Here is a 57671-nt window from a genome sequence, read left to right on the forward strand (position 1 = left end):
TCACGCACCGCCGCGAAACGCGTCTCGCAGCGCCCCTGAACCTGAAACATGGCTCCTCCGTCATCCGCCGGCAGACCGGGCCCGATGGCACCCCACCTCCCGCAACATACCGACTGGTCGGATCGAACGAAAGCGATCAGACGGGCCGGCGTCCCCTGCGCCCGGCCACGCCGGCCCCGCACTCGCGAGCGAACCCCACCCCCCTACCCAGGGGCGCGGCGAACGGCGCGACAACCCACCACGGACCCGCACTGCCAGGACGACCCGCGGCCGTACCTCCTGAGGGGCGCGGGGAACGGCGCGACAAGCCCCCACCGGCCCGCAGCGACCCGACAACCCCGACGCCCCGCCCGCCACCAATCAAGCCCCGTTCAGAAATACGCCGGCAGCCAAGCCAACTTGACCGCCTCCTGATACGGCCCCCCACCCTCGTGGTCGTTGAAGTCGTACACCTCGATCCCCTTGTCCGCATTCCCCCACGCGTTGAACGCCGCGAACACCGTCGACGGCGGACACGTCTGATCCTCCAGCGCCGCGGAGAACAGCGCAGGCGCCCGCCCCCGCGCGGCGAAGTGCACCCCGTCGAAGTACGACAACGTGCGCAGCACCGGCTCGGTCCGCCCACGATGCGTCTTCAGATAGTTGCCGATCTCCCGATACGGATCCCGATCCGTCAGCCTCGTCGCGCGCGGGTAGTCGCACAGGAACGGCACATCCGGCGCGACCGCCACCAGGTCCGGCACCAGCCCGCCCACCGCGATCGAGATACCGCCACCCTGACTCGTACCGACGACCGCGGTCCGCGAGGCGTCGACCAGCGGATGGGAACGCGCGGCCGCCACGGCCCGCACCCCGTCGGTGAACACCCGCCGGTAGTAGTAGTTCTCGGGGGCGTCGATGCCCCGCGTCATGAACCCGGGATACGCGGGCACGCTGCCCACGGGGTCGGGGGTGTCACCGCCGCCGCCCCACGCACCGCCCTGGCCCCGCGTGTCCATCACGAAGTGCGCGAACCCGGCCGAGGCCCACAGCAGATGCGTGTGCGAGAGACCGCGTCCGCCGCCGTACCCGATGAACTCCACGACCGCGGGCAGCGGCGCGTCCGCCCCGGCCGGCAGGGTCAGCCAGCCCCGCACCGGGTGGCCGCCGAACCCGGCGAACGTGACGTCGTACACCGTGACGTTCCGCAGATGCGTCTCGACCGGCTCGAAGCGGGCGTCCAGGTCGTGTTCGCGCGCCTCCTCCAGCGTCTTTCCCCAGAAGGCGTCGAAGTCCTCGGGCTCCACGGACGCGCTGCGATACTCCCGCAGTTGATCGAGGGGAAGGTCGAACAAGGCCATGGAGGACCGCCTTTGCTACGAATGAGGGTGCGGATGATCCACACCGTACGGGCGGTGTCCGATGGCCGCCAGGCCAATGGCTCCGCCTCGACGGACCACGTCTCCCCGTGGTGAATGCCCGAGGAGCACTCCTCACGATCCCGAAGTGCCAGGCGATGCGTCTGCTCGGCGTACCTCCGGGCCCCGGGCACCGCCTGCCGGCGACAGGGGCCAGCGGGCAACCGGGCTCGTCACAGGGCTGGTTGAGCCCGATCCTCGCGGACGGACAGGCCGCTTTCGTCGCCGCCCGGGCCGTCCCGCCCGTCAGGCCCTGTCCCGCGCCCATTCCGGCCCCGTACGGGCCCACTCCCGTTCCCACTCGGCCAGCCGACGGCGTGCGGCGACCCGGCGTACCAGGGCGTGCAGGGCCAGCACGCCGGCCGCGGCCACCCCCGCGGCACAGGCGCCCACCGCCAGGGTGTGCTGCCAGACCACCGTGCCGCTCGTAGGAGCCGGGACGATCCGGTCCTGGCGGTCCAGCCAGATGTACGTGTGGTCGCCGGCCCCGGCTCCGGCGGGCACCCGCGTCTCACCCGTGCGCGCCCGCTCGCCAGGCTCGGTCCAGCGGACGCTGACCCGCTTGACCGGCCGCCGGTCCCCCTCGCCGCCGGACGCGAAGGCGTGCGACCCCCCGACGATCTCCGCGAGGACCCGGTGACGCTCGGCCCGCTGCTCCGCCGCCGTCGATCGCGCACCGTCGTACGCCCACCAGCCCGCCGCCAGCCCGGCCAGGGGCGCACCGGCCCACAGCGCGAATGAGACGACCAGCGCGGTCCACGCCTCGACCACGTCCGCACGGCGGCACAGCGGATTGTGCCGCCAACGCCGCCCGATCACCCGCGCCCGCTTCTCGCTCGCCCGCTGTTCCCGCGTCCGCATGTCCTGCCTCCTCAGCACCCGCGACCGTGCCGCGCCGCCCGAGCCACCGCCGTACACCGTGCGTGTGCCCCGTGTAGGCCGAACGGACCCTTCCAGAGGCCGGTTTGCCACCGACGGCCCGGTGGGCGGCCGGTGCGAGCGTCAGGAGGGCGCCCGTGGCAGGGCCGCCACCGGGGACGACGGCCACCGCACGGAGCGGGGGCCGCCGAACACGAACGGCCGAACAACCCGTCCTCCCACGACTGATCGGCGCCCCGTGTGGAACCCGCGTACCGCCCCCTCGAAACCATCGCAACCCCCTCACCCCCCCCGGAACCATCGGCACCCTCGGAACAGGAGTCCCTCACCATGGCCAAGGACCGCATGGCGGCGCTCGACGCACACTGGCGTGCCGCGAACTACCTGGCCGTCGGTCAGATCTACCTGCTCGGCAACCCGCTGCTGACCGAGCCGCTGAAACCAGAGCACATCAAGCCGCGGCTGCTCGGACACTGGGGCACCTCGCCCGGCCTCAACCTGGTGCACACCCATCTCAACCGTGTCATCGCCGAGCGCGACCTCGACGCGATCTGCGTGTGGGGACCCGGCCACGGCGGCCCCGCGGTCCTCGCGAACTCCTGGCTGGAGGGCAGCTACACACAGACGTACCCGGACATCACCCGGGACGCCTCCGGCATGGAACGCCTCTTCCGGCAGTTCTCCTTTCCCGGTGGAGTCCCCAGCCATGTCGCCCCCGAGACCCCGGGCTCCCTCCACGAGGGCGGTGAGCTGGGCTACTCGCTCGCCCACGCGTACGGGGCGGCCTTCGACAACCCGGACCTGCTGGTCACGTGTGTGATCGGGGACGGCGAGGCCGAGACGGGACCCCTCGCGGGCTCCTGGCACTCCAACAAGTTCCTCGACCCGGTGCACGACGGCGCCGTCCTGCCCGTCCTGCACCTCAACGGGTACAAGATCGCCAACCCCACCGTGCTCGCCCGGCTGCCGCGCGCCGAACTCGACGAACTCCTGCGGGGATACGGACACGACCCCATCCATGTGTCCGGCGACGACCCCCGCCGCGTACACCGCGAACTCGCGAAGGCGATGGACCAGGCACTGGACCGCATCGCCGAGATCCAGCAGGAGGCCCGCGGCGGGAGGACCGGCCAGGGCGGCAAGGGCCAGAGCGGCAGGGGGCAGAGCGCCAAGGGACAGAGCGGCAAGGGACAGAGCGGCAAGGCCCGCGGTGGCACGAGCGAGGGCGTGGGGAGCGGGCGTCCCCGCTGGCCCGTGATCGTCCTGCGGACCCCGAAGGGCTGGACCGGCCCGGCCGAGGTCGACGGCGAGCCGGTCGAGGGCACCTGGCGTTCCCACCAGGTCCCGCTCTCCGGCGTCCGCGAGAACCCCGAGCACCTGCGGCAGCTGGAGGCCTGGCTGCGCTCGTACCGCCCCGAGGAACTCTTCGACGCCGAGGGACGGCCCACCCGCCTCGTCCTCGACGGTGTGCCCGAGGGCTCCCGCCGCCTCGGCGCGAACCCGCACACGAACGGCGGTCTGCTGCTGACTTCGCTGCCCCTGCCGGACCTGGACGACTTCGCCGTCCCCGTGGACAAGCCCGGCGCGAGCACCCACGAGCCCACCCGGGTCCTGGGCGGCATGCTCGCCCGCATCATGGCCGACACGGCCGAGCGGCGGAACTTCCGTGTGGTGGGCCCCGACGAGACCGAGTCGAACCGCCTGGGCGCGCTGTACGAGGCGACGGGCAAGGCCTGGCAGGCGGAGACCCTCGACACCGACGAACACCTCGCCCGCGACGGCCGCGTGGTGGAGGTGCTGTCCGAACACCTCTGCCAGGGTTGGCTGGAGGGCTATCTCCTGACCGGCCGGCACGGTCTGTTCTCGTCGTACGAGGCGTTCGTGCACATCGTCGACTCCATGGTCAACCAGCACATCAAGTGGCTGAAGACGTCACGGGAGCTGCCGTGGCGGGCGCCGCTCGCCTCCCTCAACTACCTGCTGACCTCGCACGTCTGGCGCCAGGACCACAACGGCTTCTCCCACCAGGACCCGGGCTTCGTCGACCACGTCCTCAACAAGAGCCCGGAGGTGGTCCGGGTCTATCTGCCGCCGGACGCCAACACCCTGCTGTCCGTGGCGGACCACGCCCTGCGCAGCCGCGACCACGTGAACGTGATCGTCGCCGGGAAGCAGCCCTGCTTCGACTGGCTGTCCATGGAGCAGGCCCGCGCCCACTGCGCCCGGGGCGCGGGCATCTGGGAGTGGGCCGGCACGGAGAACGGGAACCGCGAACCGGACGTGGTGCTGGCCTGCGCCGGAGACGTACCCACCCAGGAAGTCCTGGCCGCCGCCGCGCTGTTGCGCACCCACCTGCCCGATCTGGCGGTCCGTGTCGTCAACGTCGTCGACATGGCCCGGCTGATGCCGCGGGGCGAACACCCGCACGGTATGGCCGACTCCGAGTACGACGCCCTCTTCACCGTGGACAAGCCGGTGATCTTCGCCTACCACGGCTATCCCTGGCTGATCCACCGGCTGGCCTACCGGCGCACCGGCCACGCCAACCTCCATGTGCGCGGCTACCGTGAGTCGGGTACCACCACCACCCCCTTCGACATGGTCGTCCGCAACGGCCTGGACCGGTACCGCCTCGTCATGGACGTCATCGACCGCGTCCCGGGCCTCGCCGTGCGCGCCGCCCCCGTACGCCAGCGGATGGCCGACGTGCACACCCGCCACGAGGCCTGGATCCGCGAACACGGCACCGACCTGCCCGAGGTCGCCGAGTGGACCTGGTCCGGCTGACGACGCGAAGACCGGGCCCGAAGGGGCGGTCAGCCGAAGCGTTCGATCCGGATACGGTCCACCGGCTGACCCGCCTCCACCAGCAGCCGCGAGGCGTGCTCGGCGAACCCGTTCGAGCCGCACACATAGGCCTCCCACCCACCATCGGGCCGGTCGGCCAGGAGGCGCGCCACATGTGCGGCCGTCACACGGCCCACGACCACACCTTCAGGGGCGCTGCGCGTGAACACCGTCGTGGTCTCCGCGCCGTACTCCGACGCGTAGATTAGTTCCTCGGGACCGCGGGCCGACACCAGCAGCCGCAGGGGCACCGTCAGGTTCCGCGCCCGGTGGTGGCGGACCATCGACATCAGCGGTACGACGCCGGAGCCCGCCCCGATCAGCAGGGCGGGCCGGTCGCCGGGCCAGGCGAAGAACCCGCTGAGCGGTCCGCGCAGCTCGACCTCGTCGCCGGGTTTGGCGACCGTGTGGAACCAGCCGGACACCTCCCCGCCGTCGACGTGGTCGAGGGTGAGTTCGACGTGTCCGTCGTCGTCGGGGGGCGAGGCGATCGAGTAGTGCCGCTGGGCGACGTAACCGTCCTCCGCCCGCAGCCGGAGCATCAGATGCTGGCCGGGCAGATGCCCCGCCCACGCGGGCACGGCGAACCGGAAGGTCGCCGCGTGCGGTGTCTCCCGGCGGATCTCGGTGAGGGTGGCACGCTGCCAGGTGGCCGCGGCACGGTTGCTCACCGCGATCCGGCCGGGCACGGCGAACCGGGTCGCGGGCGCCCGGCCCGCGGTGGCGGCAGCCGCCGACGGCGAGGGGGGCGCCGACGGCGAGGGGGGTGCCGAGGCGGTGGGAGTCGTCGGGGGCATGGAGGTCTCAGTCACCGGAGTAGCGCTGCTCTTCCCAGGGGTTGCCGCGGTGGTGGTAGCCGTTCTGCTCCCAGAAACCCGGCTCGTCGTGGTCGAGGAGACGGATGCCCGCGATCCACTTGGCGCTCTTCCAGAAGTACAGGTGCGGCACGATCAGCCGCGCCGGCCCACCGTGCTCGGCGGGCAGCGGCTCGTCCCCGTACTCCCAGACTATCCAGGCCCGTCCGCCGGTCAGATCGGCGAGCGGCAGGTTCGTGGTGTAGCCCGTGTGCGAGTAGGCGACCGCGTGGGTGGCCTCGGCGGCCGGGCGGGCGAGATCGAGGAACGCGTCGAGCGACACGCCCGCGAACCGCACCCCGAACTTCGACCAGCTCGTCACGCAGTGGATGTCGCCCTCGTAGGCGGACGGCGGCAGCGCGTGCGCCTCGTCCCAGGACCAGGTGCGCTCCTCGGCGACCAGCCCGTCGACGGTGAACGTCCACTGCGAGGTCGCCAGCTCCGGCGTGACCTCCGCGGACAGGACGGGCCAGTCGTCGCGGGCGTCGTACTGGCCGGGCGGCAGTCCGTCGTTGCGGACGCGCGGACGCCCGGCGAAGCCCCGGGTGACGTTCATCGGGTCTCGTTCATGCGAGTGGTGCCTCCAGGCCGGCCGGACGGCCCTTGATCGTTGCGTACGCCCTCCACGGTACCGGGCCCGCGGGTGGCACCCCACCGGGGATCATTGCCGCCGTATGAACACTCGCCGGGCCCGGAGGTTCCCGGGAATAGCCGTACCCGCGATCTTCCTTGCCGATAGTGCCCAGCCAACAGCCGGCCGGTAACCGGTCAAGAGCCGGCCAGTGCCCTCATCCGCGTGAAGGAGAGTGACGGAGCAGATGCCCAAGGCGTACGTCTTCACCCAGTACGGCGGTCCGGAGACCGAGGCCCTCGTCGAGCAGGACCGGCCGTCCCCCGGGCCCGGCCAGTTGCTGGTCGCCGTCCGGGCGGCGGGCGTCAACCCGGTCGACTGGAAGCAGCGCACCGGCTACCAGCGGCCCGGCCAGCAGCGGCGTGAACTGCCCGCCGTCCTCGGCAACGAGGCCGCCGGTGTCGTCGAGGAGATCGGCGAGGGGGTCACGGGCTTCGAGATCGGCGACGAGGTCTTCGGCAACCCCGTGGCCGGCGGCTATGCCCAGTACGCGCTGTTCCCCGTGGCCGTGACCGCGCACAAGCCCGCCGGGATCTCCTTCACCGACGCGGCCACCCTGCCCGTCGCGGCGGCCACCGCCTACGACGGAGTACGCCAGCTGGCCCTGCCGACGGGCGCGACCCTGCTGGTCACGGGCGCGGGCGGCGGTGTGGGCGTCGCGGCCGTCCAGATCGCCCGCGCCGACGGGCTGAACGTCATCGGCGTGGCGAGCGCGGGCAAGAAGGACCTGGTCGAGTCGCTCGGCGCCGCCCACGTGCCGTCGGGCCCGGACTTCGCCGAAGGCGTCCGGGCGCTGGCGCCCGACGGCGTGGACGCGGTGTACGACCTGGTCGGCGGCGAGGTCCTGGAGGCCGCGGCCGAACTGGTGACGGACCGCGCCAAGCTGATCACCGCGGGCGGCAAGGACATCGTGGAGGGTCTCGGCGGCTCACCCGTCGTACGGGCCCGTGACGCCGCGGTGCTCGACGAGGTGGGCCGGCTCGTCGTCGACGGCAGGCTCGACCCCCTGGTGACGCGGACCTTCCCCCTCGAAGAGGCCGCCGAGGCGCTGCGTACCGTCGAAGAGGGCCACGCCCGCGGCAAGGTCGTGATCGAGGTCGCGGAATGAGCGCCACGCCGCACATCCTGGACAACCCCGCGCGGGCCTCGCTGACCGGTCCGCACGCCCACTTCGCCGAACGCCGCGGCCGTGTGCTGCGCTACCCCGCCGACGTGTCGCCCTGGCTCGCGCTGCCCGACGACCCCGGCGCCGACGACTGGGCCGATGTCGCGGCGCTCGCCGGACCGGGCAACGAGATCGCGCTGCCCGGCTTCCGCGGGGAGATCCCGGAGGGCTGGGAGATCACGTTCCGCGGGGAGGGCGTGCAGTTCGTGGACGACGGCCTGGCCGCCGCGCCGGACCCGGAGGCCGTACGGCTGGGCCCCGCCGACGTACCGGAGATGCTGGCCCTCGTGGAGCGGACCAGACCGGGCCCGTTCCTGCCGCGCACGGTCGAGCTCGGCACCTATCTCGGGATACGCCGGGGCGGGGCCCTGGTCGCCATGGCGGGGGAGCGGTTGCATCCGCCCGGCTGGACGGAGATCAGCGCGGTCTGCACCGATGCCGCCGTCCGCGGCCAGGGCCTGGCGACCCGGCTGACCCTGGCGGTCGCGCACGGCATACGCGCCCGGGGCGAGACCCCGTTCCTGCACACCGGCGCGGACAACGCCACCGCCGTCCGCCTCTACGAGTCGCTGGGCTTCCGGCTGCGGCGCAGGACGAGGTTCCTGGCGGCACGGGTGCCGGAGCGGCCGGGCCGGCGGGAGGACGGACGGGTGGTGGCGGTCGGCTGAAGGGCGGGGAGGCCGGGGGCCGCTCGCTCAGGCGCCGTTCAGCCGCTCGCGGGGGGAGCCGCCCGGGGACGCGGTGGCGCTTGGCCTTGGCCCTGGACCTGGACCTGGGGCCGGGGCTGGGCCTGAGCCTGGGTTGGGGGCTGGACCTGGGACCGGAGCTGTGCCGGGGTCCGCAGCGTTGTACCGCAGCAGATAGCCCGCGAACCGTCGCAGATCCTCCTCGGGCCAGCCCGCCAGCCGCTCGCGGAAGGCCACCCGGCGGCTCGCGGTCACCTGGGCGAGGATCTCGGTCCCGGCCGACGTGAGGTGGAGCGCCTGGACGCGCTGGTCCTGCGGATCGGATCGTCGCTCGATCAGCCCGGCGCCTTCGAGGGCCGATACCTGCCGGCTCACCGTGGACTTGTCGAGGGCGTAGTGCGCGGCGAGATCGGTGGCGCGGCAGCCGCCGCTCTCCTCCAGATGGCCGAGCAGCGTGTACGAGACCAGGGACAGCTCGGGGTGCAGACGGCCGGCGGAGGCCCGGGCGCGGCGGGCGAAGGCCGTCATCTCGTGGTGGATCGTCTCGATGGCCACGTCGGCTGCGGGCACGTCTGTGTTCACGGCTGCGGTCACGGGTCTGCCCCTTCTCGGATGGTTGCATGCTACAACTATTGGTTGTGCAGGGCAATCGGAAGGGCAGTTCGGGGTCCGCGTTCCGGCCGGGGGCCTCGGCGTGTAATGTTGCCGTCCGGCTGAGGACTGCCCCAGCCACGCCGGACCAGTACCGGCCAGGACGGACCAAGGAGGTGAGCCCCATTTACCGCTGTGTCAGCTCGGGTGCTCCCGCCTCGTGGCCTCGTCGGCATCAGGTGACCTAGGCCCTGTCGGCCCGGAGAGCGCCCTTCGGCTTCCCGAAAGGCTCCTCGGCTTCCATGCCACCTTCTTACGTCCATGTCGTCACCGAGCTCCGCTCCGCGGGCTGTGTCTTCGCGGAGGACGAGGCGCGGCTCATCCTCGCCGCCGCCCGTACCCCGATCGAACTCACCGCCATGGTGGACCGTCGAGCCGCGGGCCAGCCGCTCGAACACGTCCTGGGCTGGGCCGAGTTCAGCGGTCTGCGGATCGCGGTGGAACCCGGCGTCTTCGTGCCGCGCCGACGCACCGAGTTCCTGGTTGGGCAAGCCGTCGGTCTCGCGCTCGCCCGCGCCTCCGGGACGCCGGTCGTCGTGGACCTGTGCTGCGGCTCGGGGGCCGTGGGTACCGCGCTCGTGGCGTCGCTTCCCGGCGCCGAACTGCATGCCGCCGACATCGACCCCGTGGCCGTTCGCTGCGCGCGCCGCAACGTCGGCGAACTCGGCCGGGTCTACGAGGGCGACCTCTTCGGGCCGTTGCCGCGCGGTCTGCGCGGGCGGGTCGGGGTCCTGACCGCCAACGTGCCGTACGTGCCCACCGGGGAGGTGGGGCTCCTGCCGCCGGAGGCCCGCGACCACGAACCGCTCGTCGCGCTCGACGGGGGAGGGGACGGGCTCGACGTCCTGCGTCGCGTGCTTGCGGAGGCGCCGGGGTGGCTGGCGCCCGGGGGGAGTCTGCTCGTCGAGACGAGTGAACGACAGGTGGACCTGGCCGTCGGGATCTTCGCCGCCGCGGGGCTGATACCGCGCGTGGAGGTCTCGGAGGAGCTGTACGCGAACGTCGTGATCGGTCGACGTCCGCTCCTCCTTCGCGGCGGCACGGAGAACTGACCGCGGGCCGCCTGCGCCTGAGCCCGCGGCTCCGCAAAGCGCACGACAGGACGCCGCGCGCGGGCCCGCTGCGGCTGGCCGCGCCGTTCCCCGCGCCCCTGAGGGGTGGGGCGTGCCGCGGGTTCGCGCGTGCGGGTGCGTCGTGGCTGGCTGCGCCGTTCCCCGCGCCCCCAAGAATGTAGGGCGTGTGCGGGCTCGTTGCGGCTGGTCGCGCAGTTCCTCGCGCCCCTGAGGGGTGGTGTGTGCCGCGGGTTTGCGCGTGCGGGTGCGTCGTGGCTGGCTGCGCAGTTCCCCGCGCCCCCAGGAAGGTAGGGCGTGTGCGGGTCCGTCTTGGCTGGTCGCGCCGTTTCCCGCGCCCCTTGGTGGTGCGCGCCGTCTTTTAGGGGCGCGGGGAACGGCGCGCTCAGCCACGACGCTCCCGCACGTGAGATCGCCCCCAAGCCCCCACCCCCTCAAGGGGCGCGGGGAACGGCGCGAGCAACCACGATGCACCCGCACCTAGCGATGCTCCCCGCCCTCCCCCCCCCCGGCGGCCCTCCGCCCCCCAACCCCCAAACGAACCCCCGGCAGGGACCCGCGAGGTTCTCGTCACAATGGACCCCCACCCTTTTGCAACTAGTTGCACAAAGCCCCGGACGTCGTCTACAACCATGGGGACGACGCCGCGCACGGAGGGGCCAATGACCCGTTACCCACACCTGCTGAACCCGCTGAACCTGGGCTTCGCCACCCTGCCGAACCGCGTACTCATGGGCTCCATGCACATAGGCCTGGAAGAGGCCGACCACGGCTTCGAACGCATGGCCGAGTTCTACGCGGCCAGGGCCCGCGGCGGCGTCGGCCTCATCGTCACCGGCGGCATCGCCCCCAACGAGGCGGGACGCCCGTACGAAGGCGGCGCCAAACTCACCACCGAGGCAGAAGCGGAACAGCACGCCGAGATCACCGCCGCGGTACACCGCGAGGGCGGGAAGATCGCGATGCAGATCCTCCACTTCGGGCGGTACGCCTACCACCCCGACCTGGTCGCCCCGAGCGCACTCCAGGCCCCCATCAGCCCCCACACCCCCCGCGCCCTGACGGACGACGAGGTCGAGCAGACCATCGACGACTACGCCAGGACCGCCCGCCTCGCCAAGAGCGCCGGCTACGACGGCGTGGAGATCATGGGCTCCGAGGGTTACCTGATCAACGAGTTCATCGCCGGCCGGACCAACAGACGCGACGACCGCTGGGGCGGCTCCTACGAGAACCGCACACGGTTCCCCCTCGAAATCGTCCGCCGGGTGCGCGCAGCCGTCGGCGACGACTTCATCGTCATCTACCGCCTGTCGATGCTGGACCTGGTCCCGGGCGGCTCCTCCCTCGACGAGGTGATCGCCCTCGCCAAGTCTGTCGAGGCCGCCGGGGCGACCATCATCAACACCGGTATCGGCTGGCACGAGGCACGCATCCCCACCATCGCGACCTCGGTGCCGCGAGGCGCGTACGCCTGGGTCACCAAGAAGGTCATGGGCGCCGTGTCGGTTCCGCTCGTGACGACGAACCGCATCAACACCCCCGAACTGGCGGAGCAGTTGCTCGCCGAGGGGCACGCGGACATGGTGTCGATGGCCCGCCCGATGCTCGCCGACCCCGACTTCGTCAGCAAGGCGCAGGCCGGCCGGCCCGAGGCCATCAACACCTGTATCGGCTGCAACCAGGCCTGCCTCGACCACACCTTCAGCGGAAAGATCACCTCCTGCCTGGTGAACCCGAGGGCGTGCCACGAGACGGAACTCGTCCTCGCCCCGACCCGTACCCGTAAGCGAATCGCCGTCGTGGGAGCGGGCCCGGCCGGACTCGCCTGTGCGGCCGGCGCAGCCGAGCGCGGCCACGACGTCACCCTCTACGACGCCGCTGGAGAGATCGGCGGCCAGCTCAACGTGGCCCGCAAGGTCCCCGGCAAGCAGGAGTTCGACGAGACCATCCGCTACTTCCGTACGCAGCTCGAACTGCACGGCGTGGACGTCCGGTTGAACACCCCGGTCGGTGACGGGGACCTCGCCGCGTACGACGAGGTCGTCGTCGCCACGGGCGTCGGCCCGCGTACCCCGGAGATCCCCGGCGTGGACCACCCCAGCGTCGTCGGATACCTCGACGTGCTGCGCGACGACGCCCCCGTCGGCGACCGGGTCGCGATCCTCGGCGCGGGCGGCATCGGCTTCGACGTCGCCGAGTACCTGACCGACAGCGGCGACAAGGCGAGCGAGGACCCGGCGACGTACTTCCGGCACTGGGGCGTCGACATGGACTACCAGGCACCCGGCGGTCTCGGCGCCCCCGAGCGGCCGGCCCCGCCGCGCAGCGTCCACCTCCTGCAGCGCAAGGCGTCCAAGGTCGGCGCGGGGCTCGGCAGGACGACCGGCTGGATCCACCGCGCCGAGCTCAAGCACCGCGGAGTCACCATGGTCCCCGGCGTCCGGTACGACCGCATCGACGACGCCGGACTGCATGTCACCGTCGACGGCGAGAGTTCCGTCCTGGCGGTCGACACCATCGTGCTCTGCACGGGCCAGGAACCGCGCCGCGACCTGTACGAGGCACTGCGCGCCGCCGGTCGCAGCGTGCACCTCATCGGCGGCGCCGACGTGGCGGCCGAACTGGACGCCAAGCGGGCCATCAAGCAGGGCACCGAGCTGGCGGCGGCGCTGTAGGCCCCCGGAGCCGGCCCGGACCCGTCCCTAGGATGACCCCATGTCACTCCCGCACGCGATCCTCACCGCCCTGCTTGAGAAGCCGTCGTCGGGGCTGGAGCTGACCCGCCGCTTCGACAAGTCGATCGGCTACTTCTGGTCGGCGACGCATCAGCAGATCTATCGCGAGCTGGGAAAGCTGGAGGCCGAGGGCTCCATCAGGGCCCTCGCGTCCCAGCAGCCGGCCCGCGGGCAGAAGAAGCGGTACGAGGTCCTGCCGGCGGGCCGCGCCGAACTGGCGCGCTGGACCGCCGCGTCCCAGGACCCCAAGCCCCTGCGCGACACGCTGCTGCTGCGGCTGCGCGCGGCGGCGGTGGTCGGCACCGCGGGCATCGGGGAGGATCTGCGCCGCCATCTCGACCTGCACCGGCGGCAGTTGGCGGAGTACGAGGAGATCCAGCAGCGCGACTTCCCAGCCGGGAAGGATGCTCCCGCGGACCGGCTCCAGCATCTCGTCCTGCGTGCCGGGATCGATCTGGAGACCTTCTGGACGGGCTGGCTCACACACGCGCTGGAGGAGTTCGAACGCATCCCGGCCGAGGGCTCCACACCCCCCTGACCGGCCCGGTCACCGGGGTCGGGTCACAGGCGGTTCGGCTTGGAGCGCCGGCGCAGGACCCAGACGGTGGCTCCGATTCCGGCGGCCACCAGGACCCCGCCCGCCGCGTAGGTGACGGTGCCGTAGTCCTGACTGGTGCTGCCCATACCGCCCATCACCCCGCGCGAAGGTGACGCCGTAGCCGTCGCCGAGATCGTGGGTGTCGAGACCGGCGAGACGGTGACGGACTGCGTGCCCGCCGTCGAGCCGTCGGCACACACCACGATGACGGTGTAGGTGCCGGAGGTGACGCTCGACCAGGCGGCGGACTGACTGCCGCTGGTCCCGGAGAGGGCCACCTGGCGTCCCTGTGCGAAGTTCGCCTGACCGCTGGAGAGCAGCGAGGCGTTCCCCATCGATCCGTTGGACCTGGTGACACACGCGGCGGTGGTCACCTGCACCGTCCCGCCACTGGTGGTCACATTGATCCCCGTGGCGGCCGCGGCGGCCACGCCGGGCATACCCGCGGTGAGGGCCAGTGGCAGCGCGGCGACCGCCATGGCCTGCCCGGAGCGGACGAGTGTCTGAGTGATACGCATAGGACTGCCCTCCAGCGGCACGGTGGCGGTACATCCCATGAGCCGCCGAGGGTCGGGAACGACCGTGCTGCCTTCGGACCGAGCCAATGCGACGGCCGCCGTTTCCGCATGCGGACCAGGACCGTACAGGTGAACAATTGGCCGGATGCCGGGCTCTGCTCAGGGCTGCCCGGTCGTCACCGTCCGCTCCGCCGAGAAGGCGCCCCACGTGCCGTCCGGCAGCTTCGCCCGGAGCCGTACCCGCTGGGTGAGCCCGGCCTCCCGACCCACGTAGAAGCTGTACGTCGCCCTGCCGGGCGGAGGGGTCGCGCCCCAGACGAGCGAGGTGACCGGCTTCCGGCCGAGCTGGATCTGGTACTCAGTGATCACACCGTCCACCTCCGGCTGCGTCCATGACAGATCGAGGTAGTACGCCCCGTCCTTGCGATGTGTCGTGGCGCGGAACGCGGAGGGCGCCATGCCCGCCCCGGTGCCCGCGCCCTGCGCGTCGTCACGGCCCGCCGGGGTGGCGATCCTGACGGCCCCGCTCGCGGGCGAGACGTTGTCCGCCGCATCGCGCGCCCGGACCGTGAAGGAGTAGCGCGTCCCCGGCCGCAGCCCGGTGACCACGGTCGCCGTCTGGGCACCGCCCACACTGTGGATCTTCGCGCCGCCCTGATAGACGTCGTACGAGGCCACGCCCAGGTCGTCCGTGGACCGGGTCCAGGACAGTTGCGCGGCCCGGCTCCCGATCGCCTTCCCGCCGGGGCGCCCCGGGCGGCTCGGGGCCCGCTCGTCGGCTGCGGTCGCGGCGGGCGTGGTGGCCCGGACCCGCTCGCTCGGCGGCCCCAGCCTGCCGTCGGCGTCCCGCGCCCGTACGGAGAAGGCGTACCGGGTCGACGGCTTGAGCCTGGTGATGTCGACCATGTACTCGGAACCTGGCACTTCCTTCACCTTTGTGGTGCCGCGATACACCTCATAGCGGGTCACCGCGGGTTTTCCCGAGGCCCGGTTCCACATGACGTGCACGCTGGTCGCGCTGCCCGCCGCCGCGGTGACACCGGCCGGAGCCCCGGGAGGCCGGCCGTCCTCGCCCGGGCCCTGCCCGGTCTGGCCACAGGAAACCATCGTGAGCAGCGCGCCCCCGACCACGGCGGCTCGCAGGAGTACGCGTCGCACAGCCCTGCCCTCCCTCGACCTTTCCGCAACGAGATTGGTCCGGACCAATATGGCGTCCCGGGTGGGGCCGCAACAAGAGGGCCGCCGTTCGCGATTTCGGCCGTACGTTACGTATGCTCATCCTCTAAGCGGCTGAACTCACCCATGTCGCAGGGAAGTTCATGCCGACGGTGCGGAACGCTGTCGTCGCTGATCCCGCGCCGGCGAGGGCGGCCGGGTGGCCGGAGTCGTCGACGAATCCGCCCACCCGGCCCCCGACGACACGTCCCCCGACACGTCACCCGACATGGCACTGGGCACGTCACCGGGCACATCACTCGACACCTCGCGCGGTACGTCCCGACGCGTCACCGGACGTGCACCGTACGGCCCCCCATCAGTGGCCGCGTCGGCGGACCCCCACCAGATTGGGCCGAGTGTTCGTCAGTGCCCGCTCAGGAGAGGGTCTCTTATCGTGCGTGTCCGGTCACTGATGCTGGCCGCGGCCGGTGTCGCCCTGATCGCCCCCACCGCGCTCCCCGGCGCCGCCCCGCCGCCCGAGGCCGGGCACGAGCGTGCCGGACACGGCGGCCCGAGCGCGGGGAACGTCCCCCGCGCCGGTAGTGCCGCGGAGGCACGGAAGACACCGAGTCCGGGGAACGTCCGGGCCACGGAACTCCTGGCCGCCGTACGCGACTGCGCTCCCGTCTCGGACGACCGCTTCAGCAGCGACGACGGCGAGCCCGCGGACATCGAGGTCTGCGGCAGGCGGGAGGCCGTCTTCTGGAAGGCCGACCTGGACATCGACTGCGACGGCAGGCCGGGCAGGCACTGCAACGAGCGCACCGACCCGCTCTTCTGCGACACCACCGCCTTCCAGCAGTCCGACGGACGCCAGCTGAGCGCCGAGCGGCTGCCGTACGTGGTCGTGCCCGGGCCCAGTCACCGCTGGAACCACCAGGAGCACGACGTCCGGCGCGGGACGGTCGCCGCGGTCATCCACGGCGACCGTGTCCGCTACGCGGTCGTCGGCGACGTCGGCCCCGACGACATCATCGGCGAGGCCTCGTACGCCCTGGCCCGGAATCTCGGGATCCGCCCCGACCCGAAGGGCGGCGGAGCGCCGTCCGGGGTCACCTACATCCTGTTCAAGGGCTCCAGCGCCTCTCCCATCGAGAGCCCCGGGGCGGCCGCGGCCCAGGGGGAGCGGCTCGCCCGCGAACTCGTCGGCCGCAGCTGAGCGGAGAGCGGCCGGCCGCCCCCGCCCCCGACACGTACCGGAGCCACACCGCGACACGTACCGGAGCCGCACCCGCGACCCGTACCGGTGTCACACCTTCCGGTACGTGTACGCCTCGGCTGCCGCGGCCTCCACCGCCGCCAGGTCCGCTCCGGCGGACGCCGTGACGACCGCCGCCACCGCGCCCTCGACGAACGGCGCGTCCACCAGCCGGGTGTCCGGCGGCAGTTCGTCGCCCTCGGCCAGCAGAGCCTTCACGGTGAGGACCGCGCTGCCGAGATCGGTCAGTACGGCGACACCGGCACCGCGGTCCACGGCGGTGGCCGCGGCGGAGATCAGCTCGGAACTGGTGCCCAGGCCACCCTCCCCGTCACCGCCCGCCGCCGCGACCGGAGCGAGCGTGCCACCGCCCGCGAGCCCCGTCGCCAGTTCGACGACCGAGGCCGCCACCGCGGCGCTGTGCGACACGAGCACGACGCCCACGAGCTTCGCGCCGTCATCTTCGGCCGTGCTGCCGTTCACGAGGTCACTCACCGGCCGTCTCCGCGAGCGCCGCGATCAGGATCGCCGAGGAGGTGGCCCCCGGATCCTGGTGCCCGATGCTGCGCTCGCCCAGATAGCTCGCCCTGCCCTTGCGCGCCTGCAGCGGCGCGGTCGCCAGGGCGCCCTCCTCCGCCGCGGACCGTGCCGCGGTGAAGGACTGCCCCAGCGCGTCGACCGCCGGCAGGAGCGCGTCGATCATCGTCTTGTCGCCGGGCGCCGCGCCACCGAGCTGCATCACGGCGTCCACACCGGTGCGCAGCGCCTGCGCGAACTCCCGCTCGTCCACCTCGGCGGCGTCACCGAGTGCCTTCCCGGTGCGCCGGAGCAGAGTCCCGTACAACGGGCCCGAGGCGCCGCCCACCGTCGAGATCAACTGGCGTCCGGCGAGCGTCAGGACGGCACCCGGTGTGCCCGGCTCGTCCTTCTCCAGGACGGCCGCTACGGCCCGGAAGCCGCGCTGCAGATTGCTGCCGTGATCGGCGTCGCCGATCGGCGAGTCGAGGGCGGTGAGCCGTTCCGCCTCGTGTTCCACGGACACGGCGGTCGCCGTCATCCAACGGCGGAAGAAGTCGGCGTCGAGCACTGTATCTCCTTGCGTGGTAAGGGTGTTGCCGGATCGCGCCGGGAGGAACGGAGAGGGGGAGCGGCCCCTCACATGCCCCAGCGCAGCCCCGCGGTACGCACCGGCGCGTCCCACAGCCGCAGCAGGTCCTCGTCGACCTGGCACAGGGTCACCGAGGCGCCGGCCATGTCGAGCGAGGTGACGTAGTTCCCGACGAGGGTGCGGGCCACCGGGACCCCGCGGTCGACCAGGATCCGCTGCACCTCCGCGTTGAAGCCGTACAGCTCCAGCAGAGGGGTGGCGCCCATGCCGTTCACCAGGACCAGGACGGGGTTGCGCGGGTTCATGTCCTCCAGGACGGCGTTCACCGAGAAGTCGGCGATCTCCCGCGAGGTCATCATCGGCCGCCGCTCCCGGCCGGGCTCGCCGTGGATCCCGACGCCCAGTTCCAGTTCCCCGGCGGGCAGATCGAAGGTGGGGCTGCCCTTGGCGGGCGTGGAGCAGGCGCTGAGCGCGACACCGAAACTGCGCGAGTTCTCGTTGACCTGGCGGGCCAGCGCCTCGACCCGCTCCAGGGGCAGGCCCTCCTCGGCGGCGGCGCCCGCGATCTTCTCCACGAACAGGGTCGCGCCGGTGCCTCGGCGGCCGGCCGTGTAGAGACTGTCGGTGACGGCCACGTCGTCATCGACGAGCACCTTGGCGATCTGGATGCCCTCGTCCTCGGCCAGCTCCGCGGCCATGTCGAAGTTGAGGACGTCACCGGTGTAGTTCTTCACGACGAACAGCACCCCGGCGCCGCTGTCCACGGCGGCGGCGGCCCGTACCATCTGGTCCGGTACCGGGCTCGTGAACACCTCGCCGGGACAGGCGGCGGACAGCATCCCGGGGCCCACGAACCCGCCGTGCAGCGGCTCGTGCCCCGACCCGCCGCCCGAGACGAGCCCCACCTTCCCGGCCACCGGGGCGTCCCGCCGCACGATCACCCGGTTCTCGACATCCACGGTCAGCTCGGGATGCGCGGCGGCCATGCCACGCAGCGCGTCCGCCACGACGGTTTCCGCGACGTTGATGAGCATTTTCATCCGTACCTCCTGGGGAGCTGCGCAGGTAGGCGTCCGACCTGCGATGTTGCTGGTCAAAGGGTAGGGCGTGAGTTCTGGATCTTGGCGGTCCGTAGCGGCTGGAAGCGGGTCGTGGCGGTGCTTGTGCTGACCCAATGCTGACTTTTCTGACGGATCGTCAGTCCGTCTATGGGCTGGATGGTGGTCGGTGGTGGTGCTGCCATCGGCAGTATCGACCTTGCGGCAGCGAAGGTCACGTGCGCGGACGTGCGGGGAGGCGCTGCCGTCGTTCGTGGCCGCGCGTACCGAGAGGGTGATCGAGGCGGGCGAGCCGCACGGGCGCGGACCGCCGACACGTGTATCTGGCTGACGTCGGTGCGGCAGATTCCCGGCGTACGGGTGTTTACCTCCGCTTGATTCCGGGGTGTCATGAAGATGGCCGCAGGTGGCATGTCCATACCGGGGGTGGGGTGTTGGATTCGGGATCGATTGACGGAAGTGCGTTCGATTTACGGGATCTGTTCGGTCACGGCTGTTACCGCATCGAGTACTACCAGCGGGAGTACGCGTGGTCCGCGGAAGACGTGCGGACTCTTCTGACGGACCTGTTCGGTACTTTCGACGAGCGGATGCGGGAGGGGCGGATACACCAGCCCGATGCACCCGTGTTCTTCCTCGGACCGTTCGTCTATGTGCAGGAAGAACGACAGATTCGCTTCTTGGTGGACGGGCAGCAGCGTTTCACGACACTGCACCTGCTCTTCCTGCACCTGCACCGGACTGCCGATCGGTTGGGGCAGCGGGACACGCTGCGCAAGCTCGACCGGGTCATTACCGATTTCGGCCGCGGGGGCCGACTGCAGTTCCGTCTCGACATAGATGAGCGGCGGGATGCTCTGGAAGCGCTCTACCGCGACCACCCGTACGAGGTGCCGTTCGACGCTTCCCTTTCCGTGCGCAACCTGTATGAGCGCAGTGGGCAGATAGCGGAACTGCTGGATGGCCGTCTGGAGGCGGAACACTGGCCGGTGTTCGTCGACTGGCTGTTGTCCAAGGTCGTCCTGGTCGGCATTCGCGCTCCCAACCGCAACAGTGGCTTTCGTATTTTCGAGTCGATGAACGACCGCGGAGCCCGGCTGACACCGGTGGACCTCGTCAAGAGCTTCCTTCTCTCCAGTGCCCGCAGGGACGAAGAGAAGCTGAACGAGCAGTGGCGTCGCATGCTGGCCAAACTCACCAGCGTCCGCGGCGACACCGACGCACCTCGCGGATTCCTGAAATCCGCGCTGCTCGCCTGCTACGCGGACCTCTCCCCGGACAGCGGTGACGCGGAAGAGATTGACGCCGCGTTGAATGTCTGGCTTCGTAGGAACGCCGAGCATATCGGCCTTCACCAGCCGGACGACTTCTTCCGCTTCATCGAAGATCTGCTACGCCTGGCCGGCCATCACCGCACCTTCCTCGAAGCCGGTAAACGCCCCTACCCTGAGAACGGCCTCAACGCGGTCTACTACAACGAGGCCAACGGTCTGACGGATCAGATGGCCCTCCTCCTGGCAGCCGTCCATCCCCTGGACACGGGAACATCGGCCAACCAGAAAGCCGCCCTGATCGCCAACTACCTCGACCGCATCTACGTCGAGCGCTTCCTCAACGATGAACCGGCCCAGGCCAAAGACCTTCGGTCAGATATTCACAGCCTCATCCCTGCACTGCGGAACTGCACAACCGTGCAGGACGTAGCCGACCTGCTCTCGGCTGGCCTGCCGACCGGCAGCTTCGAACAGATAGCCCTGTTCGGCATGCGCGGCAACAACAGGGCGCAAGTCCGCTACCTGTTGGCCCGCCTGACCGCATACGTCGAAAGCGGCCTCGGGAACGACGACCCGAGCGGCAAGTACCTCAGCACTCAACGGCAGTGGCAGATCGAGCATCTGTACGCCAACCACCCTGAACGTCACGTGCCCCACGACGCACCCGACGAAGCCACCTTCCGCGCCTGGCGCTCCCGCTTGGGAGTGCTCGTCCTTCTGCGCCAGGACGACAATGCCAGCTACAACGACGCCCCTCTGGATGAGAAGCGCCGCCAGTACGCCCGCCAGAATGCCCTGGCGGCGATCCTGGCGCCTGGCTACCGGCGAAACCACCCAGCCCTGAAGAAGTTCATCGCTGCCAACAGGATCGAAAGCCACTTCCGTGAACTCGGCAACGCCACCATGAAGGAGGCCGTCGAACTACGCGGTGAACTCTACCGACGCTTGTGTGAACGCATATGGGACCCCGTCTCACTCGGCTTCCGCCCGATCATGGCCCAGCCGCCCGCTCCGGCGAACCAGTCGCCATCAGCGCCTCAGCAGCCTCGCCGACGCCCACTGCGCACCTACCTGGCGAGCCTCATGCGCGAGGGCGTCCTGCCGGCCGGGACCACCATCGAGGCGGACCACAAGGGACGGCACTTCACCGCCACGGTGGACTCCGACGGGGTCATCACACTGCCCAGCGGTGACCGCTTCAACACCGCGGATGAGGCCGGCAAGACGGTCTGCGGCACCCGCAGTTGCGTAGGCATGGCCTTCTGGCACGTCACCACGGACGACGGTCGGCGACTCTCCTTGCGCGAGGTACGTGACCAGTACCGACGAACGGAACTCCTCGGCACGAACCCCCGAGGGTGACCTCCGTGGCCGACTGACGGTACGACCACCTCATCCGACGACGCCGAGCTGGATATCCGATCGTCTCGAGCTCAGCCTTCGCCTACTGCTCGGACCGGATTGGGAACGTAAGGGTGTTGTCGATCTCGATCGGTGTCGGAGGGTTAGCTCTCCGTTGTGAATCCACCACGACCGGCGCCCGGAACGTGCGAAAATCCACCGGTCGATCATCACCGTGGAGGGGCGTGCCGCCCGCCGCGCCGGGGGAGGGGAGCCTCACATGGTCCTGCTGTCGTCGAGTCCGAAGCGGCCTACTCTGCCGGATTACTTCCATGACTGGGCGCTGGTTGACGTGGAGACCTCCGGGCTGAGACCTGGCCGGGATCGCGTCCTGTCGCTCGCGATCCTGACGCTGGACGCACACGGCAATCAGACGGGGGAGTTCTCCACTCTCCTCAATCCGGGCTGCGACCCCGGCCCGGTGCACATTCACGGACTCACCCCCGACCGTCTCGCTGGCGCGCCCACGTTCGAGGAAGTTGCGCCGCAGGTGGGAGCGCTGCTCAGCAGCCGTGTCCTGGTTGCCCACAACGCCCAGTTCGACTACGACTTCCTGGCCCACGAGTTCGCCCACGTCCGTTCCTGGGTCCCGGTCAGTAGGCGGCTGTGCACGCTGGCCCTCAACCGCCTGGTCGGCCCCGCGGTCCCCGATCTCAAACTGGGCACCCTCGCCGCCCACTACGGCGTGCGCCAGGAGAAGGCCCACGACGCGCAGGACGACGTACGCGTCCTCTCCGGCATCCTGCGTGGCACGCTGGGCGCAGCCGAGCAGCTCGGTCTGGCCCTTCCGCTCCTGGAGTGCCCGCCCCGCCAGGACTACAAGCCCTACGTTCCCAAGACGCCGTGCGCGTACCGAAATCCGGGCCGACTGACGCCGGACGGGCCCCTCGTGCAGGGCATGAAGGTCGCCATCACCGGGGAAACCAAGGTCTCCCGCGAGGAACTGGTCGCCTGTTCGGTGGCAGCCGGACTGAACATGATGACCTCGGTCAGCGCTCGGACCAGCGTCGTCGTCACGAACGACCCGCGCTCCGCATCCACCAAGCTGCGCCGCGCCGCCGACGCGGGCGTGCCGCTCGTCGACGAGCCGACGTATCTGCGTCTGCTGGAGAGCATGCGACCCGGTCAGGCCAAGGACACCGCCAGGCAGCGTCGCGCGACGCAGACGCCCGCAAACGCGCACACGCACACGGCGAACATCGCTCCCTCTGCGTCGGCGGCGGGCATCCCGCCCCAGCGCCCTGCCACACCGGCCACGTCCACCGTCACGGCGGACCGGTCGCTCGCCGGACGCAGGGTCCTGGTCCTGGGCGGCACCCACGACGAGGCCGCCGAGGCACGCGCGCGTGCTGTCGCCCTCGGCGCCTCCGCGGCGGTCAACCTCTCGGCCCGCGTGTCCGACGTCGTCGTGCTGCCCAGCGGCGAAACGGACCGACGGATGAGCCGAATCACCGCCCTCGGCCTGAACGTGCACCACGCCGACTGGCTCCTCGCCCCCACGCCCGCACCGGCACCCAACGCGGCCGGGAACCAGCCGGACACGGCAGACGTACTGGTCCGAGGTGCCGTCATCGACCTGTCCGACACCGGCATGGCTTGGACCGTGGCGGCCACATGGCGCCAGCAGACTGTCTGCGACGTGGACATCGTCGCCTTCGCCATCGACGAGCGGGAACAGGTCCCAGGAGACGAGGACTTTGTCTTCTACAGCGCCCCCGAGCACCCCGACGGCACCGTACGGCTTGCCATGGACGGCCCGACGGAACAGGCCGTCACCGCCGACCTGGAGCGCTTGCCCCTAGAAATCCACAGAGTCGTCATCGCCGCCGCCATCGACGGAGCCGCGACCTTCTCCGACGTCGGAGCCGTCGAGATCACCGCCACCTGCGGAATCGGCGCGGCCCCGACTGCCCGAGCCACCCTCGACGCCGCCACCACCGAACGCACCATGGTCCTTGCCGAGTTGTACCGCCGGGGAGAGAGCTGGCGGCTGCGCGCCGTCGGCCAAGGCTACGACCATGGCCTGGCCGACCTCGCTCGCAGCTACGGCGTCGACATCGCCGAATGACCGACAAGGTCCCCAACGGCTGCCCCCTGATCTGACGCTCGTTTGACTCTCCAGGCACGCGACGCGCCATTCAAGCAGTACTGCAAATCTCCACGGGTAAGGTGCCTTTCGAGCGGTGGCCGCGATCAAGTAGTGAGGTCATGGTTCTGTCGGCGAGTGACTCGGGCGTCGTGCCGAAAGGTCATGCACTGGCGAACCGAGCAGCGTCGGGATACTGGGCCGGTGAGCAACACGAGGGCAGAATACGAAGCGGACAGTGAACAGTTGCCGCGCAAGGTCTACCTCGGCCTGCGGGAGGGCAACCTCGACCCGCAGGACGTCGTCGCTCTTGCCTGTGAACTGCTCGACTGGTTCCACTGCACCGACGCTGTCCTGGAAGTCGTCGAGCGCAACCCGGGCGAGGTGTCGCAGGCGGAGATGACCGCCCTGGCCCGGCGCATTCTGGACGACGTGGGCTTTGATCCCGGCTTCGACCTTGTTCCCGAGCGTTTGGAGACGTTGCGCGCCGCGCTGCGGGTCGTGGCCCGCGACCTGCCCACACGCGGGATCGAGGGCGAACCGGAGATCGAGATTTTGGAGGACTGGTTCCCGGCGGGAGCCGGCGTCCGCCTTGCCGACGGCGGACGGCTCAACTGGGGCGGCCCCATCCTGCCGGACATGTGCGACGACCCGGTCATGGCACTGACCAGCCTGGCGATCCTGATCCAGGAGAGCCTCCTCGAACGGACCTGGCGGGTCTGGCCGGTGTGTCCCCGGCATGACCTCGGCGCCCACGGCTCGGAGCGGGAACGCGAAGCTGTGTGGTGGTGCGCGGGTGACGGCGGACACACACTGGCGCCGGTCGGCGAACTCGCGCACGCCGGCCGCCGTAGCCCCGAATAGGGCCAGCGGCGGGTGTGGTCCGTCCAGAGGATCCGCTCTCAACTCCACGGAGCTGAGGTGATGTCAGCCTCAACACATACCTCACGCCACCCGAACCTGCAGGTCCAAAGACCCCTCGCTGCGCTGACTCGGCAAGCTGTCGAAAATTTCGTGGTGACAAGTCATGCCGCACACCCACATGCACGCAGTACCAGCAGGTTCTTCGTCTACTGGTGGTACGGGCGGTATAGCCTTCTGACCAGCAAGAATGTCGGTCCGACGGGTTCAATGTGGGGAGTTGGCCCGCGTATGGTCCGGATCTTGGTGGTAGTGGGGCGTGTTGTACCGCGATGGTTTGGTTGGTGGCAGGGGACAGGCGGCGAGCGAGATGACACGTGATACCTCGGCGCGCCTGGCCGTCTTGGACGGGCCGCAGGGGTGTTGGGGGCCGCTGACCCGGCGAATCCTGGGGATGTTTACCGGGCGGGTGGCTGCGATGCGGTGGTCCTGGAAGAAGGCGATCGTCGCGGTGGCCTGCTAAATGCTCTGGCGTCGGTGATTGGTTGTCAGGTGGAGGCGGGTGCCGGGATCTCTGAAGCGCTTTGTGGCCTCCCGCGGTCGGGGCGCGGTCTGGAAGGTCGGCGGCGGTCGCCCCTTGCTGATCGTGGACCGGACACTCTGGGCGACGGCGCGATCCGGCCCCACATGGCACACGTAGGCAAAGCCGTCTCAGGGCCTCCAGCCAGTCCAACCCGAGTATTTATGTCCAGTTCGGGACCGTTGGGCGGGAGGGCATCTATGGGGTTGGTGATTCGCCCGTGACACGATGCTTGGGGGACGTGTGTCCAGCGCCAGACAGGGCGCACGCACGGCCGCCGTGACCGGAGCGCGGCAGCGGTGACGATGGGACAATGGCAGTGATGGACGGTGACAGGCCGCGGCTGAGCGGCGTCGCGCAAGCCGAGGTCCGGGTGAAAAGCGCCGACGGCTTTCTGGAGATGCTTGAGGGCAGCGGCCTGCCGCCGCTGCGCGGCGACCGGCACACGGGTGAGGACTTCCGCGCCGACGTGGTGAGCCGCGACCTGGGTCCTTTGCGCCTGACCGAGTTGGTGACCCCGGAGGGCGAGTGCTTCCGCGATGCCCGCTCCGCACGCGCCCGCGACAGCGAGCTGTGGCAGGTCGAGGTGGTGACACGAGGACAGGTACGTATCGAGCAGGGCGGCAACACCACCGTGCTGGGACCCATGGACCTGGTCCTCATCGACCCGGTACGGCCGGTGCGGTTCGCCAGTTCCGCGACCACCCACGTGACCATGCTGATGCCGCGACACCTGCTGCGGCTCGGCGCGGACGACGTGGCGCGGCTGGTCGGCGTGAGAATTCGTGGTGACCGGGGCCCCGGAGCTCTGGTGTCCTCGCTTGTACGGGACATGATGCGGACCCTGGACGGGTTCCGCGCCCACGAAGCGGACCGGTCGGCGGCTGCGGTGATCGAACTGATCGCCGTGACGCTGGCGTCTCGCCTGGGTGACGTCCGCCCGGTCGAGGACGACGTACTCCGCACGAGAGTCATCGGCTTCATCGAGGCGAGACTGTCCGACCGGGATCTCACCCCGGCCAAGGTGGCCGCGGCACATCATGTGTCGGTGCGCCGACTGCACAAGCTCTTCCAGGACCAGCCCCTCACCGTGGCTGCCCTGATCCGCCGACGGCGCCTGGAGCGGTGCTACGCGGATCTGACCCGGAGGAACACCACGGTCGCCGCGGTGGCCGCCTCGTGGGGTTTCATGGACCCGGCGCACTTCAGTCGGCTGTTCAAGGCCACCTACGGACACAGCCCGGGGGCACGCGTGTCCAACGACGGTGCACTGATCGTCAATGACCAGCTCGTCGGACCCGGCAAGGATGGTGACTGAAAGACGAAAAGCGGAAAGGTCCCTGCAAATGAATCCGTCGCTCGGCACTCTGCGTGCTGTCCCTGCCCGAATGATCGAGGGGTGGAACCGTGGTGACGCGACCGCGTTCGCCGCGGATTTCGCGCAGGACGCCGAACTCATTGATTTCGACGGCACTGTCCACAAGGGACGTGACACGGTGATCGCATTTCAGCAGCCGGTCTTCGACACGGTACTGAAGGGCTCCCGGCTCGTGCGGAGCGAGGTGGACTTCACCCGGCTCGTCGCGCCGGGCTGCGCCGTGATACACCACCGTTTCGGCATGATGATGGCCGGCGAAGAGGAACCGCCGCCGACCCGTTACTTCCTGCAGTTGTTCGCGATGGTCTGGCAGAACGACCGCTGGGAGATAGCGACGCTGCAGAACGCACGCCTGGTCTCGCTGGAGTCCGCTATGGCCCTGGACGCACAGGCGACCACGTAACGGAGACCGGTGCCCGCCTTGCTGCCCGGGTACCCCGCCCCGCCTGTCTGTACCACGCTGCACGGTCTCCAGGTCCGCTACGTCCCGGCCACCGAGCTCGTCAACGAGCCGGCCGACGCCGCTGATGAGAAGCAGCTGTCCATGGCCACCGCGCGCTACGGACGCGTCAATCTTATATGCATTGATGAACTCGGCTGTGTAGAACTCGACCGCCGCGGGGCGGAGTTGCTGTTCCAGAAGCTGTCGAACGTGAGGAGAAGGACAGCGGCGTGATCGCCTGCAGTTTCGCCATTCTCGTGATCGGCTACTGGGTTGCGGGGGACGGTGTGTGGGCCTGGCTGGTCGGCAGAAGTCGGAGGGGTGGGCCGACCCGGAAGCCGGGCTCTGAACGCATGTGCGCGCGTCCCGGCCTACGGCACCCTTCTCGCCAGTCCGGGGCAGATCCTGATGGTGTGCCGAGGCCGGCCATGCCTGGCCGTTGCCGTTTCGACCGGGTTGCGGAAACGCGTCAGCCTGTGGGCGTGCCGATCTGGTCGCGCTCCAGGACGGAACGCAGCGCCGAGAGGGCCTGCGCGGCGGCCGTCATGGGAGACGCCTTGAGCGCATCTGCGGTCAGCTCGGCCAACCGCTCGGTAAAGGTCCCTTCTGCCGCGTCGACCAGCTGCAGGCCGTCGTCGGTCAGGGTCAGCAGTGAGGATCGGCGATCGGACGGATTCGGCTGCCGGACGGCCCATCCCTGCTTCTCCAGACGGTCGATGGTCTTGCTGGTCGCCCCGATGCCGATGGCGAATTCGACGGCGAGGTCCGCCACGCGGGACCCGGGGTGCTCGCGCAGGTAGCGCAGGGCCTCGAACTGCGAGGTGACGATCCCGTGCCGCTCACGGAGACGGTCGTTGAGGGCGTTGTACAGACGCGTCTCGCATCGGACCAGGTCAGCGAAGAAGCCCGGAAGGTCGACCGTCTCACCGCTTGCTTTAGATGCCACGGCATATAGTCTACTCTATATGCCGTGGCATCTAGTGCGGTGGAAGGTACTTAGGAGAAGAAGATGAGCAAGGAACAGCGCGCGCAGATTGACGCAATGCTGCGGCAGCCGCGCCCCGAGGGTCCTCGGTCGGTCGAGGCGATCCGAGCCGGATTCGAGGCTCTGATGGCCCGGATGATCGTGCCCGACAGCATCCGCACCACGCAGACAACGCTCGGCAACCGACCCGCACTGCTTGTCGAGCCGGACAACGGGCCGAATGCCGGGACGATCCTGTACTTCCACGGCGGCGGCTGGGTATACGGCTCCCCCGAGAGCGTCCTGTCGCTGACGGGACACCTCGTTGCCAAGACCGGCTTCGGGGCATACTCGGTGGACTACAGGCTTGCCCCCGAGCACCCGTTCCCGGCCGCGATCGAAGACACACTGAGCGCCTACCGCGCCCTCCTAGACAGGGGTCAGGACCCTTCGACCATCGTGTTCGCCGGTGACTCGGCCGGCGGCGGCCTCACCGTCACGACCTGCCTGGCCGCCCGCGACGCGGGCCTCCCGCTGCCCGCCGCCATCGTGATGTTCTCCCCAGGCCTCGACGCCACCCGCACGGGCGAGAGCATGGACACCAAGGAAGGCATCGACCCGATCCTCACCCGCAAGTCCGTGGAACACACCGGAGCCATGTACCTCGGCGGGCAGGACCCGCGCCAGCCCATGCTCAGCCCAGCCGTCCTCGCCGACCTGGCCGGCTTCCCCCCGGTGCTCATCCAGGTGGGTACCAACGAGATCATGCTGGACGACTCCACGCGCCTGGCCGCGCGTGCAAGGGCAGCCGGAGTGGATGTCATCCTGGACATCACCGCCGACGTGCCGCACGTGTTCCAGTCGTTCGCCGGCGTTCTCGACGAGGCCGACCAGGCACTGGACCGCGCAGCCCTGTTCCTCACGCAGCACGCCCACATCCCCGACACAGCGGCCGCGTCAGCCGGGTAGATCTCGGAGCCGTCTGGCCATACAGCAGGCTGGCGGCTCCGAGCTTCGCAGTGAGAAGACGGCAACACGAGTCGACCGTCCGCAGAAGCGGCCTCGGTTCCCGTGACGCCGACGCATTCCCGCGACGTCGGCGCCACGGGTTAGGCGGGACCGGCCGTGGAGGGGCGCTCGTCGCGGCCGGTACTACCCACCTCCAGCCTCCTCCCGAAAAAAAGCCGCTCGACCGGTTTCAGTCGCACGCAATTCCTCTACGCCAGGAGGCCGCGCGACCGCCGGATCTCCCCCAACCGCACCCTGCGTTGGCACTTCGTCATGCCGACGCACGATCTGCTTGGCCTGCGTCGGCCTCGACGCGTCCGCGGTCACCTCCAGGATGTCCCGGTGCGCATTCGGCAGGACGTCCCTCGTGAGATCTTCCCGCCAGCGCGGCACCATGATCGCCCCCACCACCCGCGCCTTGGGCTGCGCCCGCGTCTTTGATGCCCCTCCCGCTCTGTCCTCAGATCGTCCAGCCCCACCGGCCCCGGAGGCCGACCCATCTTTGTCAACAGGGCAGCCCCGCTTGGACCTCGTCGACGTTGATGCCGCGCACCGTCGAACGCCACTGCCGTCAACGTGCGGGAATAAGCCGCACCACCATCATTGCTAGAGTGGACAACAACTTTAGAGTCAACCCTAAGAAGGTGCTTCCGATGTTCCTCATCACCACCGCAGGCAAGGTGGGCGCAGAGACTGCGCGCCTGCTCGCTCAGCGATCAGAGCCCGTTCGGGTCCTGGTCCGCGACCAGGGAAGGGCGTCCGCGTTGGCGCAGGCAGGAGTAGAAGTGGTCCAAGGAGATCTGGAGGACCCGGCGACCATCGACGCGGCGATGCGCGGCGTAGTAGCCGTGGTGCTCGTCAGCCCGGCGATTCCCCGCCAGGAACTCAACGTCGTGAGCAGCGCCGTTCGCGCAGGCGTCGAGCACGTCGTGAAGATCACCAGCGACTCCTCGGTCGACTCGGCCATCGCTCGGCGACGCGGCCAGGCCGAGATCGAGAGCGGGCTGATCGCCTCCGGGCTCAGCTACACGCTCCTGAAGAACAACGCGTACATGCAGAACTTCCTCATGCAGGCACCGGTGATCGCTGCGACGAACAGCTTCGGCTCGTCAACGGGCAACGGCCGGATCGGCATGATCGACACACGTGACGTGGCCGCCCTCGCGGCAGAGATCGCTGCCTCACCCGCCCCGCACAAGGGCAAGACCTACTGGCCCACCGGCCCCGAGGCGCTCTCCTACCCGGACGTGGCCGCAGTGCTCTCCAAAGTCCTCGCCCGGCCGATCACCTTCCACCCTCTGACCTTCGACCAGCAGAGGCAGGCAATGATCGACGCCGGCCTCCCCGAACATGTCGCCGAGGACAACGCACAAGCACTCAGCCTGTTCGCCCGGGGCGAGGCCGACTACACCACCAGCGATGTGCAGTCGATCCTTGCCCGTCCGGCCCGCACCTTCGAGCAGTTCGCCGCCGACCACGCCGACGCGTTCTCGTAGGACCGGGACCGACTACGTCCAACGAGACCCGGAACGCGCAGGCGGCAACGGACCCATGTCCTGATCAAGAAAAGGGAGCCATCATGAGCAACTCAACCCACCACACCGACCGGACCGCCCGCCTGCTCGCCCTGATGAAACTGGGTGACGACGCCTTCAACGCCCGCGACTTCACGGCGATGGACACGGTCCACCACCCCGACCTGATCGCTCAGATCCCAGGCAGCGCGGAGCCTATCCGGGGACGGGCAGCGCACGCCGCGGCGATGGAACAGTTCTTTCGCATCTTCCCCGACGTCCACGTGGACAACGACCCCTACCCGATCCAGTTCGGAAGTGGAAACTGGATCACCGTTGTCACCCGCACCACAGGCACCTTCAGCGGGGTGATGACCCTGCCCGACGGCACCGTGATCCCGCCGACGGGAAAGGGGTTCGACGTCGAGTTCACGCAGACCGTCAAGTGGGACGGCGACCGCATCATCGCGATCTCCGCCTTCTGGGACTCCGCCCTGCAGGCCCGGCAGATCGGTCTTGCCTAATGCTCAGCGCCGCCGGGCAGGCGGCTGGGGCTGAGCCAGCGTTCGAGCTCGTCCAGAACGTTCTCGACCATCGGATACAACGCGTCGGCGATCTCCACCTGGCCCAGACCTTCACGGGTACGCCCGGCAACATGAGTGATGATGATCTGGAAGACGCCGGCCAGCGCGATCCCTTGCAGCCTGGCGATCTCGGGTTCTACCGCAGTGCTGTCGCCGATAGCGTCAGCAAGCGCAACGGCTTGACGATCGGTCAGCTCCAGCGCCAGCCGGTAGACGGTCGGACTGATACCCGCCAGGTAGCCAAGTTCCCCGCGCCAGAGGTCCGGCGAAATCGTGCGAATCCCGGCGACAGACTCAAGGACGAAGTCACGTACGGCGGCCACCGGGGTGGTGTGGGGCGGCCGAGAGCGAATCAGGTCGCACAGCCGCTCCTGAATCTGCTCGTCGCGGTCGGTGACCAGCTGTTCCTTCGTCGGAAAGTAGTTGTAGACAGTCTGCTCGGCGACCTCGGCCTCACGCGCCACGTCACTGACAGAGACATTCTCGTAGCCGCGCTCAGCGAACAGGCTCGCGGCACTGTCGGCGATAAGCCGCCGCGTACGCGCCTTCTTCCGTTCGCGCAGTCCAGTTCTGTCCATCGCAATCAGCATAACGCCGTGTCGGCCCACCCAACGAGGGAGGGATCCCGGCACCCCAAGTGCAGACCGGCCACGCCCGAGCCCTCTGCCCGGGCGCAATGTCCGGGCCCTCAGGAGGTCCGGGAAAGACAACAGCCCGTCGGCATAAGGACCTTCGAGAGCCAGGGAGAGAAACGACATGAGTAGACGCAAGACATTCCGGACCGGGAGACTCCTCATCTCCGCAGTGGCGCTCACCACGGCCGTCGGCCCCTACGTCGCCGACTGGAACGAGACCCACATCCACAACCCCAGCTGGCCGCCCCACGCCAAATTTCACAATGCCCAGACCATGAGTCTGGGGCTGTCCCTGGCGGCCATGAGCCTTTACCACCTGTGGAAGAAGCCGCTGACACAAAGCCCTACCCCCGAAGGACTGGATATCGCGGCGACCTGTGCGGGCCTCTACTGGCTCACCCAGATCTCCGCCCTCGCCTATCCCGGCTCCGCTGCGGTCGACCCGCCCGGCACCGCCACATTCCCCCAAGGCAAATTCGCACTGCCCTCCCTGGCGCTCGTCGGACTCGGCTACGTCCTGGAGCTCAGGCGCGCCCCCAAGGCCCCTCGCTGAGGCCGACCGGAGCCACAGCCCAGCCCCGGCCCCCGGACAGCACCAGCGAGGGCATGGGCTGTGGTGCTGCGACCTGAGTGGGCATTCATGACCCTCATTTCCCGCCACCTGGCCGGGCCTTGCCACCAGGCCGAGGTGCTGCCGGTTGCTCTCGCGGTCGCCTGAAGACCAACGCGCTGCCGTTGCCGGGCCCGGTGGGCACTGCGATGTCCACCCGCGTCCTTCTACCGACCGCCTCGACATCACCGGCGCCCCTTGTGGCGTGGCCGGCACTGAAGCCCTCCTTGAGCTCCTCGCCCTGTTCGACGACGGCGACTTCGACGCCTACTGGCGATACCACCTCGCACGCAAGCACGAACGCCTCTACCCAACTCCCGACCAGCACACCTACGAACGTACGGCCCCTGAGCAGGAACGTCCTCGCAGAAGAGCTACACCCGTCGCAAAATGGCTGGCCCGCTCCCGGCAGCGGACCGGGCGCGAGCCCGGCGGCGGCTTCGCCGCACCGCGGCCAGCGCTGTTCCCGGGCGCGGGAGGCGGCCACCGTCAGCGTGCCTTCCGCGACCCACTCGGCGATCCGCTGCCGTCCGAGCATGACTGGCTTTTCCACGATCCGCCTGAGTGACAGAGAGGTCGTCACCATCGCCACGCGGACATCATGGGCTCGTTCCAGGCACTTTGTCCGAGCTGGGGGTGCCGGCCTCACGTCTTACCGCCGGCGGACCATGACGCCGTCCAGCACCAGCCACTGCCTGGCCCCGTGGGCCACCTGTCCAGCGTCGCCGTACTCTGGACTGAACGGAGCCCCCTGCGTGCTCTGTCAAAGATCATGAAGATCGGCAGCAGGCAATTGCGGTTCGGAGTCACAGCGCACCGAGTGCAGAATGTGCCCATTGTGTTTCGGCGTTGCGTATCGAGTCGCGGATCCTGCAAGGCAAGTAATCGCAGTCACCGGTCCTTGGCCAGGACGACGAGTTCGGCGAACAAGCCACCGCCGCTGACGAGGTCGTCGTACGTCCCATGCTCGATTACGCGGTCTTTGTCCATGACAAGCACCCGGTCGGTAAGGCGGGTGTTTTCAAGTTGCTGAGTGAGGGCGATCGTCATGCACCCGGCAGCGATCCACTTGATCGCCAGGAACAGGGCGTGCTCCCCGCGCGCGCGTCCATCTGAGACATCGGCTCGTCCAGGATCAGCAGGGGTGTCTGGCGGTACAGGGCTCGTCCGCGCACCAAGCGCTGCCACTGGCCGCCGCACAGTTCGGTTCCACCGAACATCTCCGTGGTATGGCTACAGAGCCACTCGGGACGCGCGAGTTGTCCGAATCGCGACGCTCGAAACCCCTGGAGCGGATGAGGTTTTGAGGGCCGTCGAGCGAGAGGGCCGTCGAGCGAGAGGCCGAGGGCATGACGTACGGCAGATGAGAGGACGTCGTCGACTCCGTCGGTATGCGACAGGGTGGAGAAAGTTGCCCCAGCAACTGGAGACGCTCGGCCGGTCTCGGTCAGGGGTGCATCACGGTGGGGTGCGAGGGCCTTCAGCTCGGTGTAGACGTCGCAATCCACAGCGAACCGGAAGGCCCCCGCCTGTTCAAGATCCCTCAGTCGAGACCTGACGCACCCATGCACAACCTCCCGGACAGAACATCTACGGTGTCCGCGTCGGGTTGTGCGCCGTGGTGCCGGTTCCGTCCGTCCGAGCTGATGCTCCTGTGCCTTCCGCTCCGGGCTCACCTTCCGTTCCGGTCGGATCGAGGGTCCGCGCCTGGGCAGGCAGACAAGCGTTGGCGGTGCGGACCTGGCGGGGGATGAGGAAGGGATCGGCGAGCCAGCCGAGTCCGCCGATGCCGGCGGTGGCGAGGTAGAGCCATCCCCAGCGCGTCCGGCCGAGGTAGAAGTGGTGGGCGCCGAAGAGGCCGAGGGAGAGCCACCAGAGGTAGGCGACGGCAGGTGACTTCCGGTGGGGGCGGGTGTTCTCCCGGTATGGCGCGGGTTCGGTAGGCCGGCTGGGCAGGATGTTCTTCTCAGCGGCCGTGCGCAGGGGGGCCGGGGCGGGCGGCACGAAGGCGGGGACCACCGGTGCGGGCGGGGCGCTGCGCGCGGTGGTACCGGCCGGGGACGGTGCGGGGACGCCTTCGATGCTGATGTGGGGCAGGATCCGGTCGAGCCAGGCGGGAAGCCACCAGTTGGCGTTGCCGAACAGGTGCATGAGGGCGGGAACGAGGACGGTGCGCAGGACAAAAGCGTCGATGGCGACGGCGGTGGCGAGGCCGACGCCGAACTCGGCGATGGTGCGCTGGCCGCCGAGGACGAAGGCGGTGAAGACGCAGATCATGATGAGGGCGGCAGCGGTGATCATGCGTCCGGTGGTGGCCTGGCCGGTGCGCACCGCGTGCTGATTGTCGCTGGTGTGCTGCCACTCCTCGTGCATGCGGCTGACGAGGAAGACCTGGTAGTCCATGGAGAGGCCGAAAAGGATCGCGAGCATGATCACGGGCAGGATGGCTTCGACGGGGCCTGCCCCGCCGGCGCCGAGGAACTCCGTGCCCATACCCCACTGGAAGACGGCGACGACCACGCCGAAGGACGCGGCGGAGGCGAGGAGGTTCATCGCAGCCGCGGTCAGAGGGATGACGACGCTGCGGAACGCAACCATCAGCAGAAGGCATCCGAGGGCGACGATGATAGCGAGGAAGAGCGGGAGTTTGCTGGTCAGGAGGTCGGCGAAATCGTTGTTGGTGGCGGTGTAGCCGCCGACGTAGACGTGCAGGGAGGTGTTCTTCTCGGCGGCGGGGATGACGTCGTGGCGCAGGTGGTCGATCAGGGTGCTGGTGGCCTGGTCCTGGGGTGCGGTGGTGGGGACGGCTTCGATGACGCCCAGCTTGGTGGTGGCGGTGGCGGTGGCGGCCTGTACGGAGGCGATGCCGGGGACGCGGCGGACGGTGGCGGTGAGGGCGTTGAGGGCCGCGGCGTCGCCGGGCCCGTGCAGGGGGGCGACCAGGACGAGGGGACCGTTGGAGCCCGGGCCGAAGCCGTCGGCCAGCAGGTCGTAGGCGGTGCGGGTGGTCGTGCCGGCGGGGTCGTTGCCGGCGTCGGCGGAGCCCAGCCGCAGGGACAGGACGGGCGCGGACAGGACGGCGATGACCACGAGCGCCACCATGCTGAACGCGGCCTTGCGGCGGCCGACGAGGCGGGCCCATCGCTCCCAGAAGCCGCTGCCGGCAGGGGCGGCTGCTCGGTGGCCGGCGGCTGCAAGGCGCCTGCGTTGGCGGCGAGTGATCAGGCGGGTGCCGAAGAGCGCGAACAGGGCCGGGAGCAGGGTCACCGCGGCGAGGACGGTGAACAGGACGGTCGTGACGGCGGCGAGCCCGATCCCGGTCAGCGGGGTGATCCGCAGGATGAGCATGCCGAGCAAGGAGACGATCACGGTCCCGCCGGCGAACAGTACGGCGCGTCCGGAGGTGTTCTGGGCCCGTACGGCGGCCTCTTGCGGGGACAGGCCGTTCTGCAGGCCGGTGCGGTAGCGGACGACGATGAACAGGGCGTAGTCGATTCCGACACCGAGGCCGATCAGGGCTGCGACGGTGGGGGCGATGGTGCCCAGCGTGATGAGGTGGGAGAGCAGACCGATGGTGAGCATGCCGGCGCCGACACCGGCTATCGCCACCACCAAGGGAACGAGCATGCCGAGAAGGGTGCCGAAGGCGAGGAACAGGATGATGCCCGCCGCCAGGATCCCTAGGTATTCGGTGGCCGGTGTCGCGGTGCTGTTGGCGTTGCTGACCGCCCCTCCGCCCAGTGCGATCTCCAGGTCGGCGTCGGCGACGGCCTGCGCGGTGTTGATGACCCGGGTGGTGTCGGCGACGGGCACCCGGTCAGCCTGGGCGTCGAAGGTCACCGTGGCGTAGGCGACGGTCTTGTCCGGGCTGATCTGGGCGGCGCCGGCAGGGGCGTACATGCTGTCGACGGAGGCGACTGACGGCAGTTGGGCGACTCGGGCGAGCATGGCGGACACCCGCTGCCGGACAGCGGGGTCCTGGACGGAGCCGTGCCGGGTGTGGATCACGATCTGGTCGGCGTCGCCGGCCTGCGTCGGCGCGCTGGACCGCAGAAGGTTCTGGGCCTTGGTCGATTCCATGCCGGGCAGGTCGAACGCGTCGTCGTAGGCGGTGCCGAGCATCAGGTACGGGACGGCGATCGCGACCAGGGTCGCGGCCCATACGGCGATGACGGTGAGCCGGTGCCGGAAGCACCAGCGTGCGAGGCCGGTCATGGCAGAGCACTCCTGGGGAGGGGGGAACGGGGTGGGAAGTTCCGGTCGAGCGGGATGGCTCGTTTGACGGAGCCGGCACGCCGGGAGGCGGCGGCGCCCACACGGGTGTCGAGGTCCCGGTGGGGGAGGGGAGAACTCTCCCCTGCGCGGAGCGGGACGGCCCGTCCCCGGGCACGGGAGGGCGGCGGACAAGCCGGTCGCGGCTCCGCGGCGCGAGTGCCGGTGCCGCGACCGAGGGCCGCCGTCCTGCCCGTCAGCGAACGGTTTTCACCATGGCTTCGATCTGCGCCTCGACGATGTCGGGGCGGTCCAGGGGGATGTCGTGGGAGCTGTTGGCAGCGACGACGAGTTGCCGGTTGGGCGCCGCGTGGGCGAACTCGGCCTGGGCGTCGCGCCATGCTCGGGCGTCCGTCGCCGAGGTCGGGAACGGGGTCTGCGCCGATTCGATGAGGATGGCGGGGACGGCGGCCGGCCAGGCGATCTTGTGGTAAGCACGCTGGTCCGGTACGAAGTTGGCTGCGACAGCCAGCAGTTGGCGGTCGGCCTTCGTGGTGGCGTGTCCCTTCAGCGCGTCGACCCGTGCCTGGGTGGCGGCCGCGACCCGGGCGATCTCGGCGTCGGTGGCAAACTCAGGCAGGCTGGCGTCGACGAGGACGGCCCCGGCGACCTGTCCGGGATGCTCGCGGGTGAGGTAGGTGGCGATCTCCCCGGCCTCGGAATGCGACACCAGGACCACGTCATGGGTCGCGCCGAGGGCGGTGAGACCCGCCCTCAGGTCCGAGACGGCGTTCTGGACCTTCCACGGCCCGGGGACCGCCTCGCTGGCGCCCATCCCGGCCCGGTCGTAGGTGATGATCTCCGATCCGGTCTTCTTGGCCAGGGCCGGGACGATGTTCTTCCAATAGGAGGAGTCGAGGCCGCCGCCGGCGTCCAGGACGATCGCGGGCAGGTGGCCCGCGGTGACGTGGAAGGCCAGCCGGTGCCCTTGGTTGGTGATCATGTGCAGGGAGGAGCCGGTGGCCGTGGCCGGGGAAGCGCCCGCCGTCTTCGCCGCCGGTGCGGATGCGGCGGAGGTGGTGGTGGAGGGGGCCCCGCATCCAGCAAGGACTCCGGTCAGGGCTGCGGTCAGAACTACGGCGGTCGCCGTACGCCGGTGCGTGGCCGAGGACAGGATGGTGCCGGTCATGAGGAGCTCCTGGGAAGTGTGGCCACGGCGCCAACGGCCGCGACATACCGCTTCGACGTCTTGTCGGCGTCTCTTCGACGGGTTCAACACTGCCGGGGCCACCGGTTCCGGTCGCTGGTGCTGGGACCCCGAACGGGGTAGACAAAACTCCACTGTGCTCAGCGCCGCAGCAGGTCAGGATCGGCGTATGACTCCTCCACCTGCCGGCCGGCGGCCTTCCAGCAGCCCCGGTCCACTTCGATCGCACCTGGGCCGGTGTGTAAAGATGTGCCCCTCATGAGCGACTCCGGCCTTCTGCCTGCTCCACCTCCGGCCCCGGTACCCGGAAGTGGCCTGCGCACGAGTTTGCTACTGCGCCTGAAGCTGCTGGGCTGGTCGCTGCTGTTCCTGCTCGCTTCCGTGGCGGCGTTGTGCCTGTTGACGCTGTGGAGTGTCGCTGTCGTACTGGTGCCGATAGGGATCGGTCTGCCGCTGGCCGTGCTGGCGACGGTATTGGTGCGCTGGTTCGCCGACCGGCACCGCGCGTGGGCAGGGTGGTGGATGGGGAAGCCGGTCGCCCGCCCGTACCTGCCGACTCCGCGGCGGAACGCACTGATCCGGCTGTGGGCGGTCCTGAAGGACCCGGCGACGTGGCGTGACTGGACCTGGCTGGTGCTCGACTCGGTGGCCGGGTGGGCCACCGCCGGCGCGTCGTTCCTGATCTTCGTGATCGGAGCGTTCTACCTGGTGTATCCGCTGGTGTTCGCGCTGACCCCACCAGCGGTGTTCCGCACTCCGTTCGGCCCGCGTTTCCACCTGCACACCGTCGCCGAATCGTGCGTCATGATCCCGCTGGGTGTGCTGCTCCTGGCACTCTGGTACGTCACCGCGATACCGCTGGCGAGACTGAACGCGGTGGTGATCCACTCCCTGCTGGCCCCGACCGAGCAGGCCCGGCTGAAGGCACGGGTGGCGCAACTGGCGACATCGCGGGCTGAGACGGTCGACACCCAGGCAAATGAGCTGCGCCGGATCGAACGGGACCTGCACGACGGCGCCCAGGCCCGTCTGGCATCGCTCGGGATGAGCCTGGGACTGGCCGAACAACTCCTGGCCCAGGATCCGCAGGCCGTGGCCCAGCTGCTGTCCGAAGCCCGCGAGTCGACCTCGACCGCACTGGCCGAACTGAGGGACCTGGTGCGGGGCATCCACCCGCCGGTGCTGGCCGACCGGGGACTGGACGGGGCGATCCAGGCGCTGGCCCTCGCCAATCCGGTACCCACCACCGTCACCATCGACATCCCCGGGCGGCTGCCCGCCCCCGTGGAATCAGCCGCGTACTTCGCGGTCGCCGAAGCCCTTGCCAACGCGATCAAACACGCGGGCGCGCACCACATAGCCATCACCCTGGACCACACCACCGACGGTGGGGGACTGCTCACCGTCACCGTCCACGACGACGGCCGCGGCGGAGCCCGCTTCGAGGGCGGGACCGGGCTCCGAGGGATCGAGCGACGCCTGGCCTCCTTCGACGGCACCCTGAGCGTCAGCAGCCCGGACGGCGGACCCACCGACGTGAGGATGGCACTACCGTGCGCGTTGTCATAGCCGAGGACCTGACCCTCCTGCGCGACGGGCTCATCCGGATCTTCCAGGCCTACGGATTCGATGTCGTCGAGGCCGTCGACAATGGCCCCTCCCTGGTGCAAGCGCTGAACAAACACCGCCCCGACGTGGCTGTGGTCGACATCCGGCTGCCCCCGACCTTCACCGACGAAGGACTGCGCGCCGCCATCGAGGTTCGTGGCCAAAACCCCGGCATGCCCATCCTCATGCTCTCGCAGTACGTGGAACAGCTCTACGCACGCGAACTGATGTCCGACCGCGCCGGCGCGGTCGGCTACCTCCTCAAAGACCGCGTCTCGGACGTCGGCAACTTCATCGACACCGTCCGCAGGGTCGCCGCCGGGGCGACAGTCATGGACCCCGAGGTCGTCGCATCCCTGCTGGCCCGCCACGACGGTGACGAACCACTGAAGGCACTGACACCCCGCGAGCGCGAAGTGCTGTCACTGATGGCCGAAGGCCGCTCCAACGCGGCCATCGCCGCCCGTATGTTCGTCACGGAGAAGGCCGTCAGTAAACACAGCAACAACATCTTCACCAAGCTCGGACTGCACCAGGACGAAGAGGACAACCGGCGCGTCCTCGCCGTTCTTGCCTACCTCCAGGCGTGACCAACCGGCAGTGCCTAGTACTCCAGCAGGATTTCGCTGTCACTGCTGGTCAGAGCCGTGCCTCTGAGTGTATTCGGCTGACGCCACGTCAGGTTGTGGAAGTTCGTGACCTCGGATGCGGCGGGCCGTTGTGCTTTGTCGTGCAAGACATATAGCTGATGCCTGGTCCGCGGAACTGGAAGAAGTACTCGTGCGGGTCGGCTACCGGTTCCGTCGGGTGGATCTGCGGCGGAGGATGCGCGCCTACGTGCACGGCCTGATCGGTCCGGTGGGTCGGGCTTGCTGGGATCCCGATGACGTACGCGATGACCTGCAGGAGTACGTCGCCGCGAGGCTCGGGGCGCGGCTGGAGTGCTGATCATCGACGACACCGGGGTTCATCAAGAAGGGCACGGTCTCGGCCGGAGTACAACGCCAGTACGCCGTCACCGCCAGGGCCCGTATTCCAGTAAGTGCTCGGTAGAGGGGTGTTGGTGGGAGTCTGAGATATGACCCGGTGTCTGTCAGGCCGCGTTGCCGCTGGTGCTCTGCGGGCGAAGTTCGAACAGATCCTGCCGCACTTCGATGAGCGTCACTGTCGGCTGTACCTGGCCAGTGCGGCAACGGCCCTGGGCCGCGGCGGGATCATTCAGGTCGCTGCCGCCGCTTCTGGCACCAGCACTGCCACCATTGCGCGCGGTATGGCCGAGTTGGCCGGCTGCTCCTCGCCGACCCTGCGGGTCCGGGCCCCTGGTGCGGGCCGCAAGCAGTTGTCCATGCCGCGTGGGAGTTGGGTCGGCAACTGCACGTCTCCTGACTCATGCTGGGACTTTGCTGACCAGTGGCCCCACAGCATGGCCGTGACCTGCGGCCGCGCCAAACTACGCGACGTTGATGAGCATTTTCATCCGTACCTCCTGGGGAGCTGCGCAGATAGGCGTCCGACCTGCGATGTTGCTGGTCAAAGGGTAGGGCGCGGGTGCCGGATCCCGGCGGTACCGACAGGGGCCCGTACCGGTCGGGGGAAGGGCTGTCCTCGGCAGTATCGACCTTGCGGGAGTGAAGGTCACGTGCACGGGCGCGCAGGAGGATGTCGCTGTCCTCCGGAGCCGTTCCGCGTTGTGCAGCCGATTCTCCCCGACGAGGTCATCCGGCATCGCCCGGCGTCCCGGGCGACCGGGCGATCTCTTGTTCGGCGGCGTCGATGATGGCCAGTACGGCGGCCGCCGCGGCCACGGGATCGCGGGCCTCGACGGCCCGCACGACGGCCCGGTGACCAGGCAGCGAGGCTTCCACCGCGCCGGGGGTCCGGGTGCTGACGACGAAGCTGTGTTCCAGCGCGATGTCGACAGCGCGGCCCAGCGAACCGAGGAGACGGTTGCCGCCGGCGTCGAGCAGGGCCCGGTGGAAGGCGATGTCGGCCTCGACGTAGCCACTGCGGCCGGGCTTCGCCGCCGCGGCCTCCATGGCAGCCAGGCAGTCGTACAGGACTCGTACGTCGTCGGGTCCGGCCCGGTCGGCGGCGAGCCGGGCCGCCTCGGGCTCGACGATCCGGCGCAGTTCACCCGTGTCGCGCAGCAGAGCCGCGGAGTCCCCGGCCTGTTTCCAGCGCAGCACGTCACGGTCGAGGTGGTTCCACTGCTCCGGGGGCAGTACACGTGTGCCGGTGCGCGGGCGCACGTGCAGCATCCCCTTGGCCACCAGTGCCTTGACCGCTTCCCGCAGCAGTCCCCGGCTGACGCCGATCTCGGCCGCGAGCGCGTCCTCGACAGGCAGCGGATGCCCCGGCTCCCACGCGCCGCCCACGATGCGCCGCCCCAGCTCGTCGACCACGCGCTGGTGCGTGGTCGGAAAGTGCGCCACGATCTCCGCTCGCCCCCTGGACGCCATTCATCGAATCATCTAATGATTGCCCTACAGGGTACGGCCCCGCGGGTCCGTACCCGGGAACGCCCCATCGCGAAGCGGACGACGCCGGAGCCACGGGAGTACCTGTATGACCGACGGTCGGAAGACCAGCCGCCGCAGCCAGGCATGGTTCGGCGCACAGGGCCGCAGCGGGATGGTGTACCGCTCCTGGATGCGCAACCAGGGACTCGGGCACGAGGTGTTCGACGGGCGGCCCGTCATCGGCGTCGCGACCAGCGCCTCCGAACTCGCCCCGTGCAACGCCCATCTGACACGCGTCGCCGAAGCCGTCAAGCGCGGCGTGTGGCAGGCGGGCGGCCTGCCGCTCGTGTTCCCCACCATGGCCACCGGCGAGACCCTGATGCGCCCCACCGCGATGCTGTACCGCAACCTCATGGCCATGGAGGTCGAGGAGCTGATCCGGGCCAATCCCCTCGACGGCGTCGTGCTGCTGTCCGGCTGCGACAAGACGACCCCCGCCATGCTCATGGGCGCCGCCAGCGTCGACCTGCCCGCCGTCATGGTCACCGGCGGGCCGATGCTCAACGGCAAGTACCGGGGCCAGGACGTGGGATCCGGCACCCATGTGTGGAAGTTCGAGGAGGACCTGAAGACCGGCCGGATGACCGAGGAGGAGTGTTTCTTCGCGGAAGGGTGCATGGCCCGTTCCGAGGGGCACTGCATGACGATGGGGACCGCCTCGACGATGGCCTGCATGGCCGAGGCGCTCGGTATGCAGCTGCCGGGCTCGGCGGCCTGGCCCGCGGTCGACTCCCGGCGGATGGAGACCGCGCAGACGGCGGGACAGCGCATCGTGGGGATGGTGGAGGAGGAGCTGCGCCCCTCGCGGATCCTGACCCGGGAGGCGTTCGAGAACGCCATCCGGGTCAACGCGGCCATCGGCGGCTCCACGAACGCGGTCATCCATCTCACCGCGATCGCCGGACGCGTCGGCGTCGAGTTGGGCCTGCGGGACTTCGACGACCTGGTCCGCGCGGTGCCGACCCTGGTCAACCTGATGCCCAGCGGCACCTACCTCATGGAGGACTTCTGTTACGCGGGCGGCCTGCCCGCCGTCCTGGCCGAACTGCTCGGCGGCGGGCTGCTGCACGGCGAACAGATCACGGTCACCGGACGCACCGTCGCCGAGAACACCGAGCAGGCCGAACGCTTCGACTCCGACGTCATCACCGGCCTCGACGACCCCTTCCAGCCCGCCGGCACAGGTATCGCCGTCCTGCGCGGCAACCTGTGCCCCGACGGCGCCGTGATCAAGCAGTCCGCCGCGTCACCGCACCTGCTCACCCACCGCGGTCCCGCGCGCGTCTTCGACTCGCCCGAGGCCTATCACGAGGTGGCCGACGACCCGGACCTCGACATCGACGAGAACACCGTCATCGTCATCCGCAACGCCGGACCCAAGGGCTATCCCGGCATGCCCGAGGTCTCCAACGTCCCGCTGCCCGCCAAGCTGCTGAAGGCCGGCGTCAAGGACATGGTGCGGATCTGCGACGGCCGGATGAGCGGTACCGGGTACGGGACGGTGGTCCTGCACGTGGCGCCCGAGGCCGCCGTCGGCGGACCTCTCGCCCTGGTGCGCGACGGGGACCCCGTCGTCCTCGACGTCCCGGAACGCATCCTGCGCCTGGACGTGGACGACGCCGAGCTCACGCGACGACGGCAGGCGTGGAGGGCACCCGCCGAGCGGCACACCGGCGGCTACGCCTGGCTCTACACCCAGAACGTGGAACAGGCCGACCGGGGCGCCGACTTCGGGTTTCTGCGCGGAAGCCGGGGACACGAGGTCCCCCGCGACTCCCACTGAGCCCGCCCCGGGCCACCGCACCCCCTCGAATCCAGGAGATCCCGATCGTGGAATCGGCAGCAGCGCGCTCCCGTACGGTCCTCACCACCGGCTCCGTCCTGCCGGCGGACGCCGACCGGGCCGCCCTGGTCGCGCGCGTCCACGACCCGGACCGGGGCGGACCGTGTGTGGCCGCGGTCCGCGGCGAGCAGGTCGTCGACCTGACGGCCGTCGCACCCACCGTCTCGGACCTCATGGAACGCGACGACGCGGCGGCGGTCGTCCGCGAGGCCGACGGCGGACACACCTGGCGCCTGGACGAACTGCTCGCGGCACCGGCCGGCCGCCCCGACGTGGCGCGGCTGCTCGCCCCCGTCGATCTGCAGGTGATCAAGGCCGCGGGGGTCACCTTCGCCCGGAGTCTGCTGGAACGTGTCATCGAGGAGCGGACGGGCGGCGATCCGGCGCAGGCCGCGCGGGTACGGGCCCGCGTCGGGCAACTGGTGGGCGGCACGCTCGACGGCATCCGTCCCGGATCCCCCGAAGCGGACAAGGCGAAGGAACTGCTCGTCTCCGAAGGACTGTGGTCGCAGTACCTGGAGGTCGGGATCGGGCCGGACCCGGAAGTGTTCACCAAGGCTCCGGTCATGTCCGCGGTCGGCACCGGCGCCGACATCGGCGTGCTCGGTGCCTCGGTGTGGAACAACCCCGAGCCCGAGGCCGTCCTCGTCGTGGACTCGCGCGGCCGGGTACGCGGCGCGACGCTCGGCAACGACGTCAACCTCCGCGACATCGAGGGACGCAGTGCCCTGCTGCTGTCCCGGGCGAAGGACAACAACGCCTCGTGCGCGATCGGACCGTTCGTCCGCCTGCTCGACGAGGACTTCGACCTCGACACCGTACGCGGGATCGACATCGACCTGCGGATCGACGGCGCGGACGGCTACGTACTGCACGGCAGCAGTTCCATGCGGGAGATCAGCCGCGACGTACTGGACCTGGTGGCCGCCACGCATGGCCCGCACCATCAATACCCCGACGGGTTCGTGCTGTTCACCGGAACGCTGTTCGCCCCCACCGAGGACCGACAGGCACCCGGCGCGGGCTTCACCCACGAGTACGGCGACGTCGTGCGGATCTCCAGCCCGCGACTGGGCGCTCTGGTCAACACCGTCGTCCCCAGCGAGCAGGCCGCGCCGTGGACGTTCGGTGTGCGAGCGCTGATGCGCAACCTCGCCCGGCGCGGCCTGTTGTAGGACGGAGAAGGCTCGTACGGACAGTCACCACCGAGTCCGGTTCAGGTCCGGGTGACAGGCTCCTGCCCGACATCGGCGTGCAGACGCCGCGTGTGATCCACATGCCGCTCGGCCCCGGTCAGCGTGACCCTGGCCGTCAGGCGCGGATCCGCGCTGGAGGCGGCCAACCGCACTTCCAGGGCGCCCGGTTCGACGACGCGCCGGCCGTCGCGTCCGGTGAAGGAGGCGAGGTCGGCCGGGACCGTGACACGCAGGCGCCGGGCCTCGCCGGGCCCCAGCGCGACCCGGGTGTAGCCGATCAGGCGCTGCACCGGCTGGACGACGGAGGCGACCGGGTCGTGCAGATAGAGCTGGACCACCTCGGTTCCGGACCGCTCGCCCGTATTGCGGACGGTGAAGGCGAGCGCGAACTCGCCGTCCGTCGGGGCTTCCTGGACGTCGACGGTCAGATCTGTCCAGTCGAAGCGCGTATAGGACAGACCGTGACCGAAGGCGAACGCCGGGGTCGGGTCGATGCTGGACACCTCACTGGCGTGGGCGAGCCGCGCCCCGAGGTACGTGGCCGGCTGGGAGCCCGGCCCGCGCGGCACGCTGACCGGGAGACGTCCGGAGGGATCGGTACGGCCACTGAGTACCCCGGCGATCGCGCGCGTGCCCTCCTCACCCGGGAAGAAGGACTGCACGATCGCGGCGGACTCCTCCACGGCCCGGCCGAGGGCGTACGGGCGTCCCGCGAGCAGCACGGTGATCAGGGGTGTCTCCACATCGAGCAGGGTGTCGAGCAGTTGCTGCTGCGCGCCGGGCAGCGCCAGCGTCTCGACGTCGCACCCCTCGCCGCTGGTGCCCCGCCCGAAGAGTCCGGCGCGGTCGCCGAGCACCGCCAGGGCGATGTCCGCCTCGCGTGCCGCCTGGGCGGCCTCGTGGATGCCGGAGACATCTCCGTCGTCGACCCCGGTGCCGCGGACGACCGTGATCTCGGCGTCGGGGAACTCCTCGGACAGGGCGTCGCGCAGCGTGGGCAGCTCGATGCCGAGCGGGGTCCCGGGGTGGCGGACGCCGATGTGCTGAGGGAAGGAGTAGCAGCCCAGTACGGCGACGGGCTCATCGGCGTTGGGACCGAGCAGGGCGATGCGGCGCGGCCTTTCGAGCGGCAGAGTGCCGTCGTTGCTGAGCAGCACGACCGCCTCCTCGGCGACCGTGCGGGCCAGCGCGCGGTTGTGCGGGCCGTCCAGGTCGATCCGGCCGCGCAGGGCGGCCGGGTCGTCCAGGTCCGCGCCGTCGAGCGCGGCAGGCAACGGATTCCAGTCCGGGTCGAGCAGGCCGAGCAGCACCTTCTGGGTGAGGGTCCGGCGCAGGGCACGGTCCACCAGCGCCTCCGGTACGCGGCCGTCGGCGACGGCCGCGGCCAGGGGCGCGCCGTACGTCTTGACGTTGGGCAGTTCGACGTCGACGCCTGCCCGCAGCGCCGTGCCGGCGGCGCCGGCCCAGTCGGCCACGACGCCGTGCAGGGTCTTGAGGAAGGCGATGGCGAAGTAGTCGGCGACGACGGTGCCGTCGAAGCCCCAGGTGTCGCGCAGCAGCCCGGTGAGCAGGTCCTCGTCGGCCGCGGAGGGCATGCCGTCGGTGTCGGTGTAGGCGTTCATCACCGACCGGGCGCCGCCCTCACGGATCGCCATCTCGAAGGGAGGCAGCAGAACGTCGGCACGTTCCCGCGCGCCCATGGAGGAGGGAGCGAGGTTACGGCCGGCGCGAGAGGCCGAGTAGCCGGCGAAGTGCTTGAGGGTGGCGACGATCCCGGCGGATTCGAGGCCCTGGACGTACGCCGTCCCGATGCTGCCGACGAGGTACGGGTCCTCGCCGATGGTCTCCTCGACCCGGCCCCAGCGGGCGTCGCGCACCACATCCAGCACGGGCGCGAGTCCCTGGTGGACGCCGACGGCACGCATGTCGCGGCCGATGGCGGTGGCCATGCGCCGCACCACGTCCGGGTCGAAGGTGGCGCCCCAGGACAGCGGAACGGGGTAGGCCGTCGCCCCCCAGGCGGCGAAGCCGGCCAGACACTCGTCATGGGCGAGAGCCGGGATGCCGAACCGGTTGGTGGCGGCGATACGGGTCTGGGTGCGGGCCAGGGAGAGCGCGCCCAGAGTGGGGTCCACCGGGACCGTGCCGAAGGGCCGGGTCAGCTGGCCGAGTCCGGTGGGCAGAAGGGCGTCGAGATCGACGGCCTCCTCCATGTCGTGCTGGTGGGGGGCCACTTCGCCGCCCTGGTCGGAGGCGCCCACCCACACTCCGTACAGCTGGGCGGTCTTCTCCTGGAGGGTCATCGCGTCGACCAGGGCGTCGACTCTCGCGGTGACGGGAACGGCCGGGTCGTTCCAGAGGCAGATTCCAGGGGTGTTCTCTACAGCCACGTCGGCGTTCACTTTCCTCCTACGCCCATCAGGCCCTCGACCGGGGCGTGCGAGCGAACAGGTAGACGAGCAGGACGTCGGTACGGCTCAACGGCTGAATCCCGCGGTCAGGCCGCTCAGCAGCTGGCGCCGGCCGAACGCGTACAGCACCAGGACGGGCAGGGTGGTCAGGACGACGGCGGCGACGACGGCCGGGACATTGACGCCGTACTGACCCTGGAAGGTCCACAGCGCGAGCGGCAGGGTCCGGCGGTCAGGGCTTTGCGTCAGGATGAGCGGCAGCAGGAATCCGTTCCAGATGGTCAGTGCGTTGAAGATGGTCACGGTGAGGATCGCCGGCCGGGTGAGCGGTGCGGCCAGCCGCCACAGTGTCGTCCATTCGGTGGCGCCGTCGACCCGCATCGAGTCGAAGAGCTCTTTGGGCACGTCGCGGATGAAATTGGAGAGCACCAGTACCGACAGTGGAATGGCGAAGGCGATCGACGGAAGGATCAGCGCCAGCAGACTGTCGTACAGCTGCAGCTTGATGATGATCAGGTAGACCGGGATCACCGTCGCCTGCAGCGGGATGGCCAGGCCCATGAGGAACAGCCCGTTCACGGCCCGCAGGGTCCGCATGCGCCAACCGCGAACGATCGCGTACGCGGCCATGAAGGAGAACAGGACCGCCGGCACCACGGCACCGGCGGCGACCACGACACTGTTCGTGAGGTAGCGCAGGAAGTCGGACTCGATGACCAGCCGGTAGTTCTCCAGAGTCGGGTCGCCCGTAGGCACCAGCGGGTTGCTCGCGTAGTAGCGGTTCTGGGCCTTGAAGCTGGTGATGAGGGTCCAGTACAGGGGTACGACGACGACGCCGAGCCAGAGCCATCCGGCCAGCCCGCCGGCCCAGTTGCGCCGGCGGGCCGTCCGGCGGGGGTGACGCCGCCGCTCGCGGCGGACGGTCTTCCGAGGCCGTCGCGGCCCGGTCGGCGTGATGGTCACGTCAGGCCCCCTCAAGTTGGCTCGCGCCGGCGTCCCGGCCCCCGAGCCGGCGCAGCAGCAGGGCGAGGGCCAGACCCACCAGGACCAGGATGACCGCGATGGCGCTGGCCGGTCCCATCAGGCTGGCCTGGAATCCCCGTTTGTACATGTCCAGTGCGAGGACCCGGGTGGCGTCCCCGGGACCGCCCTCGGTGAGGACGAAGATGAGGTCGAAGAAGGTCAGCGACCCGACCACCATCAGCGTGGACGAGGTGATGATGGTGTATTTCAACTGAGGCAGGGTGATGCTGAAGAACTGCCGGATCCGTCCGGCACCGTCCAACTGCGCTGCCTCGTAGAGGGACTTCGGGATCTGCTGGACGCCGCCCTGGTAGATCAGGGAGTGGAACGGAATGAACTGCCAGGAGACGACGAAGACGACGACCCCGAACGCGAGCCAGGGTCGCCCCAGCCAGTCCTGGCTGAGCACCTGGATCTTCAGCCCTGCGCCGAGTCCGAAGTTGGGGTCCAGCAGAGCCTTGTACGCGAGCGCGATCGCCGCGGAGCTGAGCATCAGCGGGACGAAGTACACCACGCCCAGCAGGGCACGGTAGCGCTGGCGGCCCGCCATGAACGTGCCGAGCAGAATGCACGCCGGCGTCTGCACGGCCCAGGACACCGCCATCACCAGAAACGTCACGCCCAGGGCGTGCGGCAGCCCGGGGTCGGTGAGCACCGCACGCCAACTGGTCAGCCCCGACGCGTGGATGGCGCCTATTCCGTCCCACGTGGTGAAGCTCAGCGCGAAGACGCCGACGAGCGGGAACACGGCGAAGCCGACGAAGATCACCAGCGCCGGCGCCGCCAGCCACGGCAGGACGCTGTGCGGTGGGCGACGCCGCTGATGGCCGGTGAGTGAGCTCATGTGCCGGTGACCACGTTGAGGTTGTCGGCGAACTGCTTGGGTGAGATGGACAGTTGGAACAACTTGACGATGTTGTCCAGCAGGGTCTCGGCGGCCGTCGGACTGAGGGCCTGGTCCCAGGACTGGCCGAACGTGCGGGCCTTGGTGGCGACGTCGTAGGTGAACTGCAGGAAGTCGGCGTTCTTCGCGGCTGCCAGCAGCTTCTCGGTGCCCAGCCGGATCGGGACCGACCCGTTGTCGATCCACTTCTTCACCTCGTCGTCCTGCAGGACGCCTCTGGCGAAGAAGTCCTTGGCCGTCTTCTTCTGCTCCGCGCCGGCCTTGGAGGAGAGGGACAGGTACTGGGCGGGGTTGCCGACGGTGTTGCCCGGATCGCCCTTGCCGGCCTCGACGGGCGGGAAGTTCATGTAACCCAGTCCGCCGTCGGGGACGAAGTCCCCGCCCCGGGTCTGCTGGATGCCGTACGACCAGGCACCGTGCAGCATCATCGCGGCTCTGCCGGTGTACAGCAGCGCCTGGTCGGCGTTGGAGTCCGCGGTGATCGAGGAGAAGCCCTTGATGAATCCGTCGGCCTCGACCAGCTCCTGCACCTTCGTCAGTGCGCTGATGGCGTCCGGGTTGGACCAGGCGTTCTTCTCGCCCTCGGTGATGGCCTGGAAGACCTCCGGACCGCCGATGCGGTCGAACAGGAACTCCAGCCACATCATGTTCGTCCACCGGGACTGGCCACCGAGGGAGAACGGTGCGATGCCCTTGGCGTTGAACCTGGGCACCAGATCCATGATGTCGTCCCAGGACTTCGGTGGTTTCACACCGACCTGGTCGAAGACCTTCCTGTTGTAGTAGAGGATGATCGGCTGCACGGTCTCGCCCGGCAGCGCGTAGATCCTGCCGTCGACGGTCGCCGCGGCGAACGAGGAGGGGAGCAGCCGCTTCTTGACCTCGGGGTGATCGTCGAACCACGGGGTGAGGTCCTCGATCTGGCCCGCCTTCACGTAGGTGCGCAGCGTCCCGCCGCCCCAGCCCCAGATGATGGTGGGCGCCTTCCCGGCGCCGATGGCTGTCTTGATCTTCGTCTTGTACGCGTCGTTCTGGAACGTGGTGTCCTTGATCTGCTCCTTGGGGTGGGCCTTGTTGAACGCGTCCACCGCGCCGGCTCTGACACCTTCCTGCGGTTGACCGTTCAGGTACCAGTACGTGGCCTTGCCCCCGTCGCCGGGGCCGGACGAGCCGCAGCCCGCCAGCGCCGCGGAAGCCGGTACGCCGGCGGCCAGACCGAGAAGAGTACGTCGAGAGAGCGCCATGTTTTCTCCGCACTTGAGAGCCATCGGCTTCTCGTGAGTCATGGTGAAAGGTTTTCGTAACAGCCTTCTCTGAGCTCTGTTCACGCAAATTAGGTTTCGAACTGATGCCCTGTCAAGACATGTCACAGGAGCGTTGTCGGGCCGCGATCAGCTGCATGCACTTGGGTGAGAGCGACCATCAGGAGCTTTGACGCGTAGCGAAACCATTTCGAAATCAGCTGCTTGACGGCGAGAACGATACGAACGACGGTGGTGAGCGGGGTCGCGCGGCTCGGGACGGGTCCGGTTCGGGTTGTCGTACGGTTGACCGGTTCCACCCGCCTCGCCGGCCCGGCCGGCGACTCGCCACGCCGGTGGACGTACAGCTGGGAGGAACCGATGCGACCCAACGCCAGGCGCACCACTTTGGCGGACATCGCCCTGGTGGCCGGGGTCTCCGTCGCGACCGTGTCCAAAGTGGTCAACGGTCGCGGTGACGTGGCGCCGCACACCCGCACCCGGGTGCAGGAACTGCTGCATCAGCACGACTACCTCGCGCCCGTGTTCCGCCACACCGAGGCCGTCGAGAACCCGACCATCGAGGTGCAGTTCAAGGGCGGCCTCACCACGTACGTGGCCGAGACCCTGGAAGGCATCATCGACTCCGCCGCCGTATCGGGTGCCTCGGTGGTGATCAGTAAGGCGTCCCGCGCCCCGCACTGGGCCCGGGACCTGGTCTCCGCGGGGCGCCGCGCCGTCATCGCGATCACCAGCGTGTACACCACGGCGCATCTGAACGAACTGGCGCGGTCCGGGCTGCCGTTGGTCGTGCTGGACCCGCTGCACCTGCCGGACAGCCGGGTCCACAGCGTCGGGGCGACCAACTTCGCCGGCGGTCTGGCCGCGACCCGGCATCTGCTCTCCCTGGGGCACCGCCGTGTCGCCTACATCGGGGGACCGGCCATGGCCGTATGCAATCAGGCACGCATGCACGGCTACCGCGCCGCCATGGAGGCGGAAGGAGCACAGGTGCCCGAAGCCTGCGTCCGGCCCGGAGAATTCACCTACGAAACCGGACTGCTCGGTGCCAGGGCGCTGCTGGATCTGCCGGAGCCTCCGACGGCGGTCTTCGCGGGCAACGACGAGATAGCCGTCGGTGTCATCGAGACCGCCCGCACCCGGGGCCTGCGCGTCCCCGACGACCTGAGCGTGGTCGGCTTCGACGACACGAGCCTTGCCCAGATGGCCTCACCGCCACTGACCACCGTGCGCCAGCCACTGCGGGAGATGGGCGGTGCCGCCCTGCGCACCGCCCTGCGACTGGCCAACGGCGAGAAGGTCGAGTCCCACCACATCGAACTCGCCACCGAACTCGTGGTACGTGCCTCAACGGCCCCGCCGCGCGAGGGGACTTGAGCGCGACGGTGATCGCAGGGGAGAGCGTCGGTCCGGCCACGGGTCGGCTTGGGCGTCAGTCGGATCGCAGAAGGTCAACGCTGGTCGATCGCGAGCCCGCGTGCCGCTAGTTCGGTCAGGACCGGATGGCGTCGGCCCTGCAGTATCTCTCCGTTCATCTGCAGTGACTTGTTGAGCCGTCGCAACGACTTCATCTCCAGCAGGGGGCCGAGCTCGGTAAGGGCGTGGTGGCCGCCGAACAGGAGTTCACTGAGGTCGGGCAGATCGACCAGCGTACTGATGTCCGTCACTTCGTCCAGGTAGCCCATGCGCAGGGACTGCAGTGAGGTGAGGCCGACCAGGGGCGACAGGTCCGTCCAGGTCAGGCGGGAGAGGTAGAGATGGGTCAGGGAGCGAAGAGCGGGAAAACCGGCCAGCTGCGGGAGCCGTTCCACGCTCAGCACACGCAGGTCGGGGCACGTCTCCAGGACGCCGAGCGAGTCGAGGCCCGTGGCCTGTACGAGTGTCAGGTCGGTGATCGGGGTGCCGGTCAGCCCGCTGATGTCCGTGAGCGCACCGCAGTCCCGCACACTGACCTTGGTGAGCGCGGTCAGGCCGCCGAGGTGGCCGAGGTCGGTGAGCGAGGGAAGAGCACTGAACCTCAGTTCACGCAGGGTCGGCGGATCACCCGGGTCACCGGGGTGGCGCAGGCTGTCGGTACGGCTGACGGACAGTTCCTCCAGGGCGCTGTGGGAGCCGAGGCCGGTGAGGTCCAGCAGCCCCGTGCACCTGTCGAGGCCGAGTTCGCGGAGGCCGGGGAGCGACGCGAACGGGGAGAGGTCCCGGATCAGGCCCAGCCCGTCCAGGTGAAGCCGGAACGCGGTGCTGAGGCCGGCCAGGGGCGTGACGTCCGCCAGCGCGGGGCAGTTCTCGAAGGTGATCTTCTCCAGGGAGGGCAGTGATCCGGCTCCCGCGACGGAGGCGAACCGTTCGCTGTCCGCGATCCGCAGCTCCGTCAGGTGCGTCAGTGTGGAGAGGCCGTGCAGGTCGAACAAGTCCGGGCAGCCCTTGACCTGCAGCGTCGTCAGACGGGGGTGGTGGCCGAGACCGTGGAACGACCGGAACCGGGGGCAGTCCTCGATGACCAGCTCGGAGAGGTTGGCCGCCGCGGCGACGCCGGTCAGGTCACGGAGCTGCTTGCAGCTTTCCAGGCGCAGGGAGGCGAGCGCGGGCACGTTCGTCAGACCGGCCAGGTTCCGGACGGCCGTCCAGCCGAGGTCGAGGTGGGCGAGGCGGGTCAGGCCGGAGAGCTGCGCCGGGGACGAGAAGGACCGGCAGCCGCGCAGGTTCAGGTGCTCAAGCAGCGGGAACGCCGCTGGGAAATCGATCACCGAGGTGACCCGGGTGATGCTCAGATCGAGGTGCCGCAGTTGACGGAGAGGCGTCAGGGGCTTGACGTCGGACACCGGACGGCAGCGGTGCAGGCTCAGCCGGGTGAGCCCGGTGAGACCGCTGAGGGGGGTCAGGTCCTCGATTCCCGAGCAGCCGTTCAGGTCGAGGTGGCGCAGGTCGGTGAGTGCGCCGAGTTCCGTGAGGTCGGTCATCTCCTTGCAGCGATCCACCGTCAGCGTGCGCAGCATGGTGAGGTGCCGCAGGCCCGACAGCGCGGTCACCCGCTTCAGTGTCAGCTCGGTGCGGCCCTCACGGAGGAAGGCCGGTGCCAGCAGGGTCGCGGCGAAGCCGTCCGGATCGCCGGCCGTCGGCCACAGGCGCAGCAGTGTGTCCAGGGCGAGGTCCGCGACCGGTGCGAAGCGGGCGGCCAGCTTGAGCGCTGCGCCGTCGTCGACAACCGCCACCAGCTCTCGCACCGCCGCGCGAGCCTGAGCCCGATTCGCCGTTTCGAGCAGGGCGGAGCGGGCCGACACGAGTTCGTCCGGGGCTCCGCCGCCGGTGGTCGAAGTCATGGCCAGAACCCTACAACTCCGTTTCCGGCGCGGCCCGTACGGTCCGTCGTGCGGGACCCGACCGGATCCGGCACCGACTTGCCCGGCGGGAAAGCCAAGAGCACTTTCCTTGTGGGAACCCGGTGCACCCGGCGCATGTTCGCCACCTTCGTCGCGGGGGCGCTGGTGACCGGTGGGACGGCCCTGTTGTCCGGCCGGATCGGCGCGGGGCCGCGGCGCACGGGCGGCGGACACGGGAGCGGACGGCACGGGAGAAACGGGCGTGGGGGCGGACCGATGAGCATTCCCTCCGGCTTCGACGAGCTGATCCATCCCGCCACCCGGCTGTCGGTGGTCGCGCTGCTCGCCGCCACCGAATGGGCGGACTTCGCGTTCGTCCGCGACAGCCTCTCGCTCAGCGACTCCGCGCTCTCCAAACAGCTGCACACCCTGGAGGCGGCCGGATACCTGGAGCTCCACAAGGACGGCGGGGGCCGCAAGCGGCGTACCAGGGTGCGGCTGACGGACCGCGGTCGCGCAGCCTTCGAGGGGCACGTCGCGGCCCTTGCGCGATCGTCGAGGGCGCCGGTCCGCCGGCGGCGGCCGAAACACCGCCACGACAGCGGCACGACTCGGGGGCAGGACGATGACGCCCAAGCACACGCCCGGCCGGCCCGTCGTCCACGCGCGCGGTGTTGACGATGACGTACGGCGGCATCGATGTCCTCCATGGCGTGGATCTGGACATCCACCGCGGTGAGATCTTCGCGCTCCTCGGACCCAACGGCGCCGGGAAGACCACGACGGTCGAGATCCTGGAGGGCTTCCGGCGGCGTTCCGCCGGTGAGGTGAGCGTCCTCGGCGCTGACCCGGAGCGCGGCGACGACGCGTGGCGCGGCCGGATCGGACTGGTGCTGCAGTCGTGGCGCGACCACCGCCGCTGGCGGGTCGCCGAACTGCTCACGCACTTCGCGACGTACTATCCCGGCCCCGGGCCACTGCCGCGCGGGCCCGGCGGCTGGCTGACGCTGCTGTGGGTCACCACGCTCGGACTGCTCGCCGTCGTCCCGCTGGGCGCGGCCATCGGCGCCGTGCTGCCCAACCCGCGCGAGGCGCTGGCGCTGATCATGCTGCCGACGATGGGGCTCCTGATCACCTCCGGAACGGTGCTCCCTGTCACCTCGCTGCCCGTGCCGGTCCAGCAGGTGGCCGCGCTCTTCCCGCTCAAGTGGATGGCACAGGGCCTGCGTTCGGCGCTGCTCCCCGACACGGCACGGACCGCCGAGGCGGCCGGCTCCTGGGAACTGCCCATGGTCGCCCTGGTCCTGACCGCCTGGACGGTCCTCGGATTCCTCCTCGCGGTGCCCCTGCTGCGCCGCGCCGCCCGACGCGAGTCCGGCTCCCGCCTGTCCGCGCGCCACCGCAGGGCGGCACGGAGCGGCGCGCTGTCCGCGTAGGCGGCCCGGCCCGGCCCGGCTCGCGTTCTCGTAAGGCGGGCGAAGGCCGGCGGCCGAGATCCCGCAACCGCTCCCAGCAGCACCTGCGCGGCGCCGGAACACAGCGCCGTTGTCGTCGCTCATGATCAGGCCTCGGGCGCCGTTCGACGCCCGAGGCCCGACATCAGTGGATCAGACCCCTGCCGAGTTCTTCGTGTCCGTCGAAACCGTGTCCGTCGAAACCGCCGGTGCGGGTCCGGCGGGCGAGGGCGTCGGCACGGGACCGCCTTCGCTGAGACCGTACCGGCCGTGGAAGGCGCGCAGGAAGCCGGGCGCGTACCAGGCCGAGCGGCCGAGCAGACGCATCGCGGCGGGTACGAGGACACCGCGGACGGCGATGGCGTCGAGGAGGACGGCGAGTCCGCTGCCGAGGCCGAACATCTGCATGAAGCTGAGCTTGGCCGTGCCGAAGGCGAAGAAGCTCACCGCGAGCAGACAGGCCGCCGCGCTGACGATGCGCCCGGTGTGGCCGAGACCGTTGACCACGGCGGACTCGTTGTCCTCGCCCTGGTCGTGGAGTTCCTTGATGCGGCTGGTGACGAAGACCTCGTAGTCCATCGAGAGGCCGAAGGCGATGCAGAACATCAGCACGGTCATCGACACCTCCATCGGCTGCGCGGTGAAGCCGAGCGGTGAGGAGAAATTGCCGTCCTGGAAGATCCAGGTCATCACGCCGAGGGTGGCCGCCAGGCTGATCATGTTGAGGACCAGGGCGCGCACCGGCTGCACGATGCTGCCGGTGAACAGGAAGAGCAGCAGGAAGGTGGTGAGGACGACCAGGGCCACCGCGAGGGGAAGCCGGTCGGCGACGGACTGCTTGGCGTCGACGAGTACGGCGTCCGTTCCCCCGACCAGGGGATGTGCTCCGGCGGGCGGGGTGAGCGAGCGCACCTGCTCGACCAGGTCCTGGGCGTCGTCCGACTTCGGTGTCAGGCTGCTCACCACGCTGATCCGCTGTGCGTCGGGCCGGCCGAGGGCGGAGTCGGCGGGGCCGCTCGCCGCGGACTGCCCCGCGCTGTAGGTTCCCCCACTGGTCTCGACCCTCACCACGCCCTTGAGGGAGGCCAGTTGACCCGCGTACGAGGCCAACGGGCCCTTGTCCACGGGCTGGTCGATGGCGATGTTCAGGGCCGAGTCCTCACTGCCCCCGAAGTGCTCCCGCAGCACCTGCGAGACCTGGCGGCTCTCGGCGTCCTCGGGCAGCACGCGTTCGTCCGGCGTGCCGAAGGTGATGTTCAGCAGCGGGCTCGCCGCGAACAGCAGTACGGCGAGGACGGGCAGCGCGGTGAGGGCGGGCCGGCGCATGACGGTACGGGCCAGCCGTCCCCACAGCGGTGTGCGGGCGTCGGACCGCCGCGACTTCGCCCACGGCAACCGCCCGCTGTTGACCCGGTGCCCCAGCACCTTCAGCAGGGCCGGCATCACGAACAGGGTGCTCAGGGCGGCGATGGCGACGACACCGACCCCGGCGAAGCCGAACGAGCGCAGGAAGTACTGCGGAAACACCAGCAGCGCCGCCAGGGCCGCCGCGACCGTCGCGGCGGAGAAGGCGACCGTGCGGCCCGCCGTGTGCACCGTGCGCCGGACGGCGTCGTCCACGCTGGCCCCGGCGGCGAGCTGCTCCCGGAAGCGGCTGACCATCAGAAGGGCGTAGTCGATGCCCAGTCCGAGGCCCAGGGCGGTGGTGAGGTTGGTCGCGGTGTCGGCGACATCCGTGACACTGCCGAGCAGGAAGAGCTGGGCGAACGAGCCCATGATGGCGATGATCGCGATGACCAGCGGCAGCAGGGCCGCGACCACGCTGCCGAAGACGAACAGGAGCAGCAGAAGGGTCAGCGGTATGGCGATCGCCTCGGCGAGGATCAGATCGTCGACCACCTGCTTCGACAGACCGGCGCCGACGGCGGCGCCTCCGCCGGCCTGGACGGTGAGCGTGTCCTTGTATGTGCCGCTGAAGGTGTCGATGACCTCCTTGGCGTTCTCCCGCTGCTCCGTCGGATCGCCTCGCACATGGGCGAGTACCATGGCCTCTCGGCCGTCCTCGGAGCGCAGGTCGGGGCTCTTCGTCTCCCAGTACGAGACGACGTTGCTGAGCCGCTCGTCCTTCTTGAGGTCGGCCGTCAGGGCCCCTCCGCTCTCCTGGGAGGAAGGGGTGTCGATACGGCCGTCGGGGGAGCGGACCAGCAGGACGAGATTGACCTCGCCGCCGAACTTCTCGTCGATGACGTTCGCCGCCCGGGTGGACGGAGAGGCGGGGTCGTCGAAGCCGCCTCCCTTCAGCTTCTCGAAGGCGCCTGCGCCCACCACGCCCATGAGGGCCACGGCCAGGGCGGCGACGACCAGGACCAGCCGAGATCGGCGGATCGCCAATTCGGCCATGCGTTCGAACACGGGGTGTCTCCTTCGGTGTTCTTCGGTGAAAGGCGAGAGCGTCGGCCGAACCGAAGTCGGCGCAATGCGTCGCGGAGCCCCTTCGCCCCGTCGGAGGGGGCGCGGTGCCGCGCTCTTCGTCGCCGAGAACAACGCTAGTGAGACAAGAGCTTCTTTGGCAGGAGGAGATTTACCTGACAGTGTCAGATTCTCCTGGCAGGGTTACGTCTCCGGTCGCCTCCGGGGTGACGCCAACTCCCGTTTCGAACGGCCCAGTTGGACGCCCTGGTGATCACCGCGCCCCCGCCGGCCAGGGCGGTCTCATCCTGGGTGTGCCACACCCAGGCAACCGCCTCCGTGCGCGCCTA

Annotated in this window: 45 protein-coding genes and 4 pseudogenes (1 of these 49 only partly in view); 27 read left to right on the forward strand and 22 right to left on the reverse strand. The window is 69.7% G+C overall.

The annotated features are described in order from the left end of the window. The 3 genes from ACH4DZ_RS28005 to ACH4DZ_RS28015 all read right to left on the reverse strand — a co-directional run. Nucleotides 1-50: the beginning of a serine hydrolase domain-containing protein gene (locus tag ACH4DZ_RS28005; protein ID WP_398290125.1), read on the reverse strand. It extends 1105 nt beyond the left edge of the window; 50 of the gene's 1155 nt are visible here — the first part of the coding sequence; its start codon is at nucleotides 48-50; its stop codon lies off the left edge, out of view. A gap of 321 nt (nucleotides 51-371) precedes the next feature. Continuing rightward, a complete protein-coding gene (locus ACH4DZ_RS28010; protein ID WP_398290126.1) occupies nucleotides 372-1340 on the reverse strand; it encodes an acetylxylan esterase in 969 nt (322 codons plus the stop codon). Nucleotides 1341-1643: 303 nt separating this feature from the next. Beyond that, the gene (locus tag ACH4DZ_RS28015) at nucleotides 1644-2258 is read right to left on the reverse strand and encodes a hypothetical protein (RefSeq protein WP_398290127.1); all 615 of its coding nucleotides are present in this window, start codon (nucleotides 2256-2258) and stop codon (nucleotides 1644-1646) included. A gap of 348 nt (nucleotides 2259-2606) precedes the next feature. Here ACH4DZ_RS28015 and ACH4DZ_RS28020 point away from each other — a divergent pair, with 348 nt between their 5' ends. Further along, nucleotides 2607-5063, forward strand: a complete 2457-nt coding sequence (locus ACH4DZ_RS28020; protein WP_398290128.1) for a phosphoketolase — start codon at nucleotides 2607-2609, stop codon at nucleotides 5061-5063. Nucleotides 5064-5092: 29 nt separating this feature from the next. Here the strand turns inward: ACH4DZ_RS28020 and ACH4DZ_RS28025 are convergent, their stop codons facing one another. Together ACH4DZ_RS28025 and ACH4DZ_RS28030 are read right to left on the reverse strand one after the other, a co-directional pair. Next, nucleotides 5093-5935 carry a ferredoxin reductase gene (locus ACH4DZ_RS28025; RefSeq protein WP_398290129.1) on the reverse strand — a complete coding sequence of 281 codons (843 nt, stop codon included), beginning with the start codon at nucleotides 5933-5935 and terminating at the stop codon, nucleotides 5093-5095. Beyond that, nucleotides 5928-6533: a sulfite oxidase-like oxidoreductase gene (locus ACH4DZ_RS28030; RefSeq protein ID WP_398290130.1), complete on the reverse strand. Its 606-nt coding sequence runs from the start codon at nucleotides 6531-6533 to the stop codon at nucleotides 5928-5930. Before ACH4DZ_RS28030 ends, ACH4DZ_RS28025 begins: the two co-directional genes overlap by 8 nt. Before the next feature lie 262 nt (nucleotides 6534-6795). Between ACH4DZ_RS28030 and ACH4DZ_RS28035 the strand changes: the two genes are divergently transcribed. Both ACH4DZ_RS28035 and ACH4DZ_RS28040 read left to right on the forward strand, forming a co-directional pair. Continuing rightward, on the forward strand, nucleotides 6796-7716 hold the full coding sequence (locus ACH4DZ_RS28035) for a zinc-binding alcohol dehydrogenase family protein (protein WP_398290363.1): 921 nt from the start codon (nucleotides 6796-6798) through the stop codon (nucleotides 7714-7716). Beyond that, nucleotides 7713-8441: a GNAT family N-acetyltransferase gene (locus tag ACH4DZ_RS28040; RefSeq protein WP_398290131.1), complete on the forward strand. Its 729-nt coding sequence runs from the start codon at nucleotides 7713-7715 to the stop codon at nucleotides 8439-8441. The genes ACH4DZ_RS28035 and ACH4DZ_RS28040 overlap by 4 nt, the downstream gene beginning before the upstream one ends. 27 nt (nucleotides 8442-8468) lie before the next feature. On the opposite strand, the gene ACH4DZ_RS28045 is transcribed toward ACH4DZ_RS28040, so the two are convergent. Continuing rightward, on the reverse strand, nucleotides 8469-8987 hold the full coding sequence (locus ACH4DZ_RS28045) for a MarR family winged helix-turn-helix transcriptional regulator (protein ID WP_398290364.1): 519 nt from the start codon (nucleotides 8985-8987) through the stop codon (nucleotides 8469-8471). Nucleotides 8988-9352: 365 nt separating this feature from the next. Between ACH4DZ_RS28045 and ACH4DZ_RS28050 the strand changes: the two genes are divergently transcribed. The 3 genes from ACH4DZ_RS28050 to ACH4DZ_RS28060 all read left to right on the forward strand — a co-directional run bounded on the left by ACH4DZ_RS28050 (nucleotide 9353) and on the right by ACH4DZ_RS28060 (nucleotide 13456). Further along, on the forward strand, nucleotides 9353-10162 hold the full coding sequence (locus ACH4DZ_RS28050) for a putative protein N(5)-glutamine methyltransferase (protein WP_398290132.1): 810 nt from the start codon (nucleotides 9353-9355) through the stop codon (nucleotides 10160-10162). Nucleotides 10163-10842: 680 nt separating this feature from the next. Further along, entirely contained in the window at nucleotides 10843-12858 is a 2016-nt protein-coding gene (locus ACH4DZ_RS28055) for an FAD-dependent oxidoreductase (RefSeq protein ID WP_398290133.1), read from the forward strand. A 40-nt stretch (nucleotides 12859-12898) separates the two neighbouring features. Continuing rightward, a complete protein-coding gene (locus ACH4DZ_RS28060; protein ID WP_398290134.1) occupies nucleotides 12899-13456 on the forward strand; it encodes a PadR family transcriptional regulator in 558 nt (185 codons plus the stop codon). Nucleotides 13457-13479: 23 nt separating this feature from the next. Here the strand turns inward: ACH4DZ_RS28060 and ACH4DZ_RS28065 are convergent, their stop codons facing one another. Both ACH4DZ_RS28065 and ACH4DZ_RS28070 read right to left on the reverse strand, forming a co-directional pair. Further along, nucleotides 13480-14034, reverse strand: a complete 555-nt coding sequence (locus ACH4DZ_RS28065; protein ID WP_398290135.1) for a hypothetical protein — start codon at nucleotides 14032-14034, stop codon at nucleotides 13480-13482. 159 nt (nucleotides 14035-14193) lie between these two features. Then, on the reverse strand, nucleotides 14194-15192 hold the full coding sequence (locus ACH4DZ_RS28070; RefSeq protein ID WP_398290136.1) for a fibronectin type III domain-containing protein: 999 nt from the start codon (nucleotides 15190-15192) through the stop codon (nucleotides 14194-14196). Between the two features lie 454 nt (nucleotides 15193-15646). Between ACH4DZ_RS28070 and ACH4DZ_RS28075 the strand changes: the two genes are divergently transcribed. Continuing rightward, nucleotides 15647-16411 (forward strand): glycoside hydrolase family 75 protein, encoded by a 765-nt coding sequence (locus tag ACH4DZ_RS28075; RefSeq protein WP_398290137.1) that lies wholly within the window; start codon nucleotides 15647-15649, stop codon nucleotides 16409-16411. Nucleotides 16412-16501: 90 nt separating this feature from the next. Here ACH4DZ_RS28075 and ACH4DZ_RS28080 read toward each other — a convergent pair whose 3' ends face one another. The 3 genes from ACH4DZ_RS28080 to dhaK form a co-directional block, all read right to left on the reverse strand. Next, complete coding sequence (locus tag ACH4DZ_RS28080) at nucleotides 16502-16945, reverse strand: PTS-dependent dihydroxyacetone kinase phosphotransferase subunit DhaM (RefSeq protein ID WP_398290138.1); 444 nt, start codon at nucleotides 16943-16945, stop codon at nucleotides 16502-16504. Next, nucleotides 16938-17537, reverse strand: a complete 600-nt coding sequence (gene dhaL / locus ACH4DZ_RS28085) for a dihydroxyacetone kinase subunit DhaL (protein WP_398290139.1) — start codon at nucleotides 17535-17537, stop codon at nucleotides 16938-16940. Before dhaL ends, ACH4DZ_RS28080 begins: the two co-directional genes overlap by 8 nt. A gap of 68 nt (nucleotides 17538-17605) precedes the next feature. Further along, nucleotides 17606-18598 (reverse strand): dihydroxyacetone kinase subunit DhaK, encoded by a 993-nt coding sequence (gene dhaK / locus ACH4DZ_RS28090; RefSeq protein ID WP_398290140.1) that lies wholly within the window; start codon nucleotides 18596-18598, stop codon nucleotides 17606-17608. Between the two features lie 449 nt (nucleotides 18599-19047). Here dhaK and ACH4DZ_RS28095 point away from each other — a divergent pair, with 449 nt between their 5' ends. The 6 genes and pseudogenes from ACH4DZ_RS28095 to ACH4DZ_RS28120 all read left to right on the forward strand — a co-directional run. Further along, nucleotides 19048-21252: a DUF262 domain-containing protein gene (locus ACH4DZ_RS28095; RefSeq protein WP_398290141.1), complete on the forward strand. Its 2205-nt coding sequence runs from the start codon at nucleotides 19048-19050 to the stop codon at nucleotides 21250-21252. Between the two features lie 259 nt (nucleotides 21253-21511). Next, nucleotides 21512-23359: a TerD family protein gene (locus ACH4DZ_RS28100; RefSeq protein WP_398290142.1), complete on the forward strand. Its 1848-nt coding sequence runs from the start codon at nucleotides 21512-21514 to the stop codon at nucleotides 23357-23359. A 222-nt stretch (nucleotides 23360-23581) separates the two neighbouring features. Then, nucleotides 23582-24241, forward strand: a complete 660-nt coding sequence (locus ACH4DZ_RS28105; RefSeq protein WP_398290144.1) for a hypothetical protein — start codon at nucleotides 23582-23584, stop codon at nucleotides 24239-24241. An 899-nt stretch (nucleotides 24242-25140) separates the two neighbouring features. Next, nucleotides 25141-26136 carry a helix-turn-helix domain-containing protein gene (locus tag ACH4DZ_RS28110; protein ID WP_398290145.1) on the forward strand — a complete coding sequence of 332 codons (996 nt, stop codon included), beginning with the start codon at nucleotides 25141-25143 and terminating at the stop codon, nucleotides 26134-26136. After that, nucleotides 26099-26599 carry an SgcJ/EcaC family oxidoreductase gene (locus tag ACH4DZ_RS28115; protein WP_398290146.1) on the forward strand — a complete coding sequence of 167 codons (501 nt, stop codon included), beginning with the start codon at nucleotides 26099-26101 and terminating at the stop codon, nucleotides 26597-26599. Before ACH4DZ_RS28110 ends, ACH4DZ_RS28115 begins: the two co-directional genes overlap by 38 nt. A gap of 63 nt (nucleotides 26600-26662) precedes the next feature. Further along, a pseudogene (locus ACH4DZ_RS28120) lies at nucleotides 26663-26877 on the forward strand (ATP-binding protein); the annotation flags it as partial. 230 nt (nucleotides 26878-27107) lie between these two features. Here ACH4DZ_RS28120 and ACH4DZ_RS28125 read toward each other — a convergent pair. Further along, complete coding sequence (locus tag ACH4DZ_RS28125) at nucleotides 27108-27584, reverse strand: MarR family winged helix-turn-helix transcriptional regulator (RefSeq protein ID WP_398290147.1); 477 nt, start codon at nucleotides 27582-27584, stop codon at nucleotides 27108-27110. A gap of 63 nt (nucleotides 27585-27647) precedes the next feature. Between ACH4DZ_RS28125 and ACH4DZ_RS28130 the strand changes: the two genes are divergently transcribed. From ACH4DZ_RS28130 to ACH4DZ_RS28140, 3 genes are all read left to right on the forward strand, one after another. Next, nucleotides 27648-28571 carry an alpha/beta hydrolase gene (locus tag ACH4DZ_RS28130; RefSeq protein ID WP_398290148.1) on the forward strand — a complete coding sequence of 308 codons (924 nt, stop codon included), beginning with the start codon at nucleotides 27648-27650 and terminating at the stop codon, nucleotides 28569-28571. Between the two features lie 692 nt (nucleotides 28572-29263). Continuing rightward, the gene (locus ACH4DZ_RS28135) at nucleotides 29264-30106 is read left to right on the forward strand and encodes an NmrA family NAD(P)-binding protein (protein ID WP_398290149.1); all 843 of its coding nucleotides are present in this window, start codon (nucleotides 29264-29266) and stop codon (nucleotides 30104-30106) included. Between the two features lie 83 nt (nucleotides 30107-30189). Continuing rightward, nucleotides 30190-30648, forward strand: a complete 459-nt coding sequence (locus ACH4DZ_RS28140; RefSeq protein ID WP_398290150.1) for an ester cyclase — start codon at nucleotides 30190-30192, stop codon at nucleotides 30646-30648. On the opposite strand, the gene ACH4DZ_RS28145 is transcribed toward ACH4DZ_RS28140, so the two are convergent. Further along, complete coding sequence (locus ACH4DZ_RS28145; protein WP_398290151.1) at nucleotides 30645-31286, reverse strand: TetR/AcrR family transcriptional regulator; 642 nt, start codon at nucleotides 31284-31286, stop codon at nucleotides 30645-30647. The two genes, ACH4DZ_RS28140 and ACH4DZ_RS28145, sit on opposite strands and share 4 nt — an antisense overlap. A 178-nt stretch (nucleotides 31287-31464) precedes the next feature. Between ACH4DZ_RS28145 and ACH4DZ_RS28150 the strand changes: the two genes are divergently transcribed. Next, nucleotides 31465-31896 (forward strand): DUF6640 family protein, encoded by a 432-nt coding sequence (locus ACH4DZ_RS28150; RefSeq protein WP_398290152.1) that lies wholly within the window; start codon nucleotides 31465-31467, stop codon nucleotides 31894-31896. A 262-nt stretch (nucleotides 31897-32158) separates the two neighbouring features. Further along, complete coding sequence (locus ACH4DZ_RS28155; RefSeq protein WP_398290153.1) at nucleotides 32159-32521, forward strand: hypothetical protein; 363 nt, start codon at nucleotides 32159-32161, stop codon at nucleotides 32519-32521. Between the two features lie 1022 nt (nucleotides 32522-33543). On the opposite strand, the gene ACH4DZ_RS28160 is transcribed toward ACH4DZ_RS28155, so the two are convergent. Continuing rightward, the gene (locus tag ACH4DZ_RS28160; protein ID WP_398290154.1) at nucleotides 33544-36168 is read right to left on the reverse strand and encodes an MMPL family transporter; all 2625 of its coding nucleotides are present in this window, start codon (nucleotides 36166-36168) and stop codon (nucleotides 33544-33546) included. Between the two features lie 253 nt (nucleotides 36169-36421). Next, nucleotides 36422-37354, reverse strand: coding sequence for an alpha/beta fold hydrolase (locus ACH4DZ_RS28165; protein ID WP_398290155.1), 933 nt, complete (start codon nucleotides 37352-37354; stop codon nucleotides 36422-36424). Nucleotides 37355-37630: 276 nt separating this feature from the next. Between ACH4DZ_RS28165 and ACH4DZ_RS28170 the strand changes: the two genes are divergently transcribed. The 4 genes and pseudogenes from ACH4DZ_RS28170 to ACH4DZ_RS28185 all read left to right on the forward strand — a co-directional run. Next, a complete protein-coding gene (locus tag ACH4DZ_RS28170) occupies nucleotides 37631-38941 on the forward strand; it encodes a sensor histidine kinase (RefSeq protein WP_398290156.1) in 1311 nt (436 codons plus the stop codon). Beyond that, nucleotides 38926-39570, forward strand: coding sequence for a response regulator (locus ACH4DZ_RS28175; protein ID WP_398290157.1), 645 nt, complete (start codon nucleotides 38926-38928; stop codon nucleotides 39568-39570). Before ACH4DZ_RS28170 ends, ACH4DZ_RS28175 begins: the two co-directional genes overlap by 16 nt. 115 nt (nucleotides 39571-39685) lie before the next feature. After that, nucleotides 39686-40003: pseudogene (locus ACH4DZ_RS28180) on the forward strand (transposase); the annotation flags it as partial. A 55-nt stretch (nucleotides 40004-40058) separates the two neighbouring features. Continuing rightward, nucleotides 40059-40325 (forward strand): annotated as a pseudogene (locus ACH4DZ_RS28185) (ISAzo13 family transposase); the annotation flags it as partial. 370 nt (nucleotides 40326-40695) lie between these two features. On the opposite strand, the gene ACH4DZ_RS28190 reads toward ACH4DZ_RS28185, so the two are convergent. After that, complete coding sequence (locus ACH4DZ_RS28190; protein WP_398290158.1) at nucleotides 40696-41439, reverse strand: FadR/GntR family transcriptional regulator; 744 nt, start codon at nucleotides 41437-41439, stop codon at nucleotides 40696-40698. Between the two features lie 106 nt (nucleotides 41440-41545). Between ACH4DZ_RS28190 and ACH4DZ_RS28195 the strand changes: the two genes are divergently transcribed. Beyond that, nucleotides 41546-43282: an IlvD/Edd family dehydratase gene (locus tag ACH4DZ_RS28195; RefSeq protein WP_398290160.1), complete on the forward strand. Its 1737-nt coding sequence runs from the start codon at nucleotides 41546-41548 to the stop codon at nucleotides 43280-43282. Between the two features lie 47 nt (nucleotides 43283-43329). Then, a complete protein-coding gene (locus tag ACH4DZ_RS28200) occupies nucleotides 43330-44517 on the forward strand; it encodes a fumarylacetoacetate hydrolase family protein (RefSeq protein ID WP_398290161.1) in 1188 nt (395 codons plus the stop codon). A 41-nt stretch (nucleotides 44518-44558) separates the two neighbouring features. Here ACH4DZ_RS28200 and ACH4DZ_RS28205 read toward each other — a convergent pair whose 3' ends face one another. The 4 genes from ACH4DZ_RS28205 to ACH4DZ_RS28220 all read right to left on the reverse strand — a co-directional run bounded on the left by ACH4DZ_RS28205 (nucleotide 44559) and on the right by ACH4DZ_RS28220 (nucleotide 50120). Beyond that, a complete protein-coding gene (locus ACH4DZ_RS28205) occupies nucleotides 44559-46940 on the reverse strand; it encodes a glycoside hydrolase family 3 N-terminal domain-containing protein (protein ID WP_398290162.1) in 2382 nt (793 codons plus the stop codon). Nucleotides 46941-47015: 75 nt separating this feature from the next. Beyond that, a complete protein-coding gene (locus ACH4DZ_RS28210) occupies nucleotides 47016-47912 on the reverse strand; it encodes a carbohydrate ABC transporter permease (RefSeq protein WP_398290163.1) in 897 nt (298 codons plus the stop codon). Nucleotide 47913: 1 nt separating this feature from the next. Beyond that, nucleotides 47914-48816, reverse strand: a complete 903-nt coding sequence (locus tag ACH4DZ_RS28215; protein WP_398290164.1) for a carbohydrate ABC transporter permease — start codon at nucleotides 48814-48816, stop codon at nucleotides 47914-47916. Next, nucleotides 48813-50120: an extracellular solute-binding protein gene (locus ACH4DZ_RS28220; protein WP_398290165.1), complete on the reverse strand. Its 1308-nt coding sequence runs from the start codon at nucleotides 50118-50120 to the stop codon at nucleotides 48813-48815. The genes ACH4DZ_RS28215 and ACH4DZ_RS28220 overlap by 4 nt, the downstream gene beginning before the upstream one ends. A gap of 378 nt (nucleotides 50121-50498) precedes the next feature. On the opposite strand from ACH4DZ_RS28220, the gene ACH4DZ_RS28225 reads away from it, so the two are divergent. Next, nucleotides 50499-51515 (forward strand): LacI family DNA-binding transcriptional regulator, encoded by a 1017-nt coding sequence (locus ACH4DZ_RS28225; RefSeq protein WP_398290166.1) that lies wholly within the window; start codon nucleotides 50499-50501, stop codon nucleotides 51513-51515. A gap of 74 nt (nucleotides 51516-51589) precedes the next feature. Here the strand turns inward: ACH4DZ_RS28225 and ACH4DZ_RS28230 are convergent, their stop codons facing one another. Then, a complete protein-coding gene (locus tag ACH4DZ_RS28230) occupies nucleotides 51590-53458 on the reverse strand; it encodes a leucine-rich repeat domain-containing protein (protein ID WP_398290167.1) in 1869 nt (622 codons plus the stop codon). A 276-nt stretch (nucleotides 53459-53734) separates the two neighbouring features. Between ACH4DZ_RS28230 and ACH4DZ_RS28235 the strand changes: the two are divergent. Together ACH4DZ_RS28235 and ACH4DZ_RS28240 are read left to right on the forward strand one after the other, a co-directional pair. Then, a pseudogene (locus ACH4DZ_RS28235) lies at nucleotides 53735-54087 on the forward strand (transcriptional regulator). 51 nt (nucleotides 54088-54138) lie between these two features. Continuing rightward, the gene (locus tag ACH4DZ_RS28240) at nucleotides 54139-54894 is read left to right on the forward strand and encodes an ATP-binding cassette domain-containing protein (RefSeq protein ID WP_398290168.1); all 756 of its coding nucleotides are present in this window, start codon (nucleotides 54139-54141) and stop codon (nucleotides 54892-54894) included. Between the two features lie 171 nt (nucleotides 54895-55065). Here ACH4DZ_RS28240 and ACH4DZ_RS28245 read toward each other — a convergent pair whose 3' ends face one another. Continuing rightward, nucleotides 55066-57324 (reverse strand): MMPL family transporter, encoded by a 2259-nt coding sequence (locus ACH4DZ_RS28245; RefSeq protein WP_398290169.1) that lies wholly within the window; start codon nucleotides 57322-57324, stop codon nucleotides 55066-55068. Between the last annotated feature and the right edge of the window lie 347 nt (nucleotides 57325-57671).

The sequence above is a fragment of the Streptomyces sp. NPDC017991 genome (genome assembly GCF_044328075.1).
GTDB lineage: Bacteria > Actinomycetota > Actinomycetes > Streptomycetales > Streptomycetaceae > Streptomyces.

Coding starts and splice junctions, on each gene's coding strand:
- ACH4DZ_RS28010 (WP_398290126.1), bottom strand. CDS start 1,340: ATGGCCTTGTTCGACCTTCCCCTCGATCAACTGCGGGAGTATCGCAGC.
- ACH4DZ_RS28015 (WP_398290127.1), bottom strand. CDS start 2,258: ATGCGGACGCGGGAACAGCGGGCGAGCGAGAAGCGGGCGCGGGTGATC.
- ACH4DZ_RS28020 (WP_398290128.1), top strand. CDS start 2,607: ATGGCCAAGGACCGCATGGCGGCGCTCGACGCACACTGGCGTGCCGCG.
- ACH4DZ_RS28030 (WP_398290130.1), bottom strand. CDS start 6,533: ATGAACGTCACCCGGGGCTTCGCCGGGCGTCCGCGCGTCCGCAACGAC.
- ACH4DZ_RS28035 (WP_398290363.1), top strand. CDS start 6,796: ATGCCCAAGGCGTACGTCTTCACCCAGTACGGCGGTCCGGAGACCGAG.
- ACH4DZ_RS28040 (WP_398290131.1), top strand. CDS start 7,713: ATGAGCGCCACGCCGCACATCCTGGACAACCCCGCGCGGGCCTCGCTG.
- ACH4DZ_RS28045 (WP_398290364.1), bottom strand. CDS start 8,987: ATGACGGCCTTCGCCCGCCGCGCCCGGGCCTCCGCCGGCCGTCTGCAC.
- ACH4DZ_RS28050 (WP_398290132.1), top strand. CDS start 9,353: ATGCCACCTTCTTACGTCCATGTCGTCACCGAGCTCCGCTCCGCGGGC.
- ACH4DZ_RS28055 (WP_398290133.1), top strand. CDS start 10,843: ATGACCCGTTACCCACACCTGCTGAACCCGCTGAACCTGGGCTTCGCC.
- ACH4DZ_RS28060 (WP_398290134.1), top strand. CDS start 12,899: ATGTCACTCCCGCACGCGATCCTCACCGCCCTGCTTGAGAAGCCGTCG.
- ACH4DZ_RS28065 (WP_398290135.1), bottom strand. CDS start 14,034: ATGCGTATCACTCAGACACTCGTCCGCTCCGGGCAGGCCATGGCGGTC.
- dhaK (WP_398290140.1), bottom strand. CDS start 18,598: ATGAAAATGCTCATCAACGTCGCGGAAACCGTCGTGGCGGACGCGCTG.
- ACH4DZ_RS28100 (WP_398290142.1), top strand. CDS start 21,512: ATGGTCCTGCTGTCGTCGAGTCCGAAGCGGCCTACTCTGCCGGATTAC.
- ACH4DZ_RS28110 (WP_398290145.1), top strand. CDS start 25,141: ATGGACGGTGACAGGCCGCGGCTGAGCGGCGTCGCGCAAGCCGAGGTC.
- ACH4DZ_RS28115 (WP_398290146.1), top strand. CDS start 26,099: ATGACCAGCTCGTCGGACCCGGCAAGGATGGTGACTGAAAGACGAAAA.
- ACH4DZ_RS28130 (WP_398290148.1), top strand. CDS start 27,648: ATGAGCAAGGAACAGCGCGCGCAGATTGACGCAATGCTGCGGCAGCCG.
- ACH4DZ_RS28135 (WP_398290149.1), top strand. CDS start 29,264: ATGTTCCTCATCACCACCGCAGGCAAGGTGGGCGCAGAGACTGCGCGC.
- ACH4DZ_RS28140 (WP_398290150.1), top strand. CDS start 30,190: ATGAGCAACTCAACCCACCACACCGACCGGACCGCCCGCCTGCTCGCC.
- ACH4DZ_RS28145 (WP_398290151.1), bottom strand. CDS start 31,286: ATGGACAGAACTGGACTGCGCGAACGGAAGAAGGCGCGTACGCGGCGG.
- ACH4DZ_RS28150 (WP_398290152.1), top strand. CDS start 31,465: ATGAGTAGACGCAAGACATTCCGGACCGGGAGACTCCTCATCTCCGCA.
- ACH4DZ_RS28160 (WP_398290154.1), bottom strand. CDS start 36,168: ATGACCGGCCTCGCACGCTGGTGCTTCCGGCACCGGCTCACCGTCATC.
- ACH4DZ_RS28165 (WP_398290155.1), bottom strand. CDS start 37,354: ATGACCGGCACCATCCTGTCCTCGGCCACGCACCGGCGTACGGCGACC.
- ACH4DZ_RS28170 (WP_398290156.1), top strand. CDS start 37,631: ATGAGCGACTCCGGCCTTCTGCCTGCTCCACCTCCGGCCCCGGTACCC.
- ACH4DZ_RS28190 (WP_398290158.1), bottom strand. CDS start 41,439: ATGGCGTCCAGGGGGCGAGCGGAGATCGTGGCGCACTTTCCGACCACG.
- ACH4DZ_RS28195 (WP_398290160.1), top strand. CDS start 41,546: ATGACCGACGGTCGGAAGACCAGCCGCCGCAGCCAGGCATGGTTCGGC.
- ACH4DZ_RS28215 (WP_398290164.1), bottom strand. CDS start 48,816: ATGAGCTCACTCACCGGCCATCAGCGGCGTCGCCCACCGCACAGCGTC.
- ACH4DZ_RS28220 (WP_398290165.1), bottom strand. CDS start 50,120: ATGGCGCTCTCTCGACGTACTCTTCTCGGTCTGGCCGCCGGCGTACCG.
- ACH4DZ_RS28225 (WP_398290166.1), top strand. CDS start 50,499: ATGCGACCCAACGCCAGGCGCACCACTTTGGCGGACATCGCCCTGGTG.
- ACH4DZ_RS28230 (WP_398290167.1), bottom strand. CDS start 53,458: ATGACTTCGACCACCGGCGGCGGAGCCCCGGACGAACTCGTGTCGGCC.
- ACH4DZ_RS28240 (WP_398290168.1), top strand. CDS start 54,139: ATGACGTACGGCGGCATCGATGTCCTCCATGGCGTGGATCTGGACATC.